36 protein-coding genes and 5 pseudogenes (1 of these 41 only partly in view) are annotated in these 41,685 nt (G+C 49.4%); 16 read left to right on the top strand and 25 right to left on the bottom strand.

The window, feature by feature from the left end:
• Positions 1 to 362: 362 nt before the first annotated feature.
• Entirely contained in the window at positions 363 to 1,013 is a 651-nt protein-coding gene (locus ABIC79_RS24690) for a hypothetical protein (RefSeq protein WP_354568786.1), read from the bottom strand.
• Positions 1,014 to 1,293: 280 nt separating this feature from the next.
• The gene (locus ABIC79_RS24685; protein ID WP_354568784.1) at positions 1,294 to 2,670 is read right to left on the bottom strand and encodes a DUF8534 domain-containing protein; all 1,377 of its coding nucleotides are present in this window, start codon (positions 2,668 to 2,670) and stop codon (positions 1,294 to 1,296) included.
• 404 nt (positions 2,671 to 3,074) lie between these two features.
• On the opposite strand from ABIC79_RS24685, the gene ABIC79_RS24680 reads away from it, so the two are divergent.
• Positions 3,075 to 4,661: a sensor domain-containing diguanylate cyclase gene (locus ABIC79_RS24680; RefSeq protein WP_013578364.1), complete on the top strand. Its 1,587-nt coding sequence runs from the start codon at positions 3,075 to 3,077 to the stop codon at positions 4,659 to 4,661.
• Positions 4,662 to 5,018: 357 nt separating this feature from the next.
• Here the strand turns inward: ABIC79_RS24680 and ABIC79_RS24675 are convergent, their stop codons facing one another.
• Complete coding sequence (locus ABIC79_RS24675; protein ID WP_013578365.1) at positions 5,019 to 7,118, bottom strand: peptidase domain-containing ABC transporter; 2,100 nt, start codon at positions 7,116 to 7,118, stop codon at positions 5,019 to 5,021.
• Positions 7,111 to 8,385: an HlyD family secretion protein gene (locus ABIC79_RS24670; protein ID WP_013578366.1), complete on the bottom strand. Its 1,275-nt coding sequence runs from the start codon at positions 8,383 to 8,385 to the stop codon at positions 7,111 to 7,113. Before ABIC79_RS24670 ends, ABIC79_RS24675 begins: the two co-directional genes overlap by 8 nt.
• Positions 8,386 to 9,234: 849 nt before the next feature.
• On the opposite strand from ABIC79_RS24670, the gene ABIC79_RS24665 reads away from it, so the two are divergent.
• Complete coding sequence (locus ABIC79_RS24665; RefSeq protein WP_013578367.1) at positions 9,235 to 9,573, top strand: hypothetical protein; 339 nt, start codon at positions 9,235 to 9,237, stop codon at positions 9,571 to 9,573.
• A 109-nt stretch (positions 9,574 to 9,682) separates the two neighbouring features.
• Here the strand turns inward: ABIC79_RS24665 and ABIC79_RS24660 are convergent, their stop codons facing one another.
• The 7 genes and pseudogenes from ABIC79_RS24660 to ABIC79_RS24630 all read right to left on the bottom strand — a co-directional run bounded on the left by ABIC79_RS24660 (position 9,683) and on the right by ABIC79_RS24630 (position 16,871).
• Entirely contained in the window at positions 9,683 to 10,174 is a 492-nt protein-coding gene (locus ABIC79_RS24660; RefSeq protein WP_354568793.1) for a CPBP family intramembrane glutamic endopeptidase, read from the bottom strand.
• 935 nt (positions 10,175 to 11,109) lie between these two features.
• The gene (locus ABIC79_RS24655) at positions 11,110 to 11,892 is read right to left on the bottom strand and encodes a site-specific integrase (protein WP_354568780.1); all 783 of its coding nucleotides are present in this window, start codon (positions 11,890 to 11,892) and stop codon (positions 11,110 to 11,112) included.
• Positions 11,892 to 12,149: pseudogene (locus tag ABIC79_RS24650) on the bottom strand (hypothetical protein); the annotation flags it as partial. The gene ABIC79_RS24655 and the pseudogene ABIC79_RS24650, both read right to left, overlap by 1 nt.
• Positions 12,150 to 12,180: 31 nt before the next feature.
• Positions 12,181 to 13,725, bottom strand: a pseudogene (locus ABIC79_RS24645) (Tn3 family transposase); the annotation flags it as partial.
• Between the two features lie 321 nt (positions 13,726 to 14,046).
• Positions 14,047 to 14,898, bottom strand: a complete 852-nt coding sequence (locus tag ABIC79_RS24640; RefSeq protein ID WP_015697042.1) for an SMP-30/gluconolactonase/LRE family protein — start codon at positions 14,896 to 14,898, stop codon at positions 14,047 to 14,049.
• A gap of 87 nt (positions 14,899 to 14,985) precedes the next feature.
• On the bottom strand, positions 14,986 to 15,459 hold the full coding sequence (locus ABIC79_RS24635) for a DMT family transporter (protein WP_015697043.1): 474 nt from the start codon (positions 15,457 to 15,459) through the stop codon (positions 14,986 to 14,988).
• 14 nt (positions 15,460 to 15,473) lie between these two features.
• Positions 15,474 to 16,871: an amidohydrolase family protein gene (locus ABIC79_RS24630; RefSeq protein WP_015697044.1), complete on the bottom strand. Its 1,398-nt coding sequence runs from the start codon at positions 16,869 to 16,871 to the stop codon at positions 15,474 to 15,476.
• Between the two features lie 130 nt (positions 16,872 to 17,001).
• Here ABIC79_RS24630 and ABIC79_RS24625 point away from each other — a divergent pair, with 130 nt between their 5' ends.
• A complete protein-coding gene (locus tag ABIC79_RS24625; RefSeq protein WP_015697045.1) occupies positions 17,002 to 17,919 on the top strand; it encodes a LysR family transcriptional regulator in 918 nt (305 codons plus the stop codon).
• 93 nt (positions 17,920 to 18,012) lie between these two features.
• On the opposite strand, the gene ABIC79_RS24620 is transcribed toward ABIC79_RS24625, so the two are convergent.
• A complete protein-coding gene (locus ABIC79_RS24620) occupies positions 18,013 to 19,203 on the bottom strand; it encodes an MFS transporter (protein WP_119261557.1) in 1,191 nt (396 codons plus the stop codon).
• Positions 19,204 to 19,290: 87 nt separating this feature from the next.
• Between ABIC79_RS24620 and ABIC79_RS24615 the strand changes: the two genes are divergently transcribed.
• The 6 genes from ABIC79_RS24615 to ABIC79_RS24590 all read left to right on the top strand — a co-directional run bounded on the left by ABIC79_RS24615 (position 19,291) and on the right by ABIC79_RS24590 (position 25,273).
• Positions 19,291 to 20,085 carry an AraC family transcriptional regulator gene (locus ABIC79_RS24615; protein ID WP_187510456.1) on the top strand — a complete coding sequence of 265 codons (795 nt, stop codon included), beginning with the start codon at positions 19,291 to 19,293 and terminating at the stop codon, positions 20,083 to 20,085.
• A gap of 317 nt (positions 20,086 to 20,402) precedes the next feature.
• The gene (locus ABIC79_RS24610; RefSeq protein WP_241917326.1) at positions 20,403 to 21,638 is read left to right on the top strand and encodes a DegT/DnrJ/EryC1/StrS family aminotransferase; all 1,236 of its coding nucleotides are present in this window, start codon (positions 20,403 to 20,405) and stop codon (positions 21,636 to 21,638) included.
• A complete protein-coding gene (locus ABIC79_RS24605) occupies positions 21,622 to 22,455 on the top strand; it encodes an HAD-IIB family hydrolase (RefSeq protein WP_241917325.1) in 834 nt (277 codons plus the stop codon). Before ABIC79_RS24610 ends, ABIC79_RS24605 begins: the two co-directional genes overlap by 17 nt.
• Positions 22,452 to 23,468 (top strand): Gfo/Idh/MocA family protein, encoded by a 1,017-nt coding sequence (locus tag ABIC79_RS24600; RefSeq protein ID WP_241917324.1) that lies wholly within the window; start codon positions 22,452 to 22,454, stop codon positions 23,466 to 23,468. Before ABIC79_RS24605 ends, ABIC79_RS24600 begins: the two co-directional genes overlap by 4 nt.
• A gap of 6 nt (positions 23,469 to 23,474) precedes the next feature.
• The gene (locus ABIC79_RS24595; protein ID WP_241917323.1) at positions 23,475 to 23,744 is read left to right on the top strand and encodes a SemiSWEET family sugar transporter; all 270 of its coding nucleotides are present in this window, start codon (positions 23,475 to 23,477) and stop codon (positions 23,742 to 23,744) included.
• A complete protein-coding gene (locus ABIC79_RS24590) occupies positions 23,741 to 25,273 on the top strand; it encodes a flavin-containing monooxygenase (RefSeq protein ID WP_241917322.1) in 1,533 nt (510 codons plus the stop codon). The genes ABIC79_RS24595 and ABIC79_RS24590 overlap by 4 nt, the downstream gene beginning before the upstream one ends.
• Positions 25,274 to 25,304: 31 nt before the next feature.
• Here ABIC79_RS24590 and ABIC79_RS24585 read toward each other — a convergent pair whose 3' ends face one another.
• The 5 genes and pseudogenes from ABIC79_RS24585 to ABIC79_RS24565 all read right to left on the bottom strand — a co-directional run bounded on the left by ABIC79_RS24585 (position 25,305) and on the right by ABIC79_RS24565 (position 29,241).
• The gene (locus tag ABIC79_RS24585) at positions 25,305 to 25,757 is read right to left on the bottom strand and encodes an acyltransferase (RefSeq protein WP_241917321.1); all 453 of its coding nucleotides are present in this window, start codon (positions 25,755 to 25,757) and stop codon (positions 25,305 to 25,307) included.
• A 115-nt stretch (positions 25,758 to 25,872) separates the two neighbouring features.
• Positions 25,873 to 26,580, bottom strand: a complete 708-nt coding sequence (locus tag ABIC79_RS24580) for an SOS response-associated peptidase family protein (RefSeq protein ID WP_241917320.1) — start codon at positions 26,578 to 26,580, stop codon at positions 25,873 to 25,875.
• Between the two features lie 58 nt (positions 26,581 to 26,638).
• Positions 26,639 to 27,973 (bottom strand): annotated as a pseudogene (locus ABIC79_RS24575) (DUF8535 domain-containing protein).
• A gap of 25 nt (positions 27,974 to 27,998) precedes the next feature.
• A pseudogene (locus ABIC79_RS24570) lies at positions 27,999 to 28,220 on the bottom strand (Tn3 family transposase); the annotation flags it as partial.
• 487 nt (positions 28,221 to 28,707) lie between these two features.
• Positions 28,708 to 29,241 (bottom strand): carboxymuconolactone decarboxylase family protein, encoded by a 534-nt coding sequence (locus ABIC79_RS24565; protein WP_013578382.1) that lies wholly within the window; start codon positions 29,239 to 29,241, stop codon positions 28,708 to 28,710.
• Between the two features lie 121 nt (positions 29,242 to 29,362).
• Here ABIC79_RS24565 and ABIC79_RS24560 point away from each other — a divergent pair, with 121 nt between their 5' ends.
• Entirely contained in the window at positions 29,363 to 30,271 is a 909-nt protein-coding gene (locus ABIC79_RS24560; protein WP_013578381.1) for an AraC family transcriptional regulator, read from the top strand.
• Between the two features lie 31 nt (positions 30,272 to 30,302).
• Here ABIC79_RS24560 and ABIC79_RS24555 read toward each other — a convergent pair whose 3' ends face one another.
• Genes ABIC79_RS24555 through ABIC79_RS24540 form a run of 4 tightly spaced genes read right to left on the bottom strand, consistent with a single transcriptional unit; the run spans position 30,303 to position 34,097 of the window.
• Positions 30,303 to 31,238, bottom strand: a complete 936-nt coding sequence (locus ABIC79_RS24555) for a GlxA family transcriptional regulator (protein ID WP_013578380.1) — start codon at positions 31,236 to 31,238, stop codon at positions 30,303 to 30,305.
• A 10-nt stretch (positions 31,239 to 31,248) separates the two neighbouring features.
• Complete coding sequence (locus tag ABIC79_RS24550) at positions 31,249 to 32,448, bottom strand: MFS transporter (RefSeq protein WP_013578379.1); 1,200 nt, start codon at positions 32,446 to 32,448, stop codon at positions 31,249 to 31,251.
• Between the two features lie 42 nt (positions 32,449 to 32,490).
• Positions 32,491 to 33,252 carry an SDR family oxidoreductase gene (locus ABIC79_RS24545; RefSeq protein WP_013578378.1) on the bottom strand — a complete coding sequence of 254 codons (762 nt, stop codon included), beginning with the start codon at positions 33,250 to 33,252 and terminating at the stop codon, positions 32,491 to 32,493.
• 29 nt (positions 33,253 to 33,281) lie between these two features.
• On the bottom strand, positions 33,282 to 34,097 hold the full coding sequence (locus ABIC79_RS24540; RefSeq protein WP_013578377.1) for an SDR family NAD(P)-dependent oxidoreductase: 816 nt from the start codon (positions 34,095 to 34,097) through the stop codon (positions 33,282 to 33,284).
• 369 nt (positions 34,098 to 34,466) lie between these two features.
• Here ABIC79_RS24540 and ABIC79_RS24535 point away from each other — a divergent pair, with 369 nt between their 5' ends.
• Both ABIC79_RS24535 and ABIC79_RS24530 read left to right on the top strand, forming a co-directional pair.
• A complete protein-coding gene (locus ABIC79_RS24535; RefSeq protein WP_013578397.1) occupies positions 34,467 to 34,931 on the top strand; it encodes an NUDIX hydrolase in 465 nt (154 codons plus the stop codon).
• A 225-nt stretch (positions 34,932 to 35,156) separates the two neighbouring features.
• Positions 35,157 to 35,609 (top strand): GNAT family N-acetyltransferase, encoded by a 453-nt coding sequence (locus ABIC79_RS24530; protein WP_013578396.1) that lies wholly within the window; start codon positions 35,157 to 35,159, stop codon positions 35,607 to 35,609.
• A 187-nt stretch (positions 35,610 to 35,796) separates the two neighbouring features.
• Here the strand turns inward: ABIC79_RS24530 and ABIC79_RS24525 are convergent, their stop codons facing one another.
• Entirely contained in the window at positions 35,797 to 36,099 is a 303-nt protein-coding gene (locus ABIC79_RS24525; RefSeq protein WP_013578395.1) for a putative quinol monooxygenase, read from the bottom strand.
• Between the two features lie 62 nt (positions 36,100 to 36,161).
• The gene (locus ABIC79_RS24520) at positions 36,162 to 37,178 is read right to left on the bottom strand and encodes an NADP-dependent oxidoreductase (protein WP_354568791.1); all 1,017 of its coding nucleotides are present in this window, start codon (positions 37,176 to 37,178) and stop codon (positions 36,162 to 36,164) included.
• Positions 37,179 to 37,268: 90 nt separating this feature from the next.
• Here ABIC79_RS24520 and ABIC79_RS24515 point away from each other — a divergent pair, with 90 nt between their 5' ends.
• The 3 genes and pseudogenes from ABIC79_RS24515 to ABIC79_RS24505 all read left to right on the top strand — a co-directional run bounded on the left by ABIC79_RS24515 (position 37,269) and on the right by ABIC79_RS24505 (position 39,118).
• Complete coding sequence (locus ABIC79_RS24515) at positions 37,269 to 38,171, top strand: LysR family transcriptional regulator (RefSeq protein ID WP_354568769.1); 903 nt, start codon at positions 37,269 to 37,271, stop codon at positions 38,169 to 38,171.
• 199 nt (positions 38,172 to 38,370) lie between these two features.
• Positions 38,371 to 38,901: a GNAT family N-acetyltransferase gene (locus ABIC79_RS24510; RefSeq protein WP_013578392.1), complete on the top strand. Its 531-nt coding sequence runs from the start codon at positions 38,371 to 38,373 to the stop codon at positions 38,899 to 38,901.
• Positions 38,901 to 39,118, top strand: a pseudogene (locus tag ABIC79_RS24505) (DUF7661 family protein). The gene ABIC79_RS24510 and the pseudogene ABIC79_RS24505 overlap by 1 nt, the downstream one beginning before the upstream one ends.
• A gap of 194 nt (positions 39,119 to 39,312) precedes the next feature.
• Here the strand turns inward: ABIC79_RS24505 and ABIC79_RS24500 are convergent.
• On the bottom strand, positions 39,313 to 39,828 hold the full coding sequence (locus ABIC79_RS24500; RefSeq protein WP_112152502.1) for a GNAT family N-acetyltransferase: 516 nt from the start codon (positions 39,826 to 39,828) through the stop codon (positions 39,313 to 39,315).
• A gap of 660 nt (positions 39,829 to 40,488) precedes the next feature.
• On the opposite strand from ABIC79_RS24500, the gene ABIC79_RS24495 reads away from it, so the two are divergent.
• The gene (locus ABIC79_RS24495; protein WP_013578411.1) at positions 40,489 to 40,926 is read left to right on the top strand and encodes a VOC family protein; all 438 of its coding nucleotides are present in this window, start codon (positions 40,489 to 40,491) and stop codon (positions 40,924 to 40,926) included.
• A gap of 518 nt (positions 40,927 to 41,444) precedes the next feature.
• On the opposite strand, the gene ABIC79_RS24490 is transcribed toward ABIC79_RS24495, so the two are convergent.
• Positions 41,445 to 41,685: the 3' portion of a thioredoxin fold domain-containing protein gene (locus tag ABIC79_RS24490; protein ID WP_013578412.1), read on the bottom strand. The gene runs 290 nt beyond the window's last position; only the last 241 of its 531 coding nucleotides appear in the window; its start codon lies beyond the right edge, outside the window; the stop codon is at positions 41,445 to 41,447.

Genomic DNA, 41,685 nt, shown 5'->3' with positions numbered 1-41,685 from the left:
CTGAATTTGCGGCGGCCTGGAGAAAGGGTAATTCTGATAGTGAAGGATCCGACATTACTAAGTGAGCGTTGTATCTAATCCTGGGGGCAGGTCAGCTGATCCAGCATAAAGGCAAGCCGGTTCACCTGTGGTCTCTGACGCGCTGGTTTCAAAAATGCAGAGAATCGGCAGGCATAGAAGCCGCTGGCGGAAAAATGCCGCCTAGCTTCCGGGAGCAGCGGAGGAATCTCATCGCACGAAAATTCAGGAGAGTCGTAATGTGGATACACGAAATCAGCTTATAGCTGCATCACAAGGTAAGTAAGTAAAAGCCCATCTTAATAACAAGGTGTGCTACATAAAATAAGAATAAAACTTAATGTTTATTTTAGAGGGCTGTTAACGTCGATTTTATTAACGTCCCAAACCGGCGAGGTTTGAGATATGACCTGATAACTCGTAAAGTTCCAAACATCCTCTGGGTTTTTAAAGCTCGCCAGTGTGAGGAATAGATGCACAGTACCTTTTTGATCGACATAATTATGAGTGGTAAAAGGGAAGTAACCCACTTTATTTGTTTTTGAAATGTACGCCCCATTATCTGTCATGCTCCAGTCCGTCGCCGTATCATTGATAGTTTTGGCTTTTATATCAACAGTGTTCAACGTTTTCATGGCGAGTTCAGCAGGAAAATGCTCGACAATATCCTTGATACTTACGGGCTGTGTCGTTGCGCTAACGTCTTGCCACCCCTTCGCTGTAGCGTAAGCTTTCATGAAACATTCGTCTAAGTTTCGGGTTGCCTCACCTAACTCCTGAGGATCGCGACCTGGATATCCAACAATTTTTTTCCCTGCCTTACGCAAAGTGACATATTCATCACACGTTTTTACTTGTACCTTACTGCCATCGTTAAGTTTTAATAAAACGGTTGCATTATTAAGTTCTAACACATCATCAGTTTTGCTTTCCTTGCTGACGGCATTGCTAGATATAATTATCGCCACTAATGTGAGTAATGTTTTAATCTTCATATTTTCTCTTTAAACATCAAGTTTAAAATTGAATACCGGTATTTGTCATGTGAGCGTAGAAATTAATGACACATTGGGCATGTGTACAATAATTCTTCATGTCAGTGTAGACGTAATTTCTCTTACTTTTCAAGACTTGCTTTGAGTACTTATCGGTTAACTCTTTGCTAGTGCTGCCCTTAGGGAACGTTCGTTCATGGCTGAAAAATCCGAATTTTTTACCAAGCTGAATAAAGCCGTTTCCCCGGATGAAGATTTAAAACCAAAGTGTGCAATTCCTTTAAGTGGGCGGCATTAGAGTCTGGGTCTCATCACTCGTTTTCACACCTTCCAGATTCAGCATGACCCCGTACAAATGGTTGGTAAAGCGCTTGTCTACTTCCTGTGGCCAGCGTGGCGGATCGGTTTGTAACGTTCCCAACGTGCGCATCCCTTTATGCTGCTCGGCTTTACGCTCGCAGTACTCATCATCAGTGTATCCCATTGTCTCGATGACCACGGTATGTTCCCGGCCGTCTGGTTTTCTGGCCTGTATAATAAAATCCGGCAGCACAAAGCCTTTGTCTCCCTCGACGTCTACCTCAATATCAAACAGGGGTTTCACCAGAGTAAGGTCGCCCGCTTTGCCTTTGAGCCATCTGGCCACTTCTGCTATCCCTTCCAGCGTTTGCCGCTCCAGCCCGCTGTCTACCGGTACCGGACAGGTACGCCGAAACAGAGCGTGCGCATACCCTTCACTGCATATGATCGTACCCTCAGCCCCGCGCCGGAAGGCCAGGATCACCCAATAAGGCGGCCTCACGCCTTCCTGCGACTCTCCGTTGATGCTTACACCTTTCTCCGGGGCGAACATTCGTTCACCACCGTTCCAGGCAAAGGTTGCGTGCTCACGGCTGACCAGGTCCGACATGAATATTTGATAAAAAACCCGGGCTTTGCCAGCAGGCCAGTTTGCGTCCGGGCACTCCAGTGTCAGCATCAGCCTTTCCTGAGCAGCTTCGCCCATCGCCGGCTGAAACCGTATGATTTCCGAAAGCCGGCGGCCGCGGATAAACTCCTGCGCATCCGCCGAGGCTGCAAGGGCGTCAAGCCAGATTCTGGCCGTCTTGTTAGGCAGCAGGCTGACCGGGCTGAAGGTGTTCAGTCCCGCATCCTCGATGAGCGTCAGGAGGAGGCGCGCAAGGCGGGGACGGCGTTTGCGCCGGGTTCGGTCATCGCCTGCCGTCACCGGCTTGCCCTGCGCTTTAATGGTTGTTTCCGACTCGTCGGCGGGTAAAAAATCTCGGTAATTGAGGCGCTTGCTGCCGGCAGCTTGCCGAGTTCCTGAACGGGTGGCATCCTCATCGCCTTTAAAGACCCGGAACATCGGACAGGACGGATCATGACTGTGACCAAATCCTGACAGGAACAGCGTCTGGGTTTCAGACATCAGCTTGGCACTGTTGAGCGCGGGCGTGTCGCCGGCTAAGCAGCTGCACTGCAGCCAGAGTTCACTCTCACGCATTTCAAGGATAACGTATTCCGCCAATGCACGATCCTGCGCATTGCGCGCCTGCTTGTGGCCGAAGATATTTTTAACAGCAGTTTCTTCTTCCTCAGTTAGCCAGCGTTTCAGGGCACCCCGTGGAGCTTTTTTTCTAATGAGCTTCATGACCATGTTTATCTCCTGTTCCTGCACAACGGCTTTAAAACACACTTTAGCGATGCGGCGTTTTTGGTGATCATCTCTTTTACTGCATAACGAAGCCAGATAAGAGTTCCAGAGGAGAGGAAAGCCTGTACTGGAATTTTTTGAGGAAAAAGAACATGCAGTTGAATGACTAGAATTTAACATAATGATGATTATACGAACTTAACTCATTGATTTTATTTAGTTTACAGGTGCGGCATTAAAGTGCAAACAGAACCACGTAAAGTTAGCCATACGCTTTACACACCACCTCATAATAACCCGATGATAAAAAGCCATTTGTGATGATATAGCTCATCTAAACTTGGGGTTAATGCCATACTAGACTTCTCCCCAGGTTTCATGCTCACAGAATGAAGGAGCGAATTGTATTGAATGCATCCCCCAACGATTCGGACCGCTATCTCCTCCTCCTGAGCGGTATGAAGCGCCCTGTTACGACTATGGTTATATTAGCTACAGCGCTTGTCTGTCTGTTGATATTGGTCCTCGCCGGCGCATTTATTTCTGCATCCCGCACAGCGCAACTGGGCGATGCTGAAGTGGCCAACACGAATATTGCCCGCATGATCGCTGTACAGATGGAATCAACCCTCAAAACCGCAAGTGTTGCTTTGACCGATCTTTCGGAACGTCTGGAAGTCGAAGGTACCGGTGCACACGAACTCGGCCGGCTGCAGGCTCACCTGGTTGAAACAGCCAAGGCCAACTCCGAACTACACGGATTATTCGCCTACGGAGCGGACGGAACATGGCTGGCTACGTCTCTCAACCGCCCGGTTAAAGGGAATAATGCAGACCGTGAATACTTTACGTACCACCGCGCTAATCGAAGCCTTGCAGTACATGTAGGACCGCCAATTAAAAGCCGGTCCACCGGCGTCTGGATTATTCCGGTATCACGGAGAATTAACCTACCGGACGGAAGCTTCGGCGGTGTTGTCCTCGTTACGCTCAAAATTAATTTTTTTGAACGTATTTATAACGAAATTGATATCGGCAAAACCGGCACCGTCTTGCTCGCACTTACCGATGGAACGTTGGTGTACAGGCGGCCTTTTGAAGAAAAGCTGATCGGGACTGATATTTCTAAAGGCCCTGTTCTGCAGGCTCTGTCCACGCATTACGCCGGTTCCTCAACCCTGGTCTCAAAGATTGACCGGATCGAACGGCTGTACAGCTACAGGCACGTGGATGGCTACCCCTTCATTGTTGCTGTCGGGCGCACGAAAACAGAATTATTAAGCCAATGGCAGCGCTCAAGCTTGTTCCTTGGCGGTGCGGTATTGGTGATCTGCGCGATGTTCGGATTGCTCGCATCAAAACTTGTCAGGCAAATAGGTATCCGGGACACGCTCGCTCAAAAACTGCATGACCGTTCCGAGGGGCTTGAACAGTACAATATTGGCCTGCAGGTACTGGCAAACACGGACAAGCTTACCAGCATCGCAAACCGGTTGATGTTCGATAAAATTCTTGATCAGGAACTTAAACGTGCGCAACGCGGCGATGATTGCCTTTCGCTAATCTTGCTGGATGTGGACCTTTTCAAGAAGTTCAACGACCGCTATGGACATGTGGCTGGCGACACCGTTCTGCACAGCATTGGCAGGGTAATGGCTGAACAGGTGACCCGAGCCGGCGACCTGGTCGCACGCTATGGCGGCGAAGAGTTCGTCGTTATTTTGCCTGGCACCGATACAAAAGGGGCGATCGAAGTTGCTGAGCGCATTCGCGAGGGGATACTCGCATTGACGATTCCCCATTTGGATACGCCATGGGGTCAGGTCAGTGCAAGTTTCGGCGTTACGACTGTTTATCCAGGCCAGCACAGAGGTTTGGTGTCAGCAGATGTTGTCAATCGCGCCGATCAGCAGTTGTATGAGGCGAAACGTACAGGACGAAACAGAGTCTGTGCCGAAGGTTCAGTTAAGAAAACAGGTAAGATGATGCCCTAGCCATGACCGGATAATAATTCTTTGTCCATTGCGCTGGTAGCTTCATCTAAAACAAAACTGCAGAGTGGCCAATTCGTTTAAGAGACGGCATTAGATTTTGTGGTAATCACTCATTTTTCATTCCTTCTATATTCAGCATTACCCGTATAAATGATTAACAAAGGGTTTTCTAATTCTTATGGCCAATGTGGCGGGTCAATTTGTAACGTTCCCAGCGTCCGTACTCCTTTAATCCGGTACTTGCTGACCCGAAAAATTCGTTTGGTGAAAGACTATCAAGATGGGGTAAAATGGCTCCCTATTGTAGTATTCAATGACGTATCTGATCAGAAGCCTCATTCACCATACTATTCCACCTCATTCCAGATATATCACCCGGTCTGCCGAAGCTATCGTCGTCTCTCGGTGAGCAATGATAACCCTTGTGATGTCTAGTGCTTTGATCGCGTGATTCACCATCGCCTCGCTTTCCTTGTCCAGGGCGCTGGTAGCCTCATCTAAGAACAAGACTGCAGGTTTTTTATAAATTGCGCGGGCTAGAAATAGTCGCTGTTTTTGCCCGCCTGACAACCCTTCTCCCAATTCACCGATCAGGGTTTCATACCCCATGGGCATTTGCTTGATGACCTCATGCAGGTAGCTGGCCCGGGCACATTCCTGCATCCAAGTTTCATCCACTTCGTCTGCAAATCCGCAAATATTCTCCCGGATGGAGCCGGAAAACAACTTGTCATCCTGCATCACGCAGGCGATCATCTTATGGTAGTTATTGATACCCAGTTGCTGAATATCAATACCGTTCACCTCTACCCTGCCATTATCAGGATAAAACAGCCCACACAATACCTTCATCAAGGTGGTCTTTCCTGAGCCGGACGGCCCAACAATAGCCACACTTTCTCCTGGCGCGATAGTGATGTCCAACCCGTTGAAAATGGGCGGAGACTGGCTGTCATAACGGTAACTCAACGCATAGGTTGCCAGCGACACCGGCTGTAAACGCGCCTCATAAGGGAGGTCCGGCTTACGGTTTTCCTGCGGATGCAGGGCGATATCGGCAATACGTTCGTTGTGCAGACTCATCATGCGCAATTGCAGCAGGAAGTTGGTCAATGAACCAATTCTGTCGGAGAACTGTCCGCGAAAAGCGCCGAACGCAACGAACATACCGATAGTCATCTGGTTGTCTATTACCAGGCTGGTACCCAGCCACAGGATCACCACCTGATCACCGGCTGAGACAAGGGTGTTGATGCCGCCAAACAGCATGTCCATCTTAGTCACCCGGATCCCGGTATTGATGGTATCGATCTCGAGGTTGAGCCAGTGGGCACTGCGTCTTTCTGCTATCCCCTGCATTTTGACTGTGGCGATCCCGTACAGGGTTTCCATAAAATAGGAACCGGCGCGGGCATTTCTTACTAAAGACTCTTCTGACAGTTGCCTGTAATAACCGTAGGTCAGTAGCCTAAGGAGTACATATAGGGCTGTGAAGGCCATAACTATCCAGGTTAACCAGCCTCCGTACAAAATCATCATCACGAACACGCCGACCACCATGATAATGTCCATAATCGCACCGACAATACTGGCCGTGAAGGTGCTGCGCAATGTATCCAGCGAGCCGAAGCGCGACTGGATATCCCCCAGTTTACGGCGTTCAAAATACCCCAGGGGCAGTCGCAACAGATGATTGAACAACCCGGATTGCCACTGGATGTTGATGAGGGTAGCCATGACTAATGAGGACCAGGAACGCACCATGCTGACTGCCGCCCGCAGCAGAATAAAGAACAACAACCCCGCGCAAATTAAGGTCAGCAAACCGCGATCGCCGGCAGGGATCGCATGATCCATCACCAGTTGTGTACCAACCGGCATCACAAGGTTGATGGTTTCAATCACCACTGACAGACAAAAAATCTTGCCTAGCGTCCCTTTGAGGCCGTGTACGCTCCCCATAAGCGTGCTAAGACTGAGCCGGTTTTGCACGGTGTCTGCTTTGAATGCAGCGCCTGGCCAGGCCTCGAGTGCCACGCCGGTGAAACTGTGCGACACCTCCGCCATGTTGATGGTCCTTCGGCCCCTGGCCGGGTCATGTATAACCACGTGATTACGCCTGACGCTCACCAGAACGACAAAATGGTTAAACTCCCAGTGCAGTATGCACGGCACTTTTAGCGCACTGAGATCTTCAATATCCAGTGACAGGGGACGTGAGGACAAACCGAGTTGTTCGGCGATACCGGTTAATCCGGACAACGTGGTGCCACGCGCCGAGAGGTTGAACTGCTGGCGTAGCGCAATCAGATCGACGTTCTTGCCATAGTGGCCGCAGATCATCGCCAGACAAGCGAGGCCACACTCAGAGGATTCTGTTTGATGAACTAGCGGGACGCGTTGTCGCAGCCGGATGTCGAGCTGGCCGAGCAGTTTTTTGACAGAGAGCCTACTCATTGACCGGTCCCGACGCGCTGTGTTTCATGTCGTAGAACGGTGATAGCATCCATTGATATATCTTCCTTTTTTCCAAAAATAGTGTGCTCTCCGCTTTCATACCGTTTTCAAGGTTCAGGCGTTTACCGTTATACATAATGGTCTGCTTCTCTGGTCTGACGATCACCTTGTAGTAAGGGACTGCGGAGGTCAGCGCGGGTTTGGGGGCACCCTGATAGGTCAGCATTTCCTGCGGTGACGCCGGTGCTCTGGAAATCACTGACACCGTGCCGGCGAACTGCCCAAATTTCTGCGAAGGGAAGGCTTCATAGCGAATGTTGACCCGGTCCCCTGGGGAAATATAGGGAATAGCATCATTGGGTACCCAAAGTACCAGAGAGTAATGATCAATGCAGGGTGGGATAACCTGCAGCAAACTGTCGCCGACGTTGACCATTTGCCCTACCGTGACGCTAAGGGAGTCGACGCGACCGTCAACCAGTGCACGGACGATGATGGTTCCGCCGGCATCGATATTCAGCCGTTCTTTTTGCAGTTCGTAGCGCTGGAGTTCCATTTGATAAATCTGGTTATCAAATTCTGAGGCCTGTGTGTGGATTTGACTTTCCAGGGCGGTGATCTGCAGAGAGTTTTGCTCGTTTTGGCCGGTAAGACCCAACAGATTGTTTTGCTGCTGGTAATACAACGCCACCTGATTGGTGAGTTGATCCTTATTGATAAGCCCCTTGGTCTGGTATTGCCGGTAGTTCTCCATATTCTCTTTCATAATACGGAGCCCTTCCTCGGCGCGCCGGAGTATGTCGGTGGAGCGCTGTAAAGCCACGGTATATTGTGCCTTTTGTTTCTCCAGCATCTCGACCGTGTCTTTTTTGCTGCTATCCAGCCGGTCGATGATTTGCGTAATGCGCTCAAGCTGGTCATCGATGTCCCGGCGTTGGTTATCGCTGACCACGCCGCTGCGGGTACTTTTACTCACATCTATCTGATAAATGGGAGTACCCGTTTTGATTACCTGCCCTTCAGTAACAAATTCTTTGACTACCACGCCCTGAACCCCGGAATAGACGTTAGCCACGCGTGGGTAGGTGCTGATCTCACCGGTCACGTTGACTCTGCGGGTATAATTTACGGCAATGACAAAGGTCAGGAAGGTGGTAATAAATAAAAGGCATAATAACGCGGTAACCCAAAAGGGAATACCGGGGAGGAGTAGCGCTCGGCCGCGCCATTTCATTTTCTGATTATTAATCGCTTCCTGGCGAAACACGGTCTGCCCTTCCTTAGCGAGTTGAGATGTGATGCGTCACGTTGATTATGCTATGCCCTTATCTTACACCGGCAAGCGTTGGTTTATCTGATCGTTTGATTGTTTCGTCCGCATTTTTCTTATACTAGCGCAGTGGCTTAATCTTAACCATTGCGCGCGAATGTCTTACCTCTTTCAAACTCAGCAAACGTGGCCAGTACATATTTAACAAGGGTCAGCTGCTCCCAAGCATATGCTTCATTCTCGAGGCTAAGCATTATTGGGAATATTATACATATCTTAAAAAGATAACCCCCGCCAAGCTTGTGTAGATGCAGGCGACATCCCAGCCCAGAATAGTACTCCTGTTTTGTTTGATAACTTTACCCAACAAACATCTTTTAAAAAAAATTGTTTAAAGGCGTTGGGGAAAACACAAGACAAAACAATGCTGTGAGATAAAAAATCAATATTTTTCATAATCTTATAATTAATTTTTTGATTTTTAACGTGTCATTAAATAGCATGGGATGAGAGTAATAAAATGAATGCCTGCCATAAAAATTTTAACAAAAGGAAATTAAATGTAACTAAAGGTAAGAAAACTGACAAAATCTTACCTTTGGGCGTATAACTATTTTGTACCTTTCACTCAAAAGAAAACGTGTGACTGAAGAAAAGACTTACCATGATGTTGCTGGAGTTTTTTACTTCTATTTCATTTTCTTTATGAAATAGTTATATATATGTTGGTAATGAGAATTCTTCAGCTTCACTTTTTTCGGCAAGTGTCAGTATCACTGCTAAGAAATTTTCTGGTGGAGACCAAATTATTAGCAGAATAATCATAACCGTTACGAGGGTAAAAAAATGATAAAAGAACTTTCTCAATCTCAATTAGCTTTAGTTGCAGGCGGGAATGCTAACTCCAATTATGAAGGAGGGCATGGCGGCGGTAACGTACATGACCATCATGACCAAGCATCCTGGAGTCATCTTGCGGGAAGAGCTCCTACCAATATATATGGAGGTACTACAGAATGCGCTACAGGCGTTTTTGGAGCACTGGCTAAAGGCTTTCCTAATGCGGTTAAAATGGGCTTCGGTGTGGCTAAAAATGCAAGTAAATGCCTGTCTGATAATGGCGGTCGGGGCAGTTTTGGCGGAGACGCTAATGCCAACAGCGTCAATGGTCAATGCCACTGGTAATCAACTGGTAATCACGTCCAAATAGTTTACATTACGCTAAGCTACCCTGAAGTAATAACGACTTTAGGGTAGTTATATAAATAATTATGAGCTGACATCATGGTGAATATCATTGCATGATTAGACTGAAAAAATTCATGAACGAGTGTAAAACCACCGGATATAGAAGACCATTAGTACGTTTTCTTATATAAAACAGCAATAATCCTGAAATGAAAATATTCAACTGTTGATATATTTCATAAGAGTTAAAATGAAAAAAGCAAAAAATAAAAGTTGTTATAAAACAAGTTACTATCCAGTCATCATTGAATTTGAAGTTTATTAAACCCAGAATGAACCCTCTAAAAAAAACCTCCTCGTATAATGGCACGATAAAGACAAGGACAATGAAAAGTGGAATTGTTATGGGGGGGGTATCATATCCAGGCTGTTCACTATGAATATAAAACAATCCTGACAGAGCGAAAGAGAAAAATAACAAAATTAAAAATAAAGTGATATTGGTTTTAGAATTCACAAAATTAAAATTAATGCCATTTAATTTTTTTGAAAATATGTTATAAACATAAGCGGCGAGAGATAACTGACAAATCAGCATCAATATTATTGAATCATCAAATCCAATTTGGAAAAAACTCGTCAGGATATAAGGGAATATGGTAAATAAAAGATAAAGGGTTATGATGACTAAAATTTTAGCTTTGTTTTTTTTAAAATTTCCTGTAAAATCCTCTTCCATTATTTTAAAAGTCCTGTCGTATAAAGTTGCTCTGCATCATGGAGTTTAAGGGGGAATGTAATTCCTTAAACTTAAAATTATTTAAATCATAAAAGCCATTAATGAATGGCTTTTATGGGAAATCAGAGTTTCAAAAATTTTCCTAGTGATTAGTACTGGTTTTGTCTGCGATCCAAGATCCAGCTTTTAGCATGAGGCATACGAGGAGCAAGCTGACTACAAAGCTTACAAACGGGTGGGCCGAATACTGGGTTCCCGCAGGATTAAGTGGGGAATAGTGTATTGCTAACAAGGATAATATTAGGCCTACTAACACAAACATAAATTTTTTCAAGATCCTCACCTCTTTCCTATAAAAATTAATATAATAAGTATAATGGTAGTTTTGGTACTAACCCACCTGTCATAGATAAAAAGCAAATCTAAAGCATTTTAACAACTCTTGACTCCAGTTTGATAATAACTCAGCCCCATATTCCTTTAAGAAATTCCTCAATTCAAGAAATTATACCCTCATAAAGATTCCAGATCCAGCTACGCATTTTGAATGAAATCAATCTTCTCTCGCTAATTCTGGCAACTTAAAGCTTTTACTTTCCTACTCCGAACAGACTGCAATTCCTACGCACCAAAACCAGACACAGCTAATGCGTAAAACTACTTAGGTTAATTGCACAGAGTTATCCTTATGAAGTGGTTCAATGCTGTGTCGAATGTAAAATGCCATTCCTATCACGCACAGGAACTGCGTGGTTTTACGGAAAGAATGCTAGTTGAAAACTTATAGAACACCATCATCGTGACGTCTGCCTGAGCATGGCCACCGCGTCGGCGCCTGGCATCGAGAACTGCACCCGATGACGGGTCGCCACGTCCAGCGCAAATACCCTGGTATAGACCTCCGTCGAACTGACCGACTTGTGTCCCATCAGGCTCTGCAGCACCTTCAGTGGAATACCGGCGTACAGCATATGCATGGCGTAGCTGTGCCGGAAGGTGTGCGGTGTCACCGGCACCGAGAACGTGACGCCGTCACAGCCAGCCGCGTCCACCGCCTCGCTGATCCAGCTACGCACCGTGCGGTCGGTGATCTCCCAGATGCGCGCCTTCTCGGTCTTACCGGTTCGCTTATTGCGTCGCTCCAGCGGAATTTTCAGCGTGGCCACCATCATCTGCAGCTGGCTGACGTACAGGTGATCCGAGAGGGGGATCAGGCGAAGTGCCTGGCTGCCGGCGGGTGCCCGCCCGGCCGTTCTCGCCGCTTTTTCTGTGCGTTGTTTGAGCGTGGCCAGATGCACGAACGGGTAAGGCTGTGCCAGGGAAAAATCCCCCCGGGTCAGGGCCAGCGCTTCGTTAATGCGCGCGCCGGTGTTCCAGAGCGTCGCCAGCAGCATCTTGCGGTGCAAATCCGGCACGTAGTGGAGCAGCGCGCTCACCTCCGGGGCCAGCAGGTATTTCGGCAGGTCGTCCTGGACCAGGGCCATCTTGCGGAGTGCCAGCGCGGTGGGATAGTCGATGGCCACGGGTAACTGAGCAACAGGGGCCGACTGCTGTCCCAGGGTAATGATTCCGGCCATCAGGATGCGTCTCTGGTTGAATATATGTTCAGTGCTGAAGCAATAATTTCTCTGTTTTCTTCCGTGCGGCCGTCACCGAATAAATCCACTTCCTGCCGCATTGAAATGTCAGCCGCATCTATCAGTTCATAAACCTTCTGCAGGGCATTCTGCAGCTGCAGCGGTGATATCGCGAGCGGCACATCCTGCTCATCCACTCCATTCCGGTGGACCAGGTCGTTGCGCCACTGCATGATGATGCCAAGAGGCGTGAGAGGGGTCCGCTTGGAAAACGGAAAATATCCTACGCTAAGCCTGTTTTTTGTACAGACCACTATCCACTGAGCGTAATGAACGGTATTTACCCTGTCCCAGCTTTAGATTTGTCCGCCAGACGTAATCCCCACTCAGATTGATGTGCTCCCATCCCAGCGGGGACAAATGAGAAATCAACTGGTCATTTAATGGGATCCCTTTTCGTCTCAGGAAATCTATGGCTCTTTCTATATATACCGTATTCCACAGGGAGATCGCCGCAGTCAGCAACGTCAGACCACTGGCCCGGTAGCTCTGATTCTCCAGCCCCCTATCTCTGATCTCACCCAATCGGTGCATAAAGACCGCTCGTGCAAGCGCATTGCGGGCCTCACCTTTATTCAGCCCCGCCTGTACGCGTCGGCGCAGTGATGGATCGCGAAACCAGTCCAGCATAAACAGTGCCCGTTCGATGCGTCCGATTTCCCTCAATGCCTTTGCAAGGCCATTTTGTTTAGGATAACTGGCCAGTTTTTTCATCATCAGCGATGCGGTAACAGTCCCCTGTTTTATCGAGCTTGCGAGGCGAAGTACCTCATTCCAGTGTGTCTCAATGTCTTTAAGATTCAGTGGGGTTGTGGATATCACAGATTGAAGTCCCGGATAACGCTCAGCCTTTCCATGAATAAACAGGCGCTTGTCATGAAGATCCCGGATCCTTGGTGCAAATGCGAATCCCAGCAGATGCATTAGCGCGAAAACATGTTCCGTAAAACCTGCGGTATCGGTGTAATGCTCGGTGATTTCAAGATCACTTTCGTGATATAGCAAGCCGTCAAGTACGTGGGTTGAGTCGCGCACGCGGCTGATGACTTTGGTGTAAAACGGGCTATATTGATCCGAAATATGCGTATAAATCTGCACACCTGGCTCCTGACCGTATTTGAGATTGACCTGACCCGCATAATGGCCGTGACTGCCCACCCGAAAATTCTGCCCGTCAGACGATGATGTTGTTCCATCGCCCCAGAATGCAGCCAGAGGCCGTTTTTTCTGAGCATTGACCAGCTCGGCCAGCGCTGCTGAATAGGTCTCATCCCTGATGTACCAGGCCTGAATCCCCTCCAGTGACGATTTTGTCGTTCCTGGACAAGATTCGGCCATTTTTGTCAGCCCAAGGTTGATGCCATCAGCCAGAATCGTGGTCATTAACAACTTTCTGTCTTTAGGTCTGACGTGATGATTTTTGAGATGTGTGAAATGGCGGGTAAAACCGGTCCAACTATCCACTTCATCCAACATTTCAGTAATCTTAGGGTGAGGCAACATGCCATAAACCAGATCGGCAAAAGGGGATGCTGATGAAGGGACGCTATTATCCAGCGGGGTAATTTTCACGCCTTTATCCGAGATATCCACATCGGGCAAATCACCGGCCAGCGCCATTGCATTCACTTCCTCCAGTCGCGATGCCAGAAGCGTCATGCGGCTCTTGATGTATTCATGGCAATCGGTCGGAATGGCAAGGGGTAACTGGTTATCCCGAAGTGACTTTTCAAAATCGGAAGATGGGATCAGATAATCATCAAAGTTCCGGTATCCGGGCTGGATACAGTCATATAATGCCGCGAGTCGTTTCCCTGCGGGCTTTACCGATACCGGACCCAGTTGGGTGCTGGGCGAGTCACCCGTCTGAAATAAAATATATATGGGATGTCCGGTTCGTATTTAGGCCGAAAAGGGCTGGTACAAAATAAATGCCAGTAGAAGCTGAATATCTCAGTGTCAAAGATCCGCTGCTCGCTCGAAGCAGCCTGATGGGCTTCACCTACAGCAGTTTGGTGCCAGAAGCGGACATTACTGGCAGACTGAAGCAGATAAAGTCCTGCCCGCATGCGGCAATTAGAGCTCTCACATTGTTTATGCTGCAAACCGGCTTTCTGGTAAACCGGCAAAGACTGCAGATTCGGCCTTCAGTAAAGCACCGTCATAAATTGATGGCGCAGAAAGCCCCACAGAAGCAGTGGTGCAGTAGAGGTTGGTGAAGCCCTCACCGGCCAGTATCGGACAGGTGCTCTGGATACCAGGGGATGGCAGGATAGTGTCTGTGGTCCCATCCGGACTGTAACGAACAATACGATTCCCTCCCCATTCAGCATTCCATAAATAGCCCATCGCATCCACGCAGGAGCCGTCAGGTGCACCATTGCCTGCTGTTTCGGTGAACACGCGCGGGTTCTCCAGAGATGGATAATCGCAGCAGAATATTTTGCCCTGCATCGAGTCGCTGTAATAGATCGTGCAGCCATCGGGGCTGAAACAGATGCTGTTCGGGATGGCGACCTCGGGCAGCGCAAGCGTTTCAACAGTCAGCGTTGCAGCATTTAGTCGGTGAAACTTACCGATGACTTTTACGGGATAACCTTCATCCATAGTCCCAAAGACAAAATTACCGGCACGGTCGCACCGTCCGTCACCTGTGCGGGTGCCTGTTTCTCCCGGTGAGGCTGCCACCGTTGTAAGAATACCGGTGTTGAGATCATAGAAAGCCAGCCTGGACGCGAGTCCCATCAGCAGAATGTGACTCTTTTCGGTCAGGGCAAAGGATCCAAGGCGTTCTGGCAGCGACCAGCGCATCACAGCGTCATCGCCTTCTTCTAAGGCGAGTAGTTCACTGCATTCAATGTCAGTCCAATAGAGTCTGCATGTTCTTTCACACCACAGGGGGCACTCTCCCAGCGTATTCCTGACATCAGCTGCAATTGAAAACATGTTAATCCTCCGGATAAATAAAGGTCGTACTGCACATTGAGCGTGACTCACCCGCGTCTGCGCTGTGGTAAACGTGGGTAAACGCAGTTACTGCAGATAACGCGCAGAAAGTCGATCGCTGAAAAGCATGACGGCAAGTCCGATCAGCATAACCAGCATTCCCCCCAGCCTGAGTAACGAAACCGGACGCCGCACAGCGCCCAACAAGCCAAAATGATCAATCATCTGCGAGGAAAGTAACTGTCCGACAATCGCCAGCCCGAGCAGAGCTGAAAACCCAATTTTCGGCGCAAGCACGACATAGCTGAACAGTGCACATGCACCTATCATTCCGCCCGCCAGACTCCAGAGGGGTTGCGACGGGATCGCCGCTAGCGATGTCATCAACCCACCCCGCAGCAGCGCGTAAATCCCTAGACTGAACGCGCCCGCCGTAAATGAAAACAGCGCCGCAGTGACCGGGTCGCCGCCCAGTCCCTTTGCCAGCTGGCTGTTCAGGGTCGTCTGCAGGGTGATCCCCAGACCTGCGGCAAAAGCGATTACGTAATAGGTCATGCCCATGCTTTTCATCCTGGTCAGTCGGCCTGCACCAGCGGCAGGAAGGTGTCAGCAAAAATGTCAGGCTGGTAGCCAGAGGCTGCAAAAAGGTGCTCACGCGACTCATCAATCGCCGCACGTAGTCGCGCGCTGTCTACGCCCAGCACCTTACCGTTCTGTTTAACGATGCGTCCGCCGATCATGACGGTGTCGATGTTGCTGCGCTCGGCGGCATGAACCACCGTGCCAAAGGCATTGCCGGACGGGTAAAGATTGAGATCACTGACGCTAATCAGCACCAGGTCGGCTTGTTTGCCTGGCGTCAGGCTGCCAACTTTGTCCTGCAGCCCTGCACAGGCAGCGCCATCAAGAGTCGCGGCTTTAAGGAGTTGCGCCGCCGGAAGCGTTTTCAGCGCATGTTCAGAATCGCAGCACTGCTGCTGATGCATGCCCATCACGCGCTGCAGGTAAAAGGCGACGCGCATCTCCATAAACATATCGGTGCTGTACGACGTTTCATTGTCTACGCTCAGGCCAGGGTTGATGCCATGACGCTGCGCGGCCTCAATGGCGAACATCCCGCTTTCGATGCCATAGTGCGAATCTGAGCGCGGGCAGACGTTCACCCGGACACCGGCCTCCCGCAGAATTTCCCATCCCCTGTCGGGCAGCGCCGTGCAGTGATTGAAAATATTGTCCGGACCCAGAAGCCCCTGCTGATGCAGCGACTCAAGTTCAGACCCCATCTCAGCGCCAAAGAACTCAGTGACAATCGACAGTCCCAGCCGGCGGGCTTCGGCCCACAACTCCGGCTCCAGCTGGGCCATGACGGCGAGAGAGACCAGGCTTTCAGGGTTGTCGGTGAAATACTTATCCTGCAGACGCTGCCAGTTTCCCGGCCAGTGCGCTTTATCCCATTCGCCAGCTACCGGTGCGCCGGAAGCATGAATGGCACGAATGCCGGTATCAAGCAGGGCCTCGACGGCGGCATCGGAATGCGCTGCGGTTCGGCTGTTGTGCGAGTTATCGATCATTGTGGTGATGCCCGCGTCAATAGCGCCCAGCGCCGTCAGCAGGTTGCCAACATAGATATCGGCAGGACGGTAATATTTAGCGAAGGAGAAGTGCGTGGCGTTGCTGTAGTCGTCCAGGCAGGTGGCGTTTGGGTTAATGCGGCGCAACTGTCCTTCCCATGCGTGACGATGAGAATCGACCATTCCCGGCATGGCGATCATGTTGGTGGCATCAATGACATGCGCACCAGGCACATCCAGGTTCTGGCCCACGGCGGTAATAGTTGAGCCGTTGATGAGAATATCGCCGTGCTCAATGTTACCGACGCTCCCATCCATGCTCAGTATCGTGGCGCCACGAATCAACGTAGCCTGTGAAGTACTATTCTGATTATTAACAATATTTCGGATGTATTTGGTCATTAAACCTGCCTCTTTCCTGATTAATGGGGAAACGATACACCACGTTATTAGCCTGAATAAGATGCTTAAAGCGTTTTCATAATTCATAATTCGCGAATAATCAGACTCACTTTTACCCAGGAGCAGGACGATGGATCGGATTCAGGCTATGCAGGTTTTTATAAGGGTTGCTGAAGCCGGAAGCTTTGTGCGCGCGGCAGAGACACTGTCACTGCCAGCTTCCACCGTCACCAGCACGATTAAAAATCTGGAGAAATACCTGCAGGTACGTCTGCTTAACCGGACAACAAGACGGGTCAGCCTCACACCTGAAGGACTGCAGTATCTGGTGCAGTGCCGGGAGATCCTGTCGCTAATTGAACTTAGTGAATCCAGCCTGAGTGATTCCGTCAGGCGACCCCAGGGACGGCTGCGGGTTGATATGCCAGGGGGTATCGCCCACTTCGTCGTCATGCCCAATCTGAAAGAATTTTACCGGCTCTATCCGGATATTTACCTGATGATTGGCGTCAGCGACCGGCAGGTCGATCTTGTTCAGGAAGGGATAGATTGCGTGATCCGAACCGGAGAATTAACCGACTCCACGCTGGTTGCGCGGCCACTTGGCCGGTTTCGCTGGGTGACCTGCGCCTCGCCTGACTATCTCAGGCAATACGGTGTGCCTGAGACGCCGGAAGCGTTGTCGCTGCATCGGGCGATTCATTACTTTTCCGGTTCGGGAAGACGCACTAATGAACTGCGTTTCACACGAGGCACTGAGGCCTTCTCTGTGCCGGTTGAGGGGGATGCAGCCGTTAACGAAACGGGACTCTATATCAGACTCTGTCTTGAGGGTTTTGGGCTGGCGCAGCTTGCTGAGAATGTGATTTCGGAGAATCTGCGGCAAGGCAAACTGGTCGAGGTTCTGGCGGACTGGCAGCCACCTTCCGTGCCGGTGACGATGCTCTATCCGCATCAGCGTTTTCTCTCTCCCGCCGTGCGTGCTTTTGCTGACTGGGTCGGCGAACTTTTCAACGATGTCGCAGGTGAGAAACGGCCTTCCCGGTAAGAGATGGTCTTGAGAGCAAGAGTACGCTTCAGAACGATAATGGACAGCATCCACAGCAGAGGAACCGATCGTTCCCCTGTGGTGCCAGCCAATTCAGCCCGTCTGCTGTACAGGTTCCAGATGCGCATTTCGTCCGGCAGCCATTCCGGTGCAGGCACCTGCGACCGCGATTGCTGCGGTCATCAGTAATGGCAATGTCCAGCCTCCGGACAACTCCTGTACTTTGCCCAGCAGCAGCGGACCCATCGCCGCCATCAGATAACCGACGCTCTGCGCCATGCCTGACAGCGCGGCGGCGTCACCGGCATTTTTGGTACGAAGTCCGATGAAGGTCAGGCCCAGCATCATACTGGCACCCGAGCTGAAGCCGAGAAGAGCAGCCCACAGCATCGCCAGATTCGGCAGGTACATGATGCCGATAAAGGACGCAGCGGTTAACAGGCTGACGCCGGCAGCGGCTGCTTTCTGATCGTTGAGGCGACGCAGCGTGGCGGCCAGAATCAGGCCGGGAATGGCGGTGGTCAGCTGAAGAATGCCGTGTACTTCACCGGCCTGGGCTGAGGAGAGTCCACTGTCCGTTAGAATGGCGGGCAGCCAGCCGACAGCAACATAAAACGGCATCGCATTCAGGCCCATAAACAAGGTGACCTGCCATGCCAGAGGCGAGCGCCAGACCGCGACGGTCGCCGTTGTTTTCTCACCCGCTGCTGGCAACTGATGCTTCATCTTTAACTGGGGCAACCATAAAAGCAACGCAAGCAGCGGTGCAATAACCAACATGGCTAACGCGATGTTCCAGCCCCAGTTCTGCGTCAGAGGAATGACAACGGCTGAACCAATAGCACCAGCCGCGCCCATGGTGATGGAATATGCCCCCGTCACGGAAGCCACGTTGCCAGAAAAGTCGCGTTTGATAAGGCCAGGCAACAGGACATTGCCGAGGGCAATCCCGATACCTATCAATATGGTTCCGCCATAAAGCGCCCAGACACTGCCTGTGGAGCGAAGCAGGATGCCCGCTGAAATCACGGCCAGGGCACCAAAAAGGGTGCGTTCAAGACCGTACTTGTGTGAGATGGATGCGCTCAGCGGTGAAAAGGCGGCAAATGCCAGTAAAGGCAGCGAGTTAAGCAACCCAACGGCAGTAATACTTAGCCCAAAATCATGGCGAATAGACTCTAAAACGGGTGCGATAGCGGTAAAAGGAACACGCAGGTTGATAGCTATAAAAAGGATGCCGGTCACAAGTATGATTGAAGACCACTTGTTCGTAGTGTGGGACATAAATTTTGCTTTCTCTGGTAAAAAGAAAGACTTTAAAGGACGCATGAGTTACAGAATATAGATAACCTGACAACATATAACTAAATCATGCCACTTAATAAAAAACCGGTGACCTCACCGGATGAGTTTAATTCCGATGCTTTCAGTCAGGCTGCTATCGCGCTGCATGTATCATCGTCAGGCGAGTATGCAGGTCAGAGTCCGCACGCTCACCGTAAGGGACAACTTATTATCTCTTTGCGCGGTGCAGTGAGCTGTGAGGTTGAGGATGCGCTGTGGCTTGTTCCACCCGGACATGCTGTCTGGGTTCCGGGTGAAATCCCCCACAGTTGCCGGGTCACGAAGAATGCAGATACCTGCTTTCTGTTTATCGAACCCGGCGCGGCAGCGATGCCGGAAATCTGTTGTACCCTGGCGATTACTTCTCTGGTCCGCGAGCTTGTTCTGTATCTGGCAGAACAGGGACAGGCTTATTCTCCTGACAGTAAAACTGCCAGGCTCGCAGCGGTGCTGCTGGAGCATATTCCGGATGTGCCGGTTGAAGCGCTCCATCTTCCCGTATCCGATCATCCTAAAATCCGGAATATGGCGGAGGCACTTTTTAATGAGCCTGATGATCGGCGAACGTTAAAGCAGTGGGCTGCACATCTGGTCACCAGCGAACGATCGCTGGCCAGGCTGATAAAAGAGGCGACAGGAATGAGCTTTGGTCGCTGGCGTCAGCAACTGCATTTGATGATTGCCCTGAGCCATCTGGCTGAAGGTCAGTCCGTGCAGCGCGTAGCCGGAACGCTGGGATATGATTCGGTCAGCGCATTTATTACGATGTTCAGAAAAGCGCTGGGTAAATCACCGACGCAATATTTTTCGTCTCTAAACTAATGCAAAACAACACAAACCGAATTTTTATAAAGAACCCCAGCGTCCGCTGTTCACTCAAAACTGCCTGTCATTCCTGCTTAAAAAACAGGCTTAACGTAGGATATTTTCCGTTTTCCAAGCGGACCCTAGACTGAGGGCTTCAGGAAGCAGAAAAAAATCCATTAGAGATAGGATCTTAATAGGGTAATAAGCCAAATTATGACACATATCACTTACATGCTTCATACAATTGTGATCACATTCACCAATTCGTAATACGAATATGAAACATTACCCTCCGATGGTTTATTTTTAGCCCACATCAAATGGAGGTGTTTATGGAAAAATTTGACGATGTCAGCGTTTTAAATGAAATGGTTTTCAGCGCATCAACGGAGAATGAACTTCAGGAACGGTTTAAAGATATTTACCGCAGAATTAATGATGAGAATGAATATGATGAGTCCGGACATATTGCATTTCTGCCTCTCTCAAGACTGAATTCACGTCAAGAACGGCAGGAATGCCGGGACATCATTTCAGATGTCATTGAAAGCGGATTTTTTACCAGCGGGCCTTACATAGGGAAGATAGAAGGAGTATTAAGCAATTTTTATGATGCACATACATGCATTGCCACCAGTAGCGGGACTGATGCGTTAAAAATCGCACTTAAATCTGTCGGTGTTGGTCCCGGTGATGAAGTGATTGTCCCTCTGAACTCCTTTGCTGCTACTGAGAATGCTGTAATGGCTGTCGGGGCAGTACCCGTGTTCGCAAATATTGATAAATCTTTCAATATGCTTCCAGATGAAGTGGCACGCCTTAAGACATCTAGAACAAAAGCGGTATTACCGGTCTGTCTTTATGGTTCGTGCCGGCATATTGATGTCATTTATCGCATAGCCCGCGAGGCCGATATCCCGGTTATTGTGGATGCGGCACAGTGCTTCGGGATCCGGTCACTCATGAATTATTGTGACTTGCTGATTCTAAGCTTTAACCCGTTCAAGAATATCGGTTCCTTCGGCAAGTCCGGTGCGATACTGACTCAATCTCCCGAGTTGGCCCGCATGGCGAGACAATATTCCTATCATGGATTTGCTGAAGGTAAAAAAAATATAAAAGCCCAGGACTGGGGGTTCAACAGCCGCATGGATAACATGCAGGCTGCCACGCTAAGTGTCAAACTCAGACACTTTGAAAATAATGCAAAGAAACGCTCTCTGCTGGCCGCACGCTACCATCTTCTGCTGGCAGAGCTGTCGCATAAAATAATGCTTCCGCCTGAGAAACATCAGAATACCTGGCATCTATTCCCTGTACTGATCTGTCAGGGGGCGCGTGATTCTTTGTTTTCCTTTGCGCGTGAAAGAGGAATTGAGTTAGATATTTACTACCCAATCCTTTCTCATTGCGGGGAACACCCTCTAGCTACAGAATATTCCAGTCCTGAACAGTTTATCCCTTCTGAAATTATTCATTCTGCATTGTTTCATCTTCCGCTGCATAACCACATGTCGCTTCAAGAACAGAACAGAGTTATCGAGGTACTGTATGACTATTTTAAATGAAAAATGGCCATCTGAATTTCCTTTCCCAACGGTGATTCGTACTGTTGTTTGCTGCGATCTTGACGAAACATACATCCCCTCGACCATTGACAAAAAGCCATCAGGGGGAGTCGACTTGCTGGAGTCTTATCTTGTATCCAATGCTGTTGAAAAAGGCATCCTCGCAGGTTGGGTGACGGGAACTAATCTGGATTCGGCCTGGCGTAAATCCAAAGGCTATATTTCACGGAGTCCCCATTTTATCTGTTGCAGCCTAGGGACTGAATTCTACTGGGTAAGAAATGGCATGCTCTGCCCATCGGACGCCTGGTCTGAACGGATACGTCGTTCAGGATATAGCCGTGAAAACGTCGACTCTATAGTCGGCATGCTGATGGAAAAAGGTATGCCCCTACGGAAACAACCGGAGGATTATCAGGGACCCTATAAAATCAGTTATTACTATCCTGAAGGTCCGGCAATGGACAGTGACTTTGCCTTCATACAGACACTGGCTGATGAACGACGTGTTCGTGTCGTGTTTACCCGCTGTAATCCGGCCGCCGGAGATCCCCCCGATAGCTATGACGTTGAGTTTATCCCCCTTTGCTGTGGCAAGGATCAGGCGGTTTCGTTTCTCATGGAAGAAACCACTCTCCCGAAAGAAGCCGTTATCGCATTTGGGGACAGCGCGAATGATTTCGCCATGTTTGCGAAGGCTGGAAAAAGTTATCTGGTGGGTAATGCTGACCCGTTCGCGATTAAGCAGTACGGCAGCAGTCTGGATGATGCGTATTGCCATGGAATACTGAGCGTACTTAAGGAGTTAAAGGGATGATTATTGGCATTGTCGGTTGTGGCGGTATTGCCCGCGCCCATGTGTATGCACTTTCCCTCAATAAGCTGGTCACCGGGCTTGCCCTGTATGATGTCAGTGAAGATAACATGCGCGAACTCAGCGAGATAAGCGCCCTGCCGGTAACTCGTTGTCAGCACCTGAAGCAGTTGGCGGAGATGAGTCATGGCTTCGTCATCTGCACACCCAATCATCTCCACGTCAGTGTAGCTGAAGAGGTTCTTCGCTATAAACCGATCCCGTTTGTGTGCGAAAAACCGCTCTCAACGGACCTAAGCTCCGCCCGTTATCTTAAATCAATTGCGCCGGAAGGCAGTATCGTGTCCTTTAACTACCGGTATAACCGGGTTATCGACACAATTATGCAGCTGATAAAAGACCGTGAATTAGGGGATCTGCATTTCTTCTCTGCAGATTTCAATAAAAATTCGGCACTGACTCGCCATCACCTTACCTGGCGTGACTCTGCCCAGCAGAGCAAGAGCAGTGGTGCACTGGGCGATCTCTCCTGCCATCTTTTGGACCTGTTTTGTTTTATAGGCGAAAGCCCGGTTGCTCTTAACGGGATTAGGACGGTAAAGGGAACACGTGTCGGCGAAAAATCAGATGGGCTGGTTGAAGTGGATGATAACGGGTATGTGATGGGGTGTTCAGAGAAGGGAGCCTATTTCAGAATTCATGCCAGTAAATCTGAAACAGGGCAGAATCTGGGGCTGCACATGCAGATCGTGTTTGAGAAGGGAGAGATACGATATACCACTCATCAGGAAAACAGTCTGCTCCTGAGCCTGTTTAATGAGACCGGTACTGAAACTATTGGTTTCGGCGGTGTGAAACGTTTACCTGACCCTCCACGGGAACTTCCTTTCTGGTCGGATTCATTTATTCATCTTCATGACGATTGGTGTGCCCTGGTTAAACATGGCACATCAACCCCGATGCTGGCGGATTTGTCGTCAGGAATTCACATCCAGGAAATTATCGAGGCATTCTGAAAGAAAATGGACACTATTCTTTTTACTGGGCTGTTTGCCGCATTTTTTACGACGTTTGCGTTTGCCCCTCAAAGTATCAAAACGCTCCGGACGCGCAATACCGAAGGTATCTCCCTTGTAATGTACATTATGTTCCTCATCGGGGTTATTTCATGGATTGTTTATGGCATCCAACGCTCTGACTTTGCTGTGCTCGCCGCTAATATTGTCACATTGTTTCTGGCGGCACCGGTGCTGATAATGACACTTATCAACCGCAGGAGAAAACACGTATGAATATTGCGATCATCGGTGCAGGCCCCGCCGGATTGATATCAGCCCGCAACGCTATTCAGGCTGGTCATTCTGTTGTTTTGTATGAGAAAAATACTCAGATAGGGGGGATCTGGAACCCCAAGAGCGGTGGTGCTTATCGTAACGCTAGAATGCAAAATTCTCGGGATGCGTTTCATTATACGGACTTCCCTCCAGGATCTATCGATGCATTTCCCTGTGTGGAGGAGGTGTTCGGATATCTTTCGGCGATGGCCGGCTCAGATGATATTCGTGAGGCTACCCGGCTGAATACTGAAGTGATTTCACTCCGAAAGACATCAGAGAGCTGGTTGATCAGCAGTGATTGTGAAGGACGATTTAGGGAGGATGTTTTTGACAGGATCATCATTGCAACTGGTGAACTCTGGCAGCCACGTCCGCCGGCTTTGTCCGGAGCTGAACACTTCTCAGGAACGCTGATCTCATCACGGGAATACCACGAGCCGGAGAAATTTAAAGGGCAGAATATTCTCGTCATAGGTGGTGGTGTCAGTGGAGCTGATATTGCTTCAGATCTTGTTCCCTATGCAAATACAGTGAGTATTTCGGTAAAAAAAATGGGGCTCTACCTCCCAAGACAATTCCGAACTGGTCCGAATGATATGATGCACTCCTATTTGGGCAGGTGGATGTTGAGTCGCATGAATTATTCAGAATTTATCGATTATCTCGATAACATTATGCCTGACTACATGCAGACCTACCGTGCATCTGGTTTGTTGCCAGACCTTGCGAATAATAATGCGGTGCACGTTAACGAAAAGATCATACCTAACGTGGCCGCTGGCCGGATAAAGGTTAAACCACAGGTAGAGCGTTTCACGGATAAAGGGTGTATCGAATTCGTTGACGCAACTCAGGAAAAATATGATGTCATCATTACCTGTACCGGCTACGAAATGCCTGATTATTCGTTCATTCCAGGTTTTGACAGGAAACAGCTGTATGAACATTTTTTCTGGACGGAAGATCCTACTCTCGCTGTCATCAATCCTCCTGTAGATACTGCTGGTTTCGGTGCTGCGTTTCCCTACTTTGATATTATCAGCCAATGGGTTATTAATGTTTTCACTGGGAATTCAGAACTTCCGGAGAAAATTGTTATGCAGAACTGGTGCGCTGAACACATGGCTTCACTGCATGTTAAACGCTTTTATGACAGCTGGCTGGAAACCATCCGTATAGGGTTGCGGGCGGGCCTCCTCCCAGATCCTTCCAGGGACTTTTCCTCTTACTGGAACATCATTACCAGTGTGGTTAAACCTGGCTATCTGGCTAGGCCGCCGGTAACTCCGGAGCCAGGTATGATAGATAATATGTTTGATTTCAGTACTGCAAAGATACAGATACTGTCAGGGCTGGGGAGAGAAGTTCTCAGTCATTTGCTTAGCAAAGGTGATATCACTGACGCTGAATACAGGGCGGCAGTTGGTAAAGAACCACAGGAATCCATTTCCGCATACCTACCATACTCGCAAATATATCTCTGATAAAAAGGGCCGAAACAGGCCCTTTTACTTTTCATAATAGCCTGATTAATTTTGCCGGGTTTCCTGCATAAATCCCTTTTACCTCAATCGATTTAACCACGACGGAACCTGCGCCAATGACGGAACCACTGCATATATATGGTGACAGAATGGTTGCCCCGCTACCCACAGTGACCGAATCTCCGAGGGAAATGGTGATCCAGTTATTCGGTGACGGGTCTGGTGCACCGGAACGAAACAGATCATTAGCGAACGTCACGTTATGGCCAATAAAGCAGTTCATACCTAATGTTACGTTTTCACAGATAAATGTGTGTGACTGGACCCGGCTACCACTACCAATTAAACACCCTTTCTGTATTTCAACGAAGGGGCCAATGAATACGTCATCCTTGAGTTCACATTCATAAACATTGGCAGGTCTGATGATGGTGACGTTATTTCCAGAAATGACGTCTCGAACTTCACTTTCTATCAATTTCATAGATGTATCCAAAATAAGTTCTAATTAATATTACAGAATTATTGTATGTTACAACTATTCGGATCTACTGCTAATTACAATAACCGCACCCCTGACGTTTTCAGCGAAGCCCTAATCACACCAGGGGGGAAGGTATCTTTTGGATCAGCTCAGCGCCGTTATTGCGAATATTGCCGACTGATTTGGATACGGGATGCCAGGCGAATTCATCCGCTGATACTGCCCCTTCTATAAGCAAGGCCAGTGCCGTGGAGGAAGTAATATCTGGGTTTAACCATTGGTTTGCTTCCGCAGCGCCGAGAACCAGCGGTCGGCGATCATGAATATTCACCAGTCCCTTATTACTCTGCGCGGTGACGATGACAAAACCATCGTCATCAGGTGTTTCTAATGCATCGGGGTGATAGCGCGAGATGGCTGCAAAAAACAACGGCGCGTGGGACCGCTGATAAATGAAATAGGGTTGTTTTATCTTTGGGTCAGAAGGGGATTTTTTCCATTCATACCAGCCGTCAGCCATCACCAGTGCGCGGCCATGTTCAAACAAAGGTTTGAACATGCGGCTGGTGGCCACGGTTTCTACCCGCGCATTGATCATCGGCTGCCGCTTGGTTTCTTTTGCCCAGGCGGGCTGATATCCCCACAGCACCGGATCGAGGTGGAGTTTATCCTCACGCTGATTAATGAGAAGAACCCGGGTGCCTGGGGCGACGTTATACCGATCTATAGGCACCTCATCGATGGCCAATGCGAGCTCAACGTCGGGGTGCAGGGCTTCTATATAATGCGAACGAGGTTCGTATTGCGCAAAGCGTCCACACATTTTCGTTCCTCCATAAGAACCTTAAGCATAGACAGGTAAATAATGCGCGAGGAGCAATTCACTCATTTTTCACTCCTTCCAGATTCAGCATGACCCCGTATAAATGATTGATAAAGGGTTTATCCAGCTCCTGTGGCCAACGGGGTGGGTCTGTCTGCAATAATCCCAGCGTCCGCATCCCTTTATGCTGTTCGGCTTTCCGCTCGCAGTATTCGTCATCGGAATATCCCATCGTCTCAATGACTACGCTATGTTCGGGGCCGCCTGGCGTTATGGCCTGAATGATAAAATCCGGCAGCACAAAGCCTTTCTCTCCCTCGACCTCTACCTCAATATCAAACAGGGGTTTCACCAGGGCAAGATCACCCGCTTTGCCTTTGAGCCATCTGGCCACTTCTGCGATCCCTTCCAGCGTTTGCCGCTCCTACCCGCTGTCTACCGGTACCGGACAGGTACGCCGGAACAGAGCATGCGCATACCCTTCACTGCATATTACCGTACCCTCAGCCCCGCGCCGGAAGGCCAGGATCACCCAGTAAGGCGGCCTCACGCCTTCCTGCGACTCTCCGTTGATGCTGACACCTTTCTCCGGGGCGAACATTCGTTCACCGCCGTTCCAGGCAAAGGTTACGTGCTCACGGCTGACCAGGTCCGACATAAATATTTGATAAAAAATACGGGCTTTTCCTGCTGGCCAGTGGGCGTCAGGACGTTCGAGTTCTAGCATCAGCCTTTCCTGGGCAGCCTCGCCCATCGCCGGCTGAAAGCGCACGATTTCCGAAAGCCGGCGGCCACGAATAAACTCTTGCGCATCCGCCAAGGCAGCCAGGGCGTCAAGCCAGATTCTGGCCGTCTGGTTAGGCAGCGGGCTGACTGGGCTGAAGGTGTTCAGTCCCGCATCCTCGATGAGCGTCAGGAGGAGGCGGGCAAGGCGGGGACGGCGTTTGCGCCGGGTTCGGTCATCGCCTGCCGTCACCGGCTTGCCCGACGCTTTAATGGTCGTTTCCGACTCGTCGGCGGGTAAAAAATCTCGGTAATTGAGGCGCTTGCTGCCGGCGGCTTTCCGTGTTCCTGAACGGGTGGCATCCTCATCGCCTTTAAAGACCCGGAACATCGGACAGGACGGATCATGACTGTGACCAAATCCTGACAGGAACAGCGTCTGGGTTTCAGACATCAGCTTGGCACTGTTGAGCGCGGGCGTGTCGCCGGCGATGCAGCTGCACTGCAGCCAGAGTTCACTCTCACGCATTTCAAGGATAACGTTTTCCGCCAATGCACGATCCTGCGCATTGCGCGCCTGCTTGTGGCCGAAGATATTTTTAACAGCAGTTTCTTCTTCCTCAGTTAACGGGGTCTGATGCTCAGTGGAACGAAAACTCACGTTAAGCAACGTTTTCTGCCTCTGACGCCTCTTTTAATGGTCTCAGATGTCCTTTGCTCACCAGTTCTGCCAGCGTGAAGGAATAATGGCCGAGCATATTGATATGTCCGTGGCAAAGCGGGGAGAGGCGTGCGATATCTTCATCATTCAGTGTTTCACCCTGCGCCCGGAGATGATCCAGGGCTGCCTGCATATAAATAGTGTTCCATAACACGACGGCGTTAGTGACCAGCCCCAGTGCTCCCAACTGATCTTCCTAAACGAGGTGTGGGTTGAATGGTTCCGGCGTGACCGTTTTGTTAATGGTTAGTGCCATTGTGTTAAAAAGTACTGTGCAGCCCCGCGAATCATGCATTTCAAATATCTTAACGTGAGTTTTCGTTCCACTGAGCATCAGACCCCTATAAATGAAGAAATAACTCGTTTGATGGATTCGAGACTTAATCTAAACACAGAAATGACCTTCATCCTTAATCTGATTAACGACAGTACCTGGTTCATGGCTGTCAAAAGTAGGGGGCCGCTTGGAAAACGGAAAATATCCTACGCTAAGGCCATTTCTTAAGCACACATGACAGGCAGCTCTGAGCGAAAAACAGTCGTTGGCAGATCACAATCAACTGTTCTTAGATCACGAGATAATTTATTGTTACTCGAATATAATTCTCACCGAAGTCTGAGGCTATATTCACACATACCATAATTGTTGTGGCAGAAAGAGATATCCTTCTGCCACATGCGGGTTAATTTATTCTTGGAAAGTCCACCACGGTGTCATTCACACGGTTGATCATATTCGTAAACAGAATCGCACTGACCGCACTGATGACTTCAACCACCTGTCGATCGCTAAAGCCTGCAGCCAGAAAACGACTGACGGTTTCTTCTGGTAAGGTGTTGCGGGTCGTCACCAGGGTTTTCACAAACCTGACCAGTGCATCAATATGTTGATCTTCCGGGTACTCTCCCCGGCGTAATGCCTGAATTTGCTCAACGCTGTAACCTGCCATTTTCCCGGTCAATGTATGTGCTGCCAGGCAGTAATCACACCCTGACACTTCACTTACCACAAGGTTAACGGCTTCAATTTCCTGTTTATTCAGTTCGCTTTTAGTCAGCGTGACGTTATGTTGCAATGCCTGACCCAGAATGTCGGGGGCGATCCCGATGGTCTGGTAGGCATTCGGGACTTTACCCATTGCCCGTTTAATGGCACTAAAGAGGTCTGCAGTCTGGCCAGTCGCATTTTCGGGGTGTACGGAAGTTAATCGGCTCATCATTTTTTCCTTTCTGTTTAGGGGTTTCGCCGTATCGGCGATGAGCACATAATAAGGCGCTGGGGGCAGGTATTCTGTCCGTACCGTCTCGATTATTTGTCTTATCGTCTCAGGAGTTAGGGTGGACAATCTCAGTCGCTTGCTTTCCTTACTTGCGCCGACATGCCGCGTTAATCTTCACTGCCGCTTTGCCGGGCGCTGGAATGCTGATCACCCACAGCAGGTTGACGGTATTGTGCCCTGGCATGTCATTCTTCATGGTGAAACCCGGCTGGTGGTTGAAGGGAAGACGTTCGATGTGCGCGCTGGCGATATCGTTCTGTTCCCGCAAGGATCGCCGCATTTATTGCAAAGTCTTGTGGACTGGGGACAGGTTGTTCCTGCTCAGGTCAACGATGATGGCATCGTAACTGAAGTGTGGACGGAAGGGCCGGGGCCTGCGGTCGAGGTATTGTGCGGTGAGTTTCATTTCGATCCGGGCTATCGCTGGATCTTTGCCGATGAAACGACACTGATCCATCTCCGTACCGATGAACGACACGATTGTCCTGAGCTGGAAACGCTGCTGGTAATGCTGGTTCGCGAAAGTCTGGGCAGCTTGCCGGGCAGTGCAAGTATCGTTAAGGGATTGGCGGATACGCTGCTCGCGCTGATCCTGCGTATTTTGCTCTCGCTGCGCGAGCCTCCTGCGGGTGTGTTACGGTTGCTGAGTGATACACGTCTTGCTCCTGCCGTATTGGCCGTCATCGCCGATCCGGCATCACCATGGACGATGGAGTTAATGGCACAACGCTGTTTTCTATCCCGTGCCACCTTCGCCCGTCACTTTTCAAACAGCTATCATCAGACACCGCAGGCCTGGCTTAACCAGCTGCGTATGATGTTGGCGGCAAAAATACTTTCAGAAGAGAGAAACCTGATGATGGAGGGAGTGGCAGAGCAGTGTGGTTTTTTGTCGCTGTCTTCTTTCACTAAAGCGTTCAAAAAAACCTACGGGGTTACGCCTGCCCAGCACCGTAAACGTGAGTAGAGCACTTTTTTCACGGACCACGCCTTATGGCTTAACGCCCTGCACGAAGCGACTGTGGTGGAATGCCATACCCGCGAATAAACACCTCACGCATATGACGTCTGTCGCGAAAACCGGACTCGCGGGCAATGGCATCTAGTGACAGACGGCTTTGCTCAATCATTAAGCGCGCTGCTTCAAGCCGCAGTCCTTCAATCGCTTTTGCCGGGGATTTGCCTGTCTCCTGACGAAACAGGCGGCTGAGCTGGCGAGCGCTGACATGCACCGCATCAGCAAGAATTTCCACCGTCAGCGTTTTGTGCAGATTCTTGCGGGCATACTCCAGCGCAGTTTGCAGACGATCTGAGCGAGGCGCCAGGGCAAGCATTTCCGAATGCTGTGTCTGGCCGCCGGAGCGACGCTGATTCATAACCAGACGATGCGCTATCGTACGGGCAATGTCTGCGCCGAGATCTTTCTCTACCATACCGAGCGCCATATCCAGCCCGGCGGTCATACCTGCTGACGTCCAGATAGTGTCATCAATGATAAAAATACGATCATCTTCAAGTTGAATAGTGGGATGTTGCGAGGCCAGACTTTGTGAGTGCGCCCAGTGCGTGGTGGCACGTTTTTGCTCCAGCAGTCCGGCCTGTGCCAGCACAAATGCACCGGTACAGATCCCGGCAATCCGGCGTGTCTGGCGGGCGGTGGTTTGCAGAAAATGAACCACACCAGGGCTTGCGGGTTCCTTCATGGGTGAAAGGACGCCTGCCACTAGCCAGGTATCAACCTGCGTTTCCGCGCTCAACTTCGCCGAATCCACGCCAATGCCCGAAGAAGAACGTACGGTTCCGCCGTGTTCGGAGTAGACCAGAGGTTGGTAAAATGGGCGATCAGCCACCAGATTGGCAAACTCAAATACCGTCAGCGTAGACAGCGCCAGCATTTGAAAATGATCGGCAATGATTAATCCTATACGGTGCATCGCAACTCCTTTATGACAGGCGGACCGTCTGATACTCCGCGGAGCGGGCCCGTAACCGCTCAGAAGTCCACAGGCTGGCCAATGCCAGCAGCAGAAACAGTACTGAGCTTATCATTACTCCGTAAAAGCCCGACAGTGGATAAAGCCATGATGCCACCGCCGATCCAAAACCAATGCCGCAGAACATAAAAGCGCTGGTTAATGCCAGCGAAATTCCACGCGTTTCCGCTGTCGAGATCTCCACAATACGCCGCTGTTGAGTAGGCCATAACAGGTCAGTGGAAAAGGCCCACACTACCAGCAAGAGATACAGCAATGACAGCCGAGCAGGTAGTACCATGACGAGCAGCATATCCGCTACCAGCAACGTCAGACCGACAACCAGTAAGTGTTCCGCGCTGTAGTGGCGCGCAGATCGAGCAACAAAAAGATTACCTATAATACCCGCTACACCGATAACCGCCAGAGCGATGGAGGTGGCCGAAGTATCACCCTGCCAGCGATCGCGGATCATCGGCGAGATAAAGGCGTACATATCGTACACACCGGAGGTGATAAAAAAGACGACCAGAAAGGCTGCCAGTGATTTCCCCTCCTTGAGCACCATGCCGACCTGGCGTAAGCGGATATCAACACCTTTGACGACGTTTGGTACAAGCAGAAATACGGCACTCGCAGTGAGGACACTCAGCAGCGCGATAAGCGTGAATAACATACGCGCACCCAAGACCGTGGCCAGCCATGTCGCCAGCGGAATACCAACCATACTGGCCATCGACACCCCCAACAGGATCATGGCAATGGCGCTGCCACGCTCTTTAGGGGCGACTAACTCTGCGCCAAGCGCAATCAGCACCGGACCGATCAGGGAGGCGCCCAGCCCCATTACAATCCGCGAAGCCACCAGTACCCTGTAGTCTGGAGCGATCGCAAAAATCAGGGCTCCCAGTCCAAATACCAGCATGCCTGCCAGCACCTGTGTTCTGCGCATGAGCTTGCCGAACACAACCTGTGCCAGCGGCGCGCCCAGCGCAAATGTCAGACCGAAAATAGAGAGCAGACGAGCGCTTTGTCCATCGGTGATCCCCCACTCCTGAGAAATTGAGACCAGGCTGCCAGCCACGGAAAGTGAACCGGTCGCCTGAATAAAATACGCCAGGCTCAGCGCCCATAACGCGCGCCTTTGAGATGTTGGCAGGTGATTTTGCATTATAGACTCCAGGGATGGGGCAGTTACCTGCCCCCGAGTTGGTCAGGCAACCGGAATAGGGTTATCCATCATTGACTGATTAAACGCGTTCACCATCTCGTGTTCATTGGCACCCGGATTCGCACGTGCAGGGAGCACTCTATCAACAATCGCTTCAATGGAATCTGTCGCCAGTTTGTCAAAAGTCTGCTGGATAAAATCGGTTACCGGCATCGCACGGGAATCACCGCTTTTGTAGATCAAATCGGTATCGACCCACGGCGGTGAAATTTCGATAACTGTCACACCTGCATCGCGCAGTAAAAAACGCTGCGACAGGGTGTAAGAGTGAATCGCCGCTTTGGTTGCTGAGTAAAGTGCATTGGTCACCAGGGGTAAAAAGGCCAGAATCGAACTGTTATTGATCAATACCGCATCCGGTTGCTGTTTCAGATGCTCAACAAATGCTGAACTAACCCGAACAGTGCCCAACAGGTTGGTATCCAGTAAGGTGGTGGCCATGTCGTCATCCAGTTCGGCAGAGGCGTTATCGAATGGCATAATGCCAGCGTTATTGATCACCACATTAAGTGCCGGATAGCGAGAGAGAACCTCTTGCGCCGCCGATTTAATACTTGAGGCACTGGTAACATCCAGCATCACGGAGTCCATCCCAGAGTTGGCAGCGGTAACTGTGTCCAGAAGCGACTTACGACGGCCCGAAATGATCACCTGATTACCCAGTTGATGAAATTTTTCTGCCATCGCACGGCCAATACCCGAAGTGCCGCCAGTGATAAAAATAGTGTTGCCTGTCAGTTTCATACGATTATTCCTGTTGGCTAAATATAATGTTAGTGAGTGAGGCCGACGCGATAACGGTCGGCGGGTACATTACTGGACAGTTGCGGAATCATGGCCTGGCGACTGCTTTCCATCGCCTGCCAGTAAGCGTCGTTATGCAATGACGGGATGGTGACAAGTTCCCCGTTAAGAAAACCCGCCAGCGCCGCATCCACCAGGTCATAAGCGCTCATCACTATCGACTTATCGAGTTGTTCGAGGGGTAAGCCGCCGTTATCCCAGAACGGCGTTGCCGTTGCACCCGGTAGCACAGCCTGGATGTGGATGCCCATTTCGGCGAGTTCATGATGCAGTGACTGACTGAATGCCAGCACAAAGGCTTTTGTGCCGCCGTACACGCCGTTAAGCAGTTCCGGCGCGAGGCTGACAATCGATGAGATATTGATGATGGCGCCTGCACCTCTGTCGACAAAACCAGGAACCACGCTGTAAGTCAGACGAGTCAGGGCGACGACATTGAGATTAATCATCGCCTGCATCTGATCGACATCGCTCAACAACAAGGGCGTATGAGTTCCGACACCGGCATTGTTCACCAGCAGTGTGATGCTGGCATCAGCACGCAGTTTCTGCTCCACAACTGCCAGCTGCTGGGCATCACCAAGATCGGCTGCCAACACTTCCACATTGCGGCCGGTGTCAGCAGTAATATGACTTGCCATCTGATTCAGGCGGTTATGGTTGCGGGCGATAATGATCAGGTCGTATCCCATGCGCGCCAGTCGACTGGCGTAAACAGCACCGATACCGGTGGATGCACCTGTGATCACGGCAGTGCCTTTACCTGGTTGTGTTACGAGACTCATTGCAGACTCCTTTGGGTCACCTTTGATGCGATGAGAGAATCATAAGTGAGAAAGAAACGTCTTAAATGACGATTATAGTAGTCATTTAAGACATTACGTATCTCACTTCGAATGACCGTCAGGAGTGAAAGTAACTATCTGGTTGTGATTTTTTTCGAGCCATGCCCCAGTTTCTGGTAGCCAGTAATGTCTGCTTTTGGCACGAAGCGGACCGCCTGAAGCGCCACCAAGTCTACTATGAGCGAGAAACGGACGTTGAATACAATTAAATCAGCAAGATAGTATCGCTGTATCAGGCGACAAATACTGAAATTCATGTTTAGATATAAATTCAAAAATTAGGGTTTACCCATTATTTAAGGGGGCTTTGTGCGCACTCGCCCATCCTCTCGTTTGATAGTTCTTTCGCATGAAAATCACGTCTTGCTCTTTAACTTCTGCCATAAAGATGATGCTTTGAGTGGCAAAGCATACTGGGCAACGCCCGGTGGAGGGCTTGAACATAATGAATCCTTCGAGCAGGCTGCTTTACGCGAATTATTTGAAGAAACGGGTCTTACAAGAACAGCTGCAGGGCCACAGATCGCGTCCAGAACCTTTACCATGATGCTACCAAGTGGGGAGAATGTTCTCGCAGAAGAACGTTTCTTTATTATTAATACAAATAAATCAGATATTGACTGCTCAAGGTGGAGTGGCAACGAAAAGAAAGTCATTCGCGATCACTACTGGTGGACATTAGAAGAGCTCAAACATACCAATGAAATAATCTTTCCACTCGATTTGATCATCAACATACTTGAAAGCAAGTTAGCCGATAACGTATCGAAATGACCTTGATTTACGCTCCTGGCACACATGGGTCTCCGGCCACGGCCTGACTGACTGCCAATTATGTTCATTGACCACTTACAGGCATACGGAACCAGAGATGGCTATACCGTAACCAGTCCGCCTCACTTTCAGCCAGAACTGGGCCATTGCGGTCATTTGCCGTGTAACTTGGAAAGTCGGGTTTTTCTCTCCAGACTATGCAAACTGGAATTATTGGGACGGCTCATGAATATCCAATTCGCAAACATCACCCCGGACAGCACAGGATTTGCTGAGTTAAGATCGCAGAGCATGGATGAAGGACTGAACATGCTACGCCGGCTGGAAGACAATTGGCTAAGCGGAAAAAACCGCTTTGATAGGCCCGGAGAACAACTGCTTGGGGCTTATACTGATGGTTTAATTGTTGGCGTGTGCGGACTTAACATCGATCCTTTTACGCAAGCAGCTGACACCGGACGTCTGCGACATCTCTATGTAGACAAGGGATGGAGAAGAAATCGGGTTGGCAGCGGTTTGCTCAGTGAAATACTTAAGGATGCTGGCCTCTGGTTTGATTTTATCAACACGAATGCACCATCATCGGCATTCACTTTCTATGAACGAGCGGGCTTTGTAGCTTTATCTGGTATGGATAAAGTCACACACCACTTATGCCTGAGAAAGCCAGCACGGTAGTAAATTCACCTTTTGGAAACACCGCCAATTCAGGCTATCAGAGCGGGTGACTGCTGGCTCTCATGCTGAATGGGAGATATTTGACCGGCAGCTATGAAAAGCGGAAGTTCACAGTTGTTCTCAATGTTTAAGAGGCATTACTAACATTGCCGTGTTCAAATTAACGAGGACAGGTCATAGCGTCTAATTATAATTCCATAAGCCCCCTTTCATTGAATACGTCATACTTTAGAATCTCTCCTTTCATGGAATTCTGCCATCGATCAATAAACGCTACAGTTTCGGCAGATTCAAGGTGAGCACTCAGTGCAATCTGGTTTTCCCAACGCTCAGATATCAGCAGTTTCCCTGCAAGACAATCCTGTACGGCGACATCGTACGAAATGTTTCCTTCGCGCGCCCGCACTGAGTTAGCCAGTAACTTCATATCGTCCTTAAATTGCCGCAACACAGAAGGCTCGACGTGAACATAACCTAGAATAATTAGCATATTACCTTCATTTTACTGTGATTCACCTAACCTCAATGAATCACAGTCTGGAGTAGTGAGAATCAAAAATTCGTGAGCACAATCTTGCCCTGAGTACTTCCTGACGCAGCACGCTTATGCGCATCTGCTGCCCTGGCTAAGGGATAGGTGCTATCAATAACCACCCTGATAATTCCTTTTTCCAGAAGATTACCAGCTTCAACGAGTTGCGCACCACTTGATCGTACTTGCGTTGATGACACGGTAATATTCTTTTTATTGGCCTCATTCTGGCCGCAAAATCCCATAGGATTAACAAGAAATAATGCGCCGCCCTTTTTTATACAGCTCAGGAAGCGCTCCATGTTTGAACCCCCCACAGCATCCAGCACGAGATCGACATTGTTTACTACACTCTCGGCTGCTGTAAGGGTGTAATCGATGAATTCATCCGCACCCAGGCTGCGTAAAAGTTTCTCATGTCGGGACGAGGCTACGGCAATGACACGCGCCCCTTTCCACTTCGCTATCTGTACGGCAAGATGCCCCACGCCTCCACCGGCACCATTTATCAACACTGTCCGGCCGTCCAATGGAACGGCGGTATGCTGAAATGACTGGAATGGATTTGGCGCGTCGTGACCCCGTTCAACAAGGAATTGCCAGGCTGTAAGAAGCGACATTGGTGCACCCGCTGCCTCAACATGGGTGATCCGCTGAGGTTTTAACGCCAGTTCCGATGAGGGAATACTCACATAGTCTGCATAGGCACCGCTGCCATTCATTATCCCTTCCGGAAAACGTACCATTGAATAGACCTCATCTCCTGGGCTGAACCCGGAGACGTTATCACCGACCGCTGCAACAACTCCGGATACATCAGTTCCCGGGATGAGCGGGAATGTTGGGTTTGGCCACCATTCTGGCGGAAGCGCCCGATAACCTTCCCTCAGATACCCGTCAGGCGGATTAAGGCTGGCTGCATGCACTTGAACAAGTACTTCGTCGCTTCCCACAAAGGGTCGTGCCGCGTCTTCATACAACAGATTCTCTGGTCCGCCAAAGGCATGCAGTTGTACGGCTTTCATTACGTCAGTCATCATAATCTCACTCATAAAGGACTCAGGTGACAAATGATATAACTACTCTCTGAGATTGATAATCAGGCTGGATTTCGCTTTAATTGTGCCATGAAGGAACAAATAGGTTTTGAAAGACTCACGGGTCTTATTGCATTCGCTCGCGCAGGCGTGCTCGGTAGCTATACTGCCGCTGCCCGTTCGCTGACGGTCTCACCTTCGGCAATCAGTAAGAGCATTCAGCGGCTGGAAAATCATCTGGGCGTCACTTTATTTGCACGGACCACACGTTCATTGGTTTTGACTGCGGAAGGCCGCGAGCTTCACGAGCGCGTTTTACAATTGCTGCAGGTTGCTGAGGACATTGAGCAGTTAGCAAAACGAAAGCGCGCGGAGCCAGCAGGGACATTACGAATTTCGGCATCGTATCCGATCGGTCTGCATATGATTGCCCCTGTCATTCCACAGTTCTGCACGATATACCCCAATGTGAAAATTGATCTACGGTTGAGCGATCGCGTGTTAAGTCTCGTTGATGAGAATATTGATATTGCTGTCCGTCTGGGCGACCTTGCGGATTCAAATCTCCTTTCGCGTCGCCTCTCATCCTATAGGATGGGTTGTTATGCTTCTCCGGAATATCTGGCACAATGCGCCCCCCCAAAACACCCGAATGACCTTATGGGGCATAAAACGGTCAATCTTCGTTACCAGAACACCGGGCAGCTTTTTCGCTGGCCATTCCAGGTTGGGGGGCGAGAGATTGAAATTTTGCCATCATCAAATGTCGTTGTTGATGCAAGTGAGGTCGTGCTGGCGTCAATTGTTGCCGGTGCGGGGATAGGAATGGCGACGAGCTTTATGGCTGATTCGTGGGTAAAGAATGAAAAACTCGTTCCCCTGCTGACGGATTTTACCGTAGAGCGGCATAATATTTCTGCACTATGGCATGAAAGTCGGCGCTCGAATCCTGCTGTTCGGGCATTCCTGGATCATCTGATTGGACATTTTTAAATTCTTTTAACCAGCTTGCGTATATTCAGGTCACCAGAATGATGAATCTGTCCGCTGTGAGCGAACAGCAGATGTTTACTGAGGACTACTAAATATTTTCATCATTTTAAACATAACATCCCTGTTGTGAATCTGAAGGATTTTGGTTATAAAAACAGCAAGATAACTCATTGAATGAATCAAAAACTCAGGAGACATTTTGCCGATAACTACCTCTCGACTGCATCTTCGCCCTGTAATCAACTCAGACGGAGATGACCTTTTCAGAATTTATGGCGACCCTGCCACAAATACGTTTAATCCTGTAGGACCGTATCCTGATATTGATTATGCTCGTGATGTCTTGGCTCGATGGCTTAAACACTGGGAAGATTACGGTTTCGGAAACTGGGCTATCTCGTTAAAAGATAATCCTGAAAGGATTATCGGTTTTGGCGGGCTAAACATCCGCAGTTATGCCGATATTTCTATCAATAACTTGGGATATCGTTTCTCCACTGAGTCATGGGGAAAAGGCCTGGCGACAGAGTTTGCTAACTATGCGGTCAGCTATGGGTTTAATGAACTCAAACTGCCTGATATATCTGCCACAGTAAGAGCAAATCACCTGGCGTCACAGAAAGTCCTAACGAATGCCGGACTAAGGTATGTACGTGACATTCATGATGTGGAAAATGCTCCAGCCAGCATGCTGTTTACACTGACCTATGCCGAATGGCACAAACAATAATGTTGATTTACAACGTATTGGGACGACACATTGGGATCAAGCGCGAAGATGATCGCTGCTGATATTTCGCGCAGACCTGACAGAGCGAAAACTTTCCCGACTTTACAATATTACTATTCCGGACAGTATGGCAGAAGATGAGATCATTGGCTGTCTGGGCGATATTTTCCATGAAGCAGCAACAGAGCGTCATCCTGATGTGATACGTGTTGAATAGCAATCTGTCAGGCTCACCCTCCCTAATACAACCGTTTTACCATAAGTCCTTCAACTTCCGCTCATGTAACAAAGCTGCCCGAAGGTGCGGACAGACTGCTATGAGCGAGGAGCGGAAGTTCAGAATAGTCATCGCCATTGATAATGCTCTACTCACCTTCCCGTGTGTTAACCGACAGAGAGCGAGGCCGGCGCTCAAGCCTTCCCCTTAGAAGATATCGGCATGCCCATTTCAAGCGCACGCACCTCAAAACCAAACTCCTCATACAAGCGGATTGCTGCCTTGTTGAAATGCCAAACAGCCAGTCGGAGTTCCTGCGCGTTACGTGCCAGAGCCCATTCACGCACTCTGTTCATCAATACTTTACCCACTCCTTGCCCTCTGTATATTTCAAGAACACATATTGAGCAAATCCTACAACCAGGGACTGGCTTCAGAAGTGGACTTGTTGGTATTGATATGTTCGCTGCAATAAACCCGATGGGAAGAGAGTTATGCCGGGCTATAAACGCAACATGATCATCAGTTTCAATAAATTCCATCCAATGGGGTTCATCTGCTCCCTCATTCAAAGTCACATCAGCATAAATATCTGGGCGCGCTTTATGATGGATGATATTGAGCTCGCGAGCCAAATCACTAATGATCGCAAGATCAGAACGTATTGCTTCTCGGATACTGAGTTCCATATCCAAATTTTTTATCTCCAATGAGGATCCTCGACCGAGCCTGTCAGCCAGTCGGATTAATTATAAAATCAGTTACGACGAGGATGCATTACAGAAAATTTGCACTTTTCGTTGAGTCCTGTGGACCTGGATTGCATTGTTCTTTTGTTCCTGGGAGATAAAAAGTGCCATTCTTAGCAGGATCCGTTCCTCCTGGGCATCCTGCCCTACCTGGTGAATTATCTGAACTGCCGCCGTCAGAACCCCTCCCTCCGTCTGCACCTGGTTTACCAGGTTGTGACATAGACCCACCGTTTCCACCATCCGCCCCCTTACCTCCCGCACCACCATCTGCAGCACCCACAGAAAAAGCGACAAGCACGAAAATACACACAAAAAAGTGTTTATCCATATATGCATCTCCATTATTGAATAGACTCATGCTGGCCACATGAATTTTCTAAAATATCCGTTGAATCTGCTCTCATCAATTAAAATATCGTGATGTATATAATGTCCGCTGTTGGCACACAGCAGACAAGCACGTGGCGCTGAAGGTCCGCCGTGAGCGAGATATAGTCATTCGCAATTTATCGATAAAAGATGCAGGCTTGTAAAACGGTCGCGCATTTATCGTGTAGAAATAAAGCAGGCTTTCTATATAGTTGGATGATGAACTTTCAAAACTCAGCAGGTAATTGCATGATCTTAAGTGTTAATCACGTTGGTTTTTCAGTTAAAAACATTGAAGACTCATTATTTTTTTGGACTCAGATTCTTGGAGGTAAATTATTACGTGAAGGAAAAATGTCTGGACCTATAATCGATGAGGTAACAGGTGCAAGGGGAGCTGATGTACGAATGGCTTTGCTTGAACTGGCTGATATTCAAATTGAATTACTACAATACAATAACATTGAGCAGCCAGAAGAACCTTCAGCGCCCTATATCCCAGGCTACGCTCACATTGCTTTTATAGTTGAGGAGCTTGATACGCTCTTGGGCAAAGTATCGGACTACGGCTGGAAGACGCCGGGTAAACCTCAGACAGTGTTGTCAGGCCCCATGCAGGGAACCAGAGTAATATATTTACAAAGCCCTGATGGTCAGACGCTTGAATTGATGGAACGCAGTCAATGAGGCCCACATATTATGACCTGTTATCCTCTAATTAAAACAGTGATATTACCAGACCACAAACCGCGGCAGCGGAAGCCAGGCCAATCACTATGGACAGACCGGCTCCGGTTTTAGCAACCGCGGCGGCTGCACAGGTGGCAGCATGGGAAATCATCGCTAACTGAAATATGTATTTTTTACTGACGGCACAGATATAAAAACCGCCCTCAGCGACTCTGTTTACGCCGGTAAACTGTCAACAACCGCCGGATTAAAAAAAATCAATTTTGAAACTGAGGCGACTGAAGAACGCCTGGCGAAGGCGGAGCTGAAAACTTATCTCGAAAAAAATACGGACACGCTGAAAGAGTTTACGGGAAATATTGGCTTCAGTGCGGTCATTGAATCATTACTCCGGTAGCAGCATTAACAGGCGCTCCGGTCTTCTCTGTTTCGATAAATCCATCCAGAAAGACCGGAAGCGCCCACAGCTGCCTGACGCCTCTTAATGCTCTTGCGGCGGGGAAAAATTCCTCAGCCTACTGCTCCAGCGCTTTAAGAATTTCTGAAGGGCTGGCGTTCCCCAAAAAAACCACTGGCTTATCCTGTACCACCACCATCACAGGTGAGACCTGAATGCCAACACGTTCCGCCAGGGCAGACTGTGCCATAACCCTCCTTACACATTCAGGCGTCGCATCATTATCAGGCAAAAAGCCGGTCATGGCTTTCCGCAGGCTCTCACGCGGTGAAACGGAACACCACACTCTGGCCATATCG

Source organism: Rahnella sp. 2050 (genome assembly GCF_040544515.1).
In the GTDB taxonomy this organism is placed as follows: domain Bacteria; phylum Pseudomonadota; class Gammaproteobacteria; order Enterobacterales; family Enterobacteriaceae; genus Rahnella; species Rahnella aceris.
The sequence above is the reverse complement of the archived record's forward strand: the minus strand, read 5'-3'. Positions and strand labels throughout refer to the sequence as shown.

Excerpts from the sequence above, each read along its gene's own strand:
- ABIC79_RS24690 (WP_354568786.1), bottom strand. The coding sequence starts at position 1,013 with ATGAAGATTAAAACATTACTCACATTAGTGGCGATAATTATATCTAGC.
- ABIC79_RS24685 (WP_354568784.1), bottom strand. The coding sequence starts at position 2,670 with ATGGTCATGAAGCTCATTAGAAAAAAAGCTCCACGGGGTGCCCTGAAA.
- ABIC79_RS24675 (WP_013578365.1), bottom strand. The coding sequence starts at position 7,118 with ATGAGTAGGCTCTCTGTCAAAAAACTGCTCGGCCAGCTCGACATCCGG.
- ABIC79_RS24665 (WP_013578367.1), top strand. The coding sequence starts at position 9,235 with ATGATAAAAGAACTTTCTCAATCTCAATTAGCTTTAGTTGCAGGCGGG.
- ABIC79_RS24660 (WP_354568793.1), bottom strand. The coding sequence starts at position 10,174 with ATGCTGATTTGTCAGTTATCTCTCGCCGCTTATGTTTATAACATATTT.
- ABIC79_RS24655 (WP_354568780.1), bottom strand. The coding sequence starts at position 11,892 with ATGGCCGGAATCATTACCCTGGGACAGCAGTCGGCCCCTGTTGCTCAG.
- ABIC79_RS24640 (WP_015697042.1), bottom strand. The coding sequence starts at position 14,898 with ATGTTTTCAATTGCAGCTGATGTCAGGAATACGCTGGGAGAGTGCCCC.
- ABIC79_RS24635 (WP_015697043.1), bottom strand. The coding sequence starts at position 15,459 with ATGGGCATGACCTATTACGTAATCGCTTTTGCCGCAGGTCTGGGGATC.
- ABIC79_RS24630 (WP_015697044.1), bottom strand. The coding sequence starts at position 16,871 with ATGACCAAATACATCCGAAATATTGTTAATAATCAGAATAGTACTTCA.
- ABIC79_RS24625 (WP_015697045.1), top strand. The coding sequence starts at position 17,002 with ATGGATCGGATTCAGGCTATGCAGGTTTTTATAAGGGTTGCTGAAGCC.
- ABIC79_RS24620 (WP_119261557.1), bottom strand. The coding sequence starts at position 19,203 with ATGTCCCACACTACGAACAAGTGGTCTTCAATCATACTTGTGACCGGC.
- ABIC79_RS24615 (WP_187510456.1), top strand. The coding sequence starts at position 19,291 with ATGCCACTTAATAAAAAACCGGTGACCTCACCGGATGAGTTTAATTCC.
- ABIC79_RS24610 (WP_241917326.1), top strand. The coding sequence starts at position 20,403 with ATGGAAAAATTTGACGATGTCAGCGTTTTAAATGAAATGGTTTTCAGC.
- ABIC79_RS24605 (WP_241917325.1), top strand. The coding sequence starts at position 21,622 with ATGACTATTTTAAATGAAAAATGGCCATCTGAATTTCCTTTCCCAACG.
- ABIC79_RS24600 (WP_241917324.1), top strand. The coding sequence starts at position 22,452 with ATGATTATTGGCATTGTCGGTTGTGGCGGTATTGCCCGCGCCCATGTG.
- ABIC79_RS24595 (WP_241917323.1), top strand. The coding sequence starts at position 23,475 with ATGGACACTATTCTTTTTACTGGGCTGTTTGCCGCATTTTTTACGACG.
- ABIC79_RS24590 (WP_241917322.1), top strand. The coding sequence starts at position 23,741 with ATGAATATTGCGATCATCGGTGCAGGCCCCGCCGGATTGATATCAGCC.
- ABIC79_RS24585 (WP_241917321.1), bottom strand. The coding sequence starts at position 25,757 with ATGAAATTGATAGAAAGTGAAGTTCGAGACGTCATTTCTGGAAATAAC.
- ABIC79_RS24580 (WP_241917320.1), bottom strand. The coding sequence starts at position 26,580 with ATGTGTGGACGCTTTGCGCAATACGAACCTCGTTCGCATTATATAGAA.
- ABIC79_RS24565 (WP_013578382.1), bottom strand. The coding sequence starts at position 29,241 with ATGAGCCGATTAACTTCCGTACACCCCGAAAATGCGACTGGCCAGACT.
- ABIC79_RS24555 (WP_013578380.1), bottom strand. The coding sequence starts at position 31,238 with ATGCACCGTATAGGATTAATCATTGCCGATCATTTTCAAATGCTGGCG.
- ABIC79_RS24550 (WP_013578379.1), bottom strand. The coding sequence starts at position 32,448 with ATGCAAAATCACCTGCCAACATCTCAAAGGCGCGCGTTATGGGCGCTG.
- ABIC79_RS24545 (WP_013578378.1), bottom strand. The coding sequence starts at position 33,252 with ATGAAACTGACAGGCAACACTATTTTTATCACTGGCGGCACTTCGGGT.
- ABIC79_RS24540 (WP_013578377.1), bottom strand. The coding sequence starts at position 34,097 with ATGAGTCTCGTAACACAACCAGGTAAAGGCACTGCCGTGATCACAGGT.
- ABIC79_RS24530 (WP_013578396.1), top strand. The coding sequence starts at position 35,157 with ATGAATATCCAATTCGCAAACATCACCCCGGACAGCACAGGATTTGCT.
- ABIC79_RS24525 (WP_013578395.1), bottom strand. The coding sequence starts at position 36,099 with ATGCTAATTATTCTAGGTTATGTTCACGTCGAGCCTTCTGTGTTGCGG.
- ABIC79_RS24520 (WP_354568791.1), bottom strand. The coding sequence starts at position 37,178 with ATGACTGACGTAATGAAAGCCGTACAACTGCATGCCTTTGGCGGACCA.
- ABIC79_RS24515 (WP_354568769.1), top strand. The coding sequence starts at position 37,269 with ATGAAGGAACAAATAGGTTTTGAAAGACTCACGGGTCTTATTGCATTC.
- ABIC79_RS24495 (WP_013578411.1), top strand. The coding sequence starts at position 40,489 with ATGATCTTAAGTGTTAATCACGTTGGTTTTTCAGTTAAAAACATTGAA.